This window comes from Cryobacterium algoricola (assembly GCF_004402485.1).
Taxonomy (GTDB): domain Bacteria; phylum Actinomycetota; class Actinomycetes; order Actinomycetales; family Microbacteriaceae; genus Cryobacterium; species Cryobacterium algoricola.
The window spans coordinates 57,672-115,342 of record NZ_SOFG01000023.1 but is presented as its reverse complement, the minus strand read 5'-3'; the positions used below and the strand labels follow the sequence as shown (position 1 = coordinate 115,342).

The window sequence follows — 57,671 nt, the reverse complement described above, 5'->3', positions numbered from 1 at the left end:
GCGGAAGGCGGCCGGCGTGATCCGGCGCCCGGCCCAGAAATCGTAGAACAGGGCGCGCTGGCCGTTCGGAAGGGCGTTCCAGAGGGTGAGCCGGGCCAGGAGGCCGATGAAGAGCGGCAGGAGCGGTCCGGTGTCCGTGAGGGCCGAGGCGATGCCGTACGAGACCAGTGTGCCGCCGCGGGCGAGCAGGCTCTTCGACATCCGGGCGCTCGCGAGGCCGAGGTGGTCGAAGGCGGCGTCGACGCCGCCGGGGGCGAGTTCACGGACGCGGGCGGCGAGGTCCGGGTCGGCGTAGCCGACCGGCTCGACCCCGAGGCCGCGGAGGGCCGCGTGGTGCCGGGGAGCGGCGGTGCCGATCACCCGGATTCCCGCGTGGACGGCGAGCTGCACGAGGATCGTGCCAACCCCGCCGCTCGCGCCGTGCACGAGGATGGTCTGGCCGCTCGTCACGCGCGCCTTCCGGTGCAGCATCTGCCACGCGGTGATCCCGTTGACGATGACCGACTCGACGACGGCGGCATCGATCGGTGCGGGCACCGGAACGAGGTCTGCGGCGGGCACGAGCGCCTCGCTCGCCCAGCCGCCGGTCTTGGTCGCGGCGGCGACCCGACGCCCCACGAGACCGGGATCGACCCCCGGGCCGACCGCCGCGACGACCCCGACGAGGTCGTAGCCGGGCACGAAGGGGAACTTCGGCTGGCCGGGATAGCGTCCGCGGCGCATCGACTGCTCGGCGAACGAGATGCCGCTCGCCTCGACGCGCACCCGGGCCTGGCCGCGGGACGGGGCGGGCAGCATCCGTCGCCGGATCTGGAAGCCGTCGGGTTCGACGATGCCGGGCATCACGATCTCGGTGGTGAGGGCGGGGGACGAGCCGGTCCGTGGAGTGGGTGTCGTTGCGGGGCCGTTGTTCGTTGTCATGGTGTTCTCCTGGTGTCGGTGTCGGTGTCGGTGTCGGTGTCGGTGATGGTGATGAGGGAAGGGGATAGGTGGGTGACTGATCACTCACTTGATTCGAAACGGTGAAGCGGGCGGCACCGGGCAGGTTGGCTGGTGCGGGGGAGTGGGTCAGGGGTGGCGGATGCCGGCCGTGAGCAGTCGCGCCCACTCGGCAGGCACGTCGTCGAGTCCGGTGGTGACGATGAGGTGGCAGAGCTGGCCGTAGGCGACGAAGCGCTGCACGGCTTCGTCCGTGGCACCCGAGCGCGAGCGGACCATGGTCGTGATCGATTCGATGCCCCGCCGGAGCGCGGCACCGATCTCGGGAATGGTTGCGGCGGACTGGGCGTGCACCTGGAGCATCAGGAGCGACCGGTCGGCGATGAGGTCGGCGTATGCTCCGCCCATCGCGTTGAGGATGCCGTCGGGGCTCCGGTCTGCGCTGGTCTCCGCCCCGCGGGAGAGGGCTGCCCCTGCGCGTTCGAAGCATTCATCGAGTGCGGCGACGAAGAGTGCCTCCTTGTTCGGGAACAGCTTGGAGACGTAGGCGGGGGAGATGCGGGCGTGTTCGGCGATATTCGCGATCGGCGTGCCGAGGTAGCCGGTCCGCGCGAACACCTCGATCGCGCTGTCGATCACGAGGGAGCGGCGCGCTTCGGCGGTGGACAGGCGAACGGCGGGGGCTGGCATGTGAGTGACTGTACACTCACTCATTCCGGGAGCGCAAGCGATTCGCGAAAGCCGATGGCTGTTCACGAGAAATTCGCCGGGTATCGGCTTGTGAGTGAGCGCTCACTCATCTAAACTGGCGGGATGACAGCCAAGCCGCCCCGTGCCAAGCCGCTGCCGGTCGAGGACCGGAGGGCGATGCTCATCGACGCGACCCTGCCGTTGCTGCTCGAGCATGGGAACGCCGTGACCACGCGGCAGATCGCCGACCGGGCTGGCATCGCCGAGGGCACCATCTTCCGGGCCTTCGACAGCAAGGACGACCTGATCGATGCCGTCGTCGCCCGGCAGGTCGATCCAGAACCGTTCCGGCGCCGGCTGCGCGGCATCGACACCGCCCTGCCCCTCGAGGAACGCATCACCGCGATCGTCGCCCTGATGCGGAACCGGTTCACGACCGTGTTCAGCCTGATGTCCGTGATCGGGCACCGTGGCCCGCACCCCAGCGACGACTCCCGGCGGGAATTCGCCGAGATCATCGCGCGGATCCTCTCTCCGGACCTCGACCGGCTCACCGTGTCCGCCGAGCGCGCGGCCCAGGTCATCCGGATGCTGACGCTCGCAGCGTCTGTCCCGCACGTCCGCAACGGACCGGAGTTCGACGACGCCGAGATCGCCGCGCTGATCCTGCACGGGATCGACGGAATCCCGGCGCCCGGACCGATGGCGCCCGGCTCGTCCCCCGTCGACACCTCCCTCCCGGCGTCCGCGCCGGCCACAGACTCCACCCTTATCCCCGCCTTGCCCTAGGAGAACCGATGCTCTGGAAATTACTCGTGAAGTACTTACGGCCATACTGGCGGCTGTTGGCGGCGGTGGTGGTGTTCCAGCTCGCGCAGTCGATCGCCTCGCTGTACCTGCCGACGCTCAACGCCGACATCATCGACCAGGGCGTCGCAACCGGTGACACCGGCTACATCCTCCGCACCGGCGGGATGATGCTCCTGATCACCCTGGCGCAGATCGTCTGCTCGATCATCGCCGTCTATTACGGGGCCAAGTCGGCCATGGCCCTGGGCCGCGACCTGCGCGGCGCGGTCTTCACCCGGGTCGGTGAGTTCTCCGAGCAGGAGGTCACCCGCTTCGGCGCCGCGTCCCTGATCACCCGTTCCACGAACGACGTGCAGCAGGTGCAGATGCTCGTGCTGATGACCTCGACCCTGATGGTCTCCGCCCCGATCCTCTCGATCGGCGGCGTGATCATGGCCATCCGCCAGGACGTGCAGCTGTCCTGGCTGATCGCGGTGAGCGTCCCGGTGCTCCTCATCGCCGTCGGGCTCATCATCGTGCGGATGATTCCCCTGTTCCGCACCATGCAGGTCAAGATCGACACCGTGAACCGGGTCCTCCGGGAACAGCTCACCGGCATCCGCGTGATTCGCGCCTTCGTGCGTGAGGACCGCGAGACCGCACGGTTCGCGGTCGCCAACGAGGACGTCACCGATGTGGCACTCCGCGCCGGCCGGCTGATGGCGCTGATGTTCCCGATCGTGATGCTCGTGCTGAACGTGTCGAGCGTCGCCGTGATCTGGTTCGGCGCCTTCCGGATCCAGGACGGGTCGATGCAGGTCGGCACCCTGATCGCGTTCCTCAGCTATCTGATGCAGATCCTGATGGCCGTGATGATGGCGACCTTCATGGCCGTGATGATTCCGCGCGCAACCGTCTCCGCCGACCGCATCGGCGAAGTGCTCGCCACCCCGTCGAGCGTCGTTCCGCCGGCAAACCCGGTCAACGCCACGATCGGCCACGGCGAGCTCGAACTGCTCGACGTGGGCTTCGCCTACCCCGGCGCCGCGCAGCCCGTGCTCAGCAACGTGAGCTTCCTCGCCCGCTCCGGCGAGACGACCGCCATCATCGGCAGCACCGGCTCCGGTAAGACCACCCTCATCAACCTGATCCCGCGGCTCTTCGACGCGACGAGCGGCACCGTGCTCGTCGACGGCGTCGGCGTGCGCGAGCTCAACCCCGACCTGCTCTGGGGCCACATCGGCCTCGTCCCGCAGAAGCCCTACCTGTTCTCCGGCACCGTGCGCAGCAACCTGCTCTACGGCAAGCCCGACGCGACCGAAGCCGAACTGTGGGAGGCGCTCACGATCGCCCAGGCGAAGGACTTCGTCGAGGAGATGCCGGAAGGCCTCGATGCGCCCATCTCCCAGGGCGGCACCAACGTGTCCGGCGGGCAGCGGCAACGGCTCGCGATCGCGCGGGCGCTGGTCAAACGGCCCGAGATCTACATCTTCGACGATTCGTTCTCCGCGCTCGACCTCGCAACGGATGCCCGGCTCCGGGCAGCCCTCAAGGTCGGCACCGACGGGGCCACGATGATCATCGTCGCCCAGCGGGTATCGACGATCATCGACGCCGACCAGATCCTCGTACTCGAGGACGGCCGGATCGTCGGACGGGGCACCCACGAGGAGCTCCTCGACACCAACACGACCTACCAGGAAATCGTGTCTTCACAGCTCACAGCGGAGGAAGCAGCATGAGCGAGTCAACCGAACGCCCCGCGGCGACAGCACCGGCCCGCGGGCCAGGCGGCGGACGCGGCCCAGGCGGCGGCCACGGCCCCATGGGCGGAATGAGCCTGCCCGCTGAGAAGGCGATGAACTTCGGCCCCTCGGCGAAGCGCCTGATGGGCAAGCTCCGGCCGGAACGGCTCTGGCTCCTGCTTGTCGTGGTGCTCGCCGTGATCAGCGTCACCTTCTCCGTGATCGGCCCGCGCCTCCTCGGCCAGGGCACGAACCTGATCTTCGCCGGCATCGTCTCGAAGGCGCTTCCGGCCGGGGTCACCCAGGACCAGGTCATCGCGGGTCTCCGCGCCTCCGGCGACACCGGCAAGGCCGATCTGCTGAGCGGCATGACCCTGACCCCCGGTCTCGGCATCGACTTCGCCGCGCTGTCGACCGTGCTGCTCTGGGCGATGATCCTCTACGTGCTGTCCTCGGCGTTCAGCTGGATCCAGGCCTTCGTGCTCAACGGGGTCGTGCAGCGCACGGTGTTCCGTCTCCGTGCCGAGATCGAAGCGAAGATCAACCGGCTCCCGCTCAAGTACTTCGACACCGTGCAGCGCGGCGAGCTGCTCAGCCGGGTGACCAACGACGTCGACAACGTCTCGCAGAGCCTGCAGCAGTCATTGAGCCAGATCGTCACCTCCCTGCTGACCGTCGTCGGCGTGATCGTGATGATGTTCATCCTGTCGCCGCTCCTGGCCCTGGTCGCCCTCGTCACCATCCCGCTCACGCTCGTGACGACGATGCTGATCGCGAAGCGCTCGCAGAAGCTCTTCGTCGGCCAGTGGACCAACACCGGAGAGCTCAACGGCCAGATCGAGGAGACCTTCACCGGTCACGCCCTCGTCAAGGTCTTCGGACGCCAGAAGGAGGTCGAGGAACGCTTCGCGGCCAAGAACGAGGAGCTCTACGTCGCGAGCTTCGGCGCCCAGTTCATCAGCGGCCTGATCATGCCCGCGATGACCTTCATCGGCAACCTCGTCTACGTCGGCATCGCCGTCATCGGCGGGCTGCAGGTCGCCTCCGGCGCCATGCAGCTCGGAGACGTGCAGGCGTTCATCCAGTACTCGCGCCAGTTCACCCAGCCGCTCGCCCAGCTGGGATCGATGGCCAACCTGCTGCAGTCCGGCGTCGCATCCGCCGAACGCGTCTTCAGCCTGCTCGACGCCGAGGAGCAGACCGCGGACCCCGAGCCCGCTGAGAGCCCGGTGGACAACCACGGCAGGCTCACCTTCGAGGATGTGTCGTTCAGCTACTCGGCCGACCAGCCGCTCATCGAGCATGTCAACCTCGTCGCCGAACCGGGCCAGACGGTCGCGATCGTCGGGCCGACCGGCGCGGGCAAGACCACCCTCGTCAACCTGATGATGCGCTTCTACGAGCTCGACTCCGGCCGGATCACCCTCGACGGCACCGACATCGCGACGATGACCAGGGACGACCTGCGCGGCAGGATGGGCATGGTCCTGCAGGACACCTGGCTGTTCGGCGGCACGATCCGGGAGAACATCGCCTACGGCCGTCCGGACGCCTCCGAGGAGGACATCCAGGCCGCCGCGCGCGCCACCTACGTCGACCGGTTCGTGCACTCGCTGCCGGACGGCTACGACACGGTGCTCGACGACGAGGGCGGCAACGTCAGCGCCGGTGAGAAGCAGCTGCTGACGATCGCGCGGGCGTTCCTCGCGAAGCCGAGCGTGCTGATCCTCGACGAGGCCACGAGCTCCGTCGACACCCGCACCGAGGTGCTCGTGCAGAAGGCGATGAGCGCGCTCCGCGCCGACCGCACGAGCTTCGTGATCGCGCACCGGCTCTCCACGATCCGGGACGCCGACCTCATCCTCGTGATGGAGGCCGGACGGATCGTCGAACTCGGCACGCACGAAGAACTGCTGCTCGCCGGCGGCGCGTACTTCGCCCTGTACAACTCCCAGTTCGCCGCTCCCGTCACCGACGAGGTCTAGGCGGATGCCCGACCGCGTTCCCGAAGGACGGTTTCCCCGGTCGGTCTACGGACGCGGCCGGGAACCGGACCCCCGGTTCAGCCTCGCCAACGAGCGCACCTTCCTCGCCTGGATCCGCACCTCGCTCGGCCTCCTCGCCGTCGGCGTCGCGCTCGGGGTGCTCGAGCTCCCGCTCCGGGGCGAGTTCCGGGTCGCTTCGTCCGCCGTGTTCCTGGCCCTCGGGGTGCTGGCGCCCGTGCACGCCTGGCTGAACTGGAGCCGGGTCGAACGTTCGCTCCGGGAAGACCGGCCGCTCCCCGCGCCCGCGCTGTCCGGCGTTCTCGCCGTCGGCATCGTCGTCGGCGGCCTGCTGATCGTCGCCGGCACATTCCTGTGAGCGTGCGCGGCCGTGCCGGGGTGCGCGGCCGGCACCCCGGCTGCGGCGCCGGCGGATGCCGGTGGGCGGCGTCGTGACGGAGACGCCGGACGCCGCGGAGCGTCCGTTCGACCCCGGCCTGCAGCCCGAACGAACCCTGCTCGCCTGGCAGCGCACCGTGCTCGCCCTCGCCGTCGCAGTCGCGGCGGGCGTGCGGTTCGCGGCACCCCTGGTCGGCGCGGCGGCCGTGATCCTCGGGGCGGTGGGGCTTTCGCTCACGCTCGCCGCGTACATCGGGGTCCGGTATCGCTACCGGCGCATGCACGCCGAACTGCGGGACTCCGAGGCGCTCGCGTCCCGGGGCGCCTGGCCGTTCGCGGCACTCGCAGCGGCAACGGGCGCGCTCGGCGTGCTAGCCGTGCTCTGCGTCGTCGGGCTCGGAGTCACGACGTGAGGTTCACAAGGTGATGCCGACCGCGGCGCTACCGCGCTAAGGCCCCGCTAAGGCCGCTACGGCCGCGCGCCGGCCTCGACCTCGCGGGCGCAGTCGATGCAGAGCTCCGCGGCCGGACGGGCCTCGAGCCGTTCCCGGCTGATCAGCTCGCCGCGCCGCACGCAGAGGCCGTATGTGCCCTCGTGGATCCGCGAGAGCGCGCGGTCGATCGCCGCGGACTTCGCGGCGAGCTCGTTGTGCACACCCGACATCCGGGACCACTCCATCGTGAGCGTCGGGCCGTCGGGGTCGTGCTCGTCGTCGTCGGTTCCGCTGTTGCGGGCGTCGAGCACCCCGGAGAGGGTCTCGTCCATGCGGCCCATGGCCAGGAAGGCGTCGTGGCGTTCTTCGAGGAGGAGACGCTCGAAACGCCGGAGCTCTGCGGCGGTGAAGTTGGCGTGGGTGCGCATGGTTGGTCCTTTCGCGCTGAGGCGGTCCCTGGAGCGGGCAGCCAGAATGTTCTGACGAGAATACGCCCGGCATTCCGGACTGTCTCGGGGCTTGCGCAGCGGTGCACAAGGTGCATCGACCGGCGCCGGTGGAGGACGAACCGGGGGAGCCGGGGCTATGCGATCGTGACGGTGACCTCGTCGAGACCCGTCGCACCATCGGGGATGACGTCCTGCCTGGCTTCCGTCTGGACGAGCCCGGCGGCATCCGTCGCCCGTACCCGGAGGGTATGCGTGCCGGCCGTCGCCGGCCAGGACCACGTCCACTGGCGCCAGGTGTCTGCCGAGATCGCCGCCGCGAGGGTCGCCTCTTCCCAGGCGCCGCCGTCGACCTGCACGTGCACCGCGCGGATGCCGGTGTGCTGGGCCCACGCGACGCCCGCGACGGTCACGGTGCCCGCTCCGGTCCGTGCACCCGACCGTGGCACGTCGATCCGGGAGGACACCTTGACCGGGCCCCGCTCCGACCAGCCGCGGTCGGTCCAGTACGCGGTGTGCTGGTCGAACCGGGTGACGGTGAGCTCGACGACCCACTTCGTCGCCGAGACGTAGCCGTAGAGGCCGGGCACGACCATCCGCACCGGGTAGCCGTGCTCGAGGGGGAGCGGGACACCGTTCATGCCAACGGCGAGGATCGCGTTGCGGTTCTCGTCGGTGAGGACCTCGAGCGGGGTGCTCGCGGTCCAGCCGTCCTGGCTGCGGGAGAGCACCATGTCGGCGCCCGCGGTCGGCACGGCCCGGGCGAGCAGGTTCCGGATCGGGTAGCCGAGCCAGGTCGCGTTGCCGATCAGGTCGCCGCCGACCGGGTTCGAGACGCACATCAGGGTTGTCGTGCTCTCCTCGAGGGGGAGGGCGAGCAGGTCGGCGAAGCTCAGTTCGACCTCGTTGTCGACCATTCCGGTGATCTTGAGGGTCCACGTGCTCGGGTCGATCCGGGGGACCTGGAGGGCGGTGTCGATCCGGTAGAAGTCCGCATTGGCGGTGATGAGCGGTGAGATGCCGTCCACGGCGACGGATGCCGCCTGCGGGATCTCAGGCGCCGTGACGGCAGGCGCGGGCAGGGTGAAGCGCGCGCGTGCGGCATCCGCTGCCCGGGTGCCGGCGGACACGACCTGCCCGATCACGAGGGCCACCGCGCCGACGGCGGCGCTCGCACCGGTGTACGCGAGGAAACGGCGACGGTCGACGTCGGTGCCGCCCGGTGCGGTGCCCGGCGCGGTGTGCGCGGGTGCCGGCGCCGTCTCGGCGCGCAGGCGGGTGATCAGCACGGTCAGGAGCACCGCCGCGACGACCATCGCGACGACGGCGGGGAGCGCGTCGAGAGTCGACGCGCTCGACCTGCTGAGCACCGCGAACACGGCGAGGCCGCCCGCCGCGACCGTGAGCACGCGCCCGAGCGGCGGGCGCACGAGTTCGAGCACCCCGGCGGCCGCGGCGAGCACGGCGGCGCCGAGGGCGATGACCACGATCAGGACCGTCTTGTCGTTCGTGCCGAAGAGGGCGATGACGAGTTCCTTGACCCAGCCGGGCACGAGATCGATCACGAGGGCACCGACGGCGAGGACCGGGCTGCCGGCCGGTGCGAACAGGGCGGCAGCGAGTTCGGCGGCGCCGAGCCCGGCGAGGGCGGCCGCGATCCCGGCGAGGGCGGCGAGTCCGGCGAGCCTCCGGGGAGGCCGTGGGCGCGCGCGAGAGCCAGCGGAGGGCGTGCGCGGATCGGGGCCGGTCATCCGTTCAGCCTAGGGCGGCCCCGGCGGGACGCGCCCGCGCATTCCTTACGATTCGCTGGTGTTTTCGCCAGAGTCTCGCCCACCACGGCGACGCTCGACGGGGTGCCCCGCAGGCAACGGCCAGCGCGATAGGGCAGGATCGAAGGATCATGGCAACTCTGAGCGCCCTCCCGTCCGTCACCGATCCCGATGCGCTCTTCGCGGCATTCGAGGGGTGGGCGACCGACCAGGGCCTCTCGCTCTACCCCGCCCAAGAGGAGGCGCTGATCGAGATCGTCTCGGGGGCGAACCTGATCCTGAGTACCCCGACCGGCACCGGGAAGTCCCTCGTCGCGGTCGGCGCGCACTTCGCCGCCCTCTCTGCGGGCAAGCGCAGCTTCTACACCGCGCCGATCAAGGCGCTCGTGAGCGAGAAGTTCTTTTCCCTCGTCGAGATCTTCGGTGCGGAGAACGTCGGAATGATGACCGGGGACTCCTCGGTCAACTCGGACGCCCCGATCATCTGCTGCACGGCGGAGATCCTCGCGAACCTCGCGCTCCGCAGCGGCGAGGACACCCAGGTCGACCAGGTCGTGATGGACGAGTTCCACTTCTACGGCGATCCCGACCGCGGCTGGGCGTGGCAGGTGCCGCTCCTGCTGCTGCCCCGGGTGCAGTTCATCTTGATGAGCGCGACCCTCGGCGACGTGACCGAGATCGCCGACGACCTCGCCCGCCGCACCGGCCGCACGGTCGCCGTCGTCACCGGGGTCGAGCGGCCGGTGCCGCTCAACTACTACTACGAGACCACGCCCGTGCACGAGACCGTCGAGGACCTGCTCAAGACCGGGCAGGCTCCCGTCTACATCGTGCACTTCTCCCAGGCCGCCGCCCTCGAGCGCGCGCAGGCGCTCTCGAGCGTCAAGGTCGCCACCAAGGAGCAGAAGGAGGCGATCGCCGAGCTGATCGGCGAGTTCCGCTTCACGACGAGCTTCGGCAAGACCCTGTCCCGGCTGATCCGGATGGGCATCGGCGTGCACCACGCCGGCATGCTGCCCAAGTACCGGCGCCTCGTCGAGCAGCTCGCCCAGCGCGGCCTGCTCCGGGTGATCTGCGGCACCGACACGCTCGGCGTCGGGATCAACGTGCCGATCCGTACGGTGCTCTTCACCGCGCTGACCAAGTACGACGGCGTCAAGATGCGTCAGCTCAACGCCCGCGAGTTCCACCAGATCGCCGGGCGGGCCGGCCGGGCCGGCTACGACACCGCCGGAACCGTCGTCATCCAGGCCCCCGACCACGAGACCGAGAACCTCAAGGCGATCGAGAAGGCCGGGGACGACCCCAAGAAGAAGCGCAAGATCATCCGCAAGAAGGCGCCGGAGGGCTTCGTCTCCTGGGGCGAGCCCTCGTTCCAGCGCCTCGTCAACGCGGAGCCGGAGACGCTGCACTCGAGCATGCAGATGACCGCGGCGATGCTGATCAACGTGATCGGCCGGGGCGGCGACGCCTTCGCGCACGTCTACGAGCTCGTTTTCGACAACCACGAGCCGTGGAAGCGCCAGCTCGCGCACGCCCGCCGTGCCCTCGGGATCTACAAGACGCTGCGCGCGGCCGGGATCGTCGAGCAGAGCGCGAGCGGGGACATCCGCCTGACCGTCGACCTGCAGCCGAACTTCGCACTCAACCAGCCGCTCTCGCCGTTCGCGCTCGCCGCGTTCGAGCTGCTCGACCCGGAGGCGCCCACCTACGCCCTCGACATGATGTCGATCGTCGAGGCAACCCTCGACGACCCGCGCCCGGTGCTGATGGGGCAGCAGTTCGCCGCCCGCGGCGAGGCCGTCAACGCGATGAAGCGCGAGGGCATCGAGTACGACGAGCGGATGGCGCTGCTCGAGGAGATCACCTGGCCGAAGCCCCTCGAGGAGCTGCTGACCTACACCTTCACGACCTACAAGGAGTCGCAGCCCTGGATCGCGGACTTCGAGCTCAGCCCGAAGACCGTCGTGCGCGACATGTACGAACGGGCGATGTCCTTCGGCGAGTTCATCGCGTTCTACAAGCTCGCCCGCTCCGAGGGCGTCGTGCTGCGCTACCTGTCCGACGCCTACCGGGCGGCCCGGCAGACCATCCCGGACGAGGCGAAGACCGAGGACCTGCTCGACCTGATCGAATGGCTCGGCGAGCTCGTGCGCCAGGTCGACTCGAGCCTGCTCGACGAATGGGAGGAGCTCATCCACCCCGACCTCGAAGCGCACGAACAGGGCGCCGTCTCCGTGCTCCCGCCGCCCCCGCGCCGGCTCACCACGAACGTGCGGGCCTTCCGGATCCTCGTGCGCAACGAGTTGTTCCGGCGCGTGCAGCTCGCGGCGCTCGAGAACTACGACGCGCTCGGCGAGCTCGACCGCGAGCACGGCTTCACAGCGGATGCCTGGGGCGACGCCATGGACGGGTACTTCGCCGAGCACGACGAGGTCCTCACCGGCGCCAACGCCCGCGGCTCCGGCATGCTGATCCTCGACGAGGGCGCGACAGTCTGGACCGTGCGGCAGATCCTCGATGACCCGGAGGGCGACCACGACTGGGGGATCAGCGCGACGATCGACCTCGCCGAATCCGACGATCTCGGCGCAGCATCCGTGCGGGTCACCGCGGTCGACCGGCTCTGAGGCTCGGGTCGCCGGGAGGCGCGTCGCGGCCGGCGGTGCCGTCTGAGGTGCGGTCTGCGGTGCGGTCTGCGGTGCGAGCGGCGGCGGCGGGTGGCGTCTGCCCCGCGGAGTAGCGTGGAAGCATGAGCGCAGCAGACAGCATCATCCGCCCGATCCGATCCGCCGTGATCGGCTACGGCCTCTCCGGGAGGGTGTTCCACAGCCCCTTCCTCGCCGCGAACCCCGAATTCTCCCTCGATGTGATCGTCACGAGTGACCCCGTGCGGCGTCAGCAGGCAGCCGACACCTATCCGGGCGTGCGTCTGCTGCACACCGTCGACGAGCTCATCGCCGCCTCAGACGACCTCGACCTCGTCGTGATCGGCTCCCCGCCGGGCACCCACGTCGAACTCGCCCATGCCGCGCTCGACGCCGGCCTCGCCGTCGTCATCGACAAGCCCTTCGCCCCCACGAGCATCGCAGGCCAGGGCCTCATCGAGAAGGCCAAGCGGCTCGGCCTGCTGCTCACCGTCTTCCAGAACCGGCGCTGGGACGGCGACTTCCTGACCCTCAAGGCCCTCATCGCCGAGGGCGCCCTCGGCGAGGTGCGGCACTTCGAGTCGCGGTTCGAATTCTGGCGCCCGACGCCGTCGGCTAAGGCCTGGAAGGCGAGCGCCGGCATCCGCGAGGGCGGCGGGATCCTCTTCGACCTCGGCGCGCACCTGATCGACCAGGCGCTGCAGCTCTTCGGGCCGGTCGACGGCATCTACGCCGAGCTCGCGACCCGCGTGCCCGGCGGGAACGCGGACGACGACACCTTCGTGTCGCTGCACCACGGTTCGGGGGTGCGCTCGCACCTCTGGATGAACGGGACGGCGGCCCAGGTCGGGCCGCGTTTCCACGTGCTCGGCTCCGAGTCCGGGTACACGAAGTGGGGCCTCGACGGCCAGGAGGCCACGCTGGCCGCCGGTGCGCTCCCCACGGATGCCGGTTTCGGCATCGAGCACGAGTCGGCCTGGGGCATGCTCGGCCTCGACGGCGCCCAGCACGCGGTGCCGACGGAACCCGGCGACTACGCGGCCTTCTACCGGGGACTCGCCGACGCGCTGCTGCGCGGCGCGCCCGCTCCCGTGGACCCGGAGGACTCGCTGCGCGTGGTGGGGATCATCGAGCGCATCTTCCGCCAGACCCGCTAGGCAGCATCCGCTCGCCCGCAGCCCCGCGAGATGGACCGTTCGCGCCGAGAAGTGCCGTTGTACCGGCGATTCTCGGCGGAAGAGGTACAGGTGGCCGTCGGCGGGCGTTAAAGCAAGCGACCGGCCCCGGTCGGACCAGGGAACCGTGTGCTCGCCCGCGCATCACGTTCCTCTGGCCCGACCGATGCCGGTCGGCTTCAGCGCCCCAACACGTTGGGACTGGTTCCACTCTCGTTCACCGACGTGAACGAGTGGTGTGCTTTGACTGAACGAGAGGTGCAGTTTCGCAGGCCCCCGGCGACCGGGAATCGGCGCAGGACCCACCCTGCCGGACGAAGCTGCCCGGCGGGCGCGTGCGCGCTGTGGAAATCGTGTCGATCCGCGGAGAATCTCCTGCGCGTCCGCCGGGAATGCCGTGTGACTAGCGCTTCGTGGTCCAGTCGAGGTTGATCACGTCGTTGATGTAAATGTCCTCGCCGAGGCCGGGCACCGACGGATTCATGTGGAGCAGCTGCTGAACGGGCACGTCGAAGCGCTGCGCGATCGCGAAGAAGTCGTCGCCCTCGACGACCTTGTAGGTCAGGAGTGCGCCGGCACCGTTCGACACAGCGGCGCCCCTGGCGCCCGCTGTCGCGCCCAGGTCGGTCGCCGGCCCCTCGGGAATCGGTGCGGCGGGGGCTGCGGCGGCGTTCGGGGTCGTGACGGGTGCCGCTCCCTTGGGTGGGTTGGGGACGAGCGGCACGTCGACGGGCGTCGGGGTCGGAGTCGGGGTCGGCGTCGGCGTCGGCGTCGGGGTGACGATCACGGTGGCCGTGACGACCACGGGCGCCGGGGCCGCCGCGCACCCGGCCAGGCCGAGAACGAGGATCCCGGAGACCACGATCGCGGACAACGGGCCCGCTGGCCTGAACGAGTGCTTGGACGACCGAATACGCATGAGACCCCCGGAGTGCAGTGAACGCGATGAATGCGGTGCGACCGTGAATGGCAGGGCTGCGCCCAGCATCCGAATCGCGTGTGCCAGCCTAGTTTAGGCTGGTCGGATCAACATTCGATCACATTGACGGCGAGACCGCCCTCGCTCGTTTCCTTGTACTTCGTCATCATGTCGAGGCCGGTCTGGCGCATCGTCTCGATGACGGTGTCGAGGGAGACGAGGTGGGTGCCGTCGCCGTGCAGTGCGAGGCGGGCCGCGGAGACCGCCGTCGACGACGCGATCGCGTTGCGCTCGATGCACGGCACCTGCACGAGACCGCCGACGGGGTCGCAGGTGAGGCCGAGGTGGTGCTCCATCGCGATCTCGGCGGCGTTCTCGACCTGGCGGGGGGTGCCGCCGAGCACGGCGCACAGGGCGCCAGAGGCCATCGCGCACGCGGAACCGACCTCGGCCTGGCAACCGCCCTCCGCTCCGGAGATCGACGCGTTGGCCTTCACGAGCGACCCGATCGCCGCCGCGGTGAGCAGGTAACGGCGGATGCCCGCGGCGTTCGCGCCCGGGACGAAGCGGAGGTAGTAGTGCCCGACGGCGGGGATGATGCCGGCGGCGCCGTTGGTCGGTGCGGTGACGACCCGGCCGCCCGAGGCGTTCTCCTCGTTGACCGCGAGGGCGAAGGCGTGCAGCCACTCGGTCGAGGTGTCCCGTTCGCGCAGGGGGAGCAGCTCATATTCCTCGAGCTGCATGCGGATGGAGGCCGCGCGACGCTTGACCTTGAGGCCGCCGGGGAGGGTGCCGGTCGTGGCCAGGCCGGCCTCGACGCAGACGTGCATGGCGTCCCAGATCGCGTCGAGCCCGGCGTCGAGGGCGTTGGCCCCGTGGATCGCCTCTTCGTTCTCGCGGGCGATCGCGGCGATGTCGACCCCGCGGGCGTCGCAGAGTGCGAGCAGCTCGGCGCTCGAGTCGTAGTCCATCGGTCGCGGTGAGGTCGCCGGCGGGATCATCGGGTCGCCCTCGCGGCGGATGAAGCCGCCCCCGATCGAGTACCAGGTCTCCTCGAGCAGGGGGAGGGCATCCGTTGCCGACCACGCCTGCAGGGTGAGCGCGTTCGGGTGCCCGGGCAGCCGGGTGCGCGGCTCGAAGCGGATGTCGCCGTGTTCCACGGTGATCTCGTGTCGGCCGTCGAGGAGAAGTGGTGCGCCCTCGCCCAGGCCGGCCCACGTTCCGCGCACGCCGGCCGGGTCGCAGGTCTCCGGGTGCAGGCCGCCGAGGCCGGCGAGCACGGCGTCGGGGGTGCCATGGCCGAGCCCGGTCGAGCCGAGCGACCCGTAGAGCGAGCAGCTCACTCGGGTGACCTCGCCGAGCCGGCCGGTTTCGGTGAGGTGCTCGGCGAAGGCGCGGGCGGCGCGCATCGGGCCGACCGTGTGGGAACTGGAGGGGCCGATGCCGATGGAGAACAGATCGAGGGCCGAGACATAGGCGGACATCCGTCCATCGTATGCGTGTCGGCCGTCGGCGTCCGGGGGCGCGCGGTCGCCCTGTCTCCGGCCCCCGCCCCGCGACCGCACCGAGGTGTCGCGGATCGATGTTCCCGGGCGCCCGGAACATCGATCTGCGACACCTCAGCCGTCTGTGACGCCGGACGACACCTCGGGACGGAGACGGGCGCTGCGGCTGGCAGGATGGGCGCATGAGCCTCGGATCAGTTGTGCACACCACCCCCGTCGAGCGCGTCGACACCGTCGTCATCGGCGGCGGCGCCATGGGTTCGGCGACGGCGTGGCAGCTCGCCCGGCGCGGCCGCCCCGTGCTCCTCCTCGAGCGTTTCGAGCCGGGACACACGAACGGCGCCTCGCACGGCGCCTCCCGCAACTTCAACACGGCGTACGCCGACCCGACCTACGTCGGCATGCTCGCCGAGGCCGTCCCGCTCTGGCGCGAGCTCGAGGCAGAGTCGGGGACCGGCGTCTTCGACCAGGTCGGCGTGGTCAGCCACGGGCCGAACCCGGCGTTCGACGACGTCGCGCAGGCACTCCGCTCGGCGGGGCTCGGGGCCGAGTTCCTCACTCCGGAGGCGGCGGGGGAGCGCTGGCCGGGCATCCGCTTCGACGGGCGGGTGCTGCACAATCCCGACGCGGGGCGCATCAACGCGGATGCCGCGGTGTCGGCCCTGCAGGCGGCCGCGGCCGCGGCGGGGGCCGAGATCCGGCACGGTACCCGGGTGCTGCGGGTCGAGGTGCTCGGCGACGACCGGGTGCGCGTGACGACCGAGGCCGGCACGATCGAGGCCCGGCGGGTCGTCGTCACGGTCGGTGCGTGGACCTCCGGACTGCTGAGCGGGGTGCTCGCGGTGCCGCGGCTACGGGTGACCCAGGAACAGCCGGCCCACTTCGCCCTCCGCGGCGCAGCGCCCCAGGAGTGGCCCGGCTTCAACCACGCCCGCGACACCGCCGATCCGCGCTACGGCTACTGGTATTCGCCGGTGTACGGCATGTACACGCCGGGACAGGGCATCAAGGCCGGCTGGCATGGCGTCGGACCGGTCACCGATCCGGACCGGCGCAGTTTCCTGCCGGAGCCGGTTCAGCTCGCGGCGCTGCAGCGCTACGTGCGGGAGTGGCTGCCCGGCGCGGACGCCGATGCGATCGAACCGGTCAGCTGCACCTACACGACAACGGTCGACGAGGACTTCGTGCTCGACCGTGTCGGCCCGGTCAGCGTCGGCGCGGGCTTCAGCGGGCACGGGTTCAAGTTCACACCGACGGTCGGGCGGATCCTCGCGGACCTGGCCACGGATGCCGCGGCCGCGCCACCCCGCTTCGCCCTGTCCCGCACGCCCAACGCTGCTCCCGGCGGCTGGCTCGCCCGCGGCTGATCCAACTGCGACGGACCAGCCCGCGCGCCACGTGCGCCGCTTCGCACCAGGCACGCGTGGCGCGAAACGGCGGAATTGGCGCGCCACGGGTGCTGCGGCAGTACGGAACGGCGGAATTGGCGCGCCGCGGGTGCTGCGGTAGTCCGAAACGGCAGAGTCGGCACGCCGAGTGTGTGCGGTAGTGGGAAGGCGCGAACCGGAGTGGACGTAGCTGGTGAGCGACTCGTCAGGCGAGCAGGACGGCGCCGTAGGCGAGGGCGGCGATGAGCGCCCAGGACCCGAGGCCGACGGTGAGCGCACGTCCGCCGGTGCGCACGAGCACTCGAAGCTGGACCGCCGCGCCGAGTCCGAAGAGCGCGGTCGCGAGGAAATAGGTCTGCAGGGTGTCCGCGACGACGAGCACGCCGTCGGGCAACGGCACGAGGGTGCGGAGCATCACGGCAGCCAGAAAGCCGACGACGAAAAGCGGGACGATCGGGGGATGCCGCGTCGAGGCATCCGTGGACACCGCAGCGAGGGTGCCGGTGCGCAGGGGCAGCGCAGTCGAGGTCGAGGCTGTCTCGCGGGCGTCTCGGCGGCGCTCTTGCAGGGACACCCCCGCGACGATCGGCGCGAGCATGAGCACCCGGGTGAGTTTGACGACGATCGCCACGGCGAGGGCGGCCGGCCCGGCGACCTGTGCGGTCGCGACGACCTGGCCGACGTCGTGCACGCTCGCGCCGACCCACTGTCCATACTGCAGTGAGTCGAGGCCGAGCGGATGCCACAGGGCGGGCAGAACCGCGATCGCGAGGGTTCCGCAGAGGGTGACGAGGGCGATCGGTGTGGCGGTGTCGTCGTCGTCCGCGTGCACGACGGCGCTCATGGCGCCGATCGCGGACGCGCCGCAGACCGAGAATCCGGTCGCGATCAGCAGGGGCTGGTGCCCGGGCAGGCCGATCCTGCGACCGAACCACAGCGTGCCGAAGAACGTGAGAACGACGATCGCTACGGTCGTCCCGATGGTCACCCAGCCGAGGCCGAGGATGTCGACGAGGCTGAGCTTGAGGCCGAGCAGCACGATTCCGAGGCGCATGATGCGCTTGGAGGCGACGGAGAGGCCCGGTGCGAGCACCCCGGTGAGGGTCCGGCGCGCGACCGGCAGCTGGCCGGCGACGATGCCGAACACGACGGCGGCCGTTAGCAGCGGGACCCCCGGCACGAGCGCGTGCACGAGCCCGGCAAGGAGTGCGGCGGCGACCGCGACGAGCACGCCCGGCAGCCACATGAATCCGAGCCTACTCTGGCGTGGCGGGCGCCGATCCCTCACGTCGATCCCTCACGCCGAGTGCGGGTGTTCTGCCGCTCCGCTGGTGGTGCACCACCCGCGCAACGGCGGAACACCCGCGCTCGAGGGAGAGCGGCCCGCGCAGGCGGCGGTTAACGACCGAACCGCCACGCTCCGGCCGGGCACGGGGCCCGGCGGAGCGTGACGGTTCGGCGGCAGGTGACGGCGTGGGCCGCAGCTGCTGAGGTTCAGCGGTGGTGGAAGCGCGCGACCATCGGGCAGTCGAAGGGATCCCGGGCGGCGAGGCCGACCGTGTTCAGATACTCGATGACGATCCCGTACGACTGGAACAGGCCCGTCTCCGTGTACAGGATGTTGTGCGACTGGCAGTATTCCTTGGTGATCTCCTGCGCCTTGCGCAGGTGCGGGCGGGCCATGTTCGGGAACAGGTGGTGCTCGACCTGGTAGTTCAGGCCGCCCATGAAGGTGTCCATGAAGGTGCCGCCGCGGATGTTGCGCGAGGTCAGGACCTGACGGCGCAGGAAGTCGACCTTGCTGTCGTGGGGGAGCTGCGGCATCCCCTTGTGGTTCGGGGCGAAGGATGCGCCCATGTAGACCCCGAAGACGGCGAGCTGCACACCGATGAAGGCGAAGGCCATGCCGAGCGGCAGGAAGTAGAAGATCACGGCGACGTAGAGCACGATGCGGGTCGTGAGCATGCTGATCTCGAGCCAGCGCTTGTCGACCTTGCCGCGGCCGAAGACCGTGCGGAAGCCCTGGACGTGCAGGTTGAAGCCCTCGGCCATCAGGAGCGGGAAGAACAGGTAGCCCTGTTTGCGTGTGACGAACGAGCCGAGCCAGGACACCTTCGCGGCGTCCTCCTCGCGGAAGACGATGAAGTCGGGGTCGATGTCGGGGTCTTTGCCGATGACGTTCGGGTTGGCGTGGTGCCGGCTGTGCTTGTTCATCCACCAGGCGTAGCTGATGCCGACGAACAGGTTGGCGAGGATGCGGCCGGCCTTGTCGTTGGCGGGGCCCGACTCGAACACCTGGCGGTGCGAGGCCTCGTGGGCGAGGAACGCGAACTGGGTGAGGACGATGCCGAGCACGCCGGCGATGATCAGCTGGTACCAGCTGTCGCCGAGGAGCACGAAACCGGTGCCGAGAATCGCGGTCGCGAGGATGAGCATGCCGAAGACGAACCAGTAGAACCCGGTTGCGCGCTTCAGGAGGCCCAGGTTGCGCACGGTGTGCAGCAGCGAGGAGTACTCGGTGGTGGGATTCTTCGAGTCGCCACCCCGACGGGTCTTGACGATGCGCACCGTGGGTGCGACGGATGCTTCCGACATGAGGCCTTTGGTTTGGATCTGGACTTCTCAGTCGGTTCTGGAGCAATCACTCGTGGTGCAGATAGAAGTATCCTACGGGCGCACCCCCGGTCCGTGGGTCGGATTCACAACCGTTTCCCAGTCGCTATATGGCCCAAACGGCATATGAGGCGTCCTCAAATCGCCGGAACGGCACGAAACCGCGGGGTCTCCGTCGCCCGGGATTCCGCGGGACTGGGCGCCGCTAACGCCAGCTCGGCAACCAAATATGCATCTGCCAGAACGAGAACGAGACCTGCATTCCCGTCCAGAGTGGGTAGAAGAAGGCGCTGACCAGCACCGCAGCCACGAGGTAGCCGATCAGCACGCGGATGCCGGCGGTCCGGTCCGGTTCGCGCGTCACGGCATCCGTGCGCAGTTCGGTGCTCGTCAGCCCGGACGCCGCCGGGATCCCACCCGTGCCCGGCGCAAGCCCGAGCACGAGGCCGATCACGAACGTGAGCGCAAGGATCAGGTACGGCTCGAAGGCGATCGAGTAGAACTGGAAGACCGTGCGGCCGGTGTACATCAGCCACGGCAGGTACCCGGCGACCATGCCCATCAGGATGAGGCCGACCCGCCACTCCCGGTACCGGGCGAGGCGATAGACGAGGTAGAGCACGGCGGCGGTGCCTGCCCACCAGATCAGCGGGTTGGCGATCTCGGTGATCGCCTCCGAGCAGGTCGAGAAGCCGCAGGTACCCTCACCGGCCGCCGACGACTGGTAGTACATGCTCGTCGGGCGCACCATGAACAGCCAGGTCAGCGGGTTCGACTGGTACGGATGCGGCGTGACGAGTCCGACGTGATAGGTGTACGCGGCGACCTGGTAGTGCCAGAAGCTCTGGACGACATGCGGCACCCAGGCGAAGGCGCCGGTCCAGGCGGTCTCGGGGGAGTCGGCCCAGGTGCGGTAGAAGCCGCCCTTCGTGACGAACCAGCCCGTCCACGAGCTGAGGAAGGTCGCGATCGCGATCGGCACCATCAGCAGGAAGCTGATCGGCCCCTGCTTGAGGATGGCGGCGCTCGCCCAGAACGGGACGCCGGCCCGTCGGCGGGCGAGGGCATCCACGACGACGACGTAGACGCCGAACGCGGCGAGGAAGTAAAGGCCGGACCACTTGACGCTCATGGTCAGCCCGAAGGCGAGGCCCGCGGCGAGCAGCCACGGGCGCCACCAGAGTGCGGGACCCCAGCCGGGCCACTCGCCGGTCTCCGCCCGCTTCGCCATCCAGGCGGCGAGCCGGGTCGCGTGCCACTCCCGGTCGAGCAGGATCGCGCCGAAGCCGAGCAGGGCGAAGAACATCACGTAGTTGTCGAGCAGCGCCACCCGGCTCATCACGATCGCGTTGCCGTCGATCGCGAAGAGGAAGCCGCCGATGACCGCGAGCAGCGTCGAACCGAACAGCTTCTTGATGATCAGCATCAGCAGCACGACGGCGAGAATGCCGATCAGGGCGGTCACGATGCGCCAGCCCCAGCTGTTCTCCGGTCCGAATGCTGCCATCCCGAGCGAGATCAGCCATTTCCCGAGCGGCGGATGCACGACGAACGATCCGACGTCCGTGAAGATGTTCGCGTTGCCGTTTGCGAAAATCTGGTCGGCCTTGTCCGGCCAGGTGGACTCGTAGCCGTTGTTGAAGAGGCTCCAGGCGTCCTTGACGTAGAAGGTCTCGTCGAAGACGAGCGCATGCGGGGCGCCGAGGTTCCAGAGCCGGAGCACGGCGGCCACGACGACCACGAACAGGGGGCCGGCCCAGGGGAACCAGCGGCGTATGAGGAGCACGCTGACCATCGTAGTGAGCCGTGGTTATGCGGAGACTGCGAGACTGGGGGAATGATCATCCTCGCTGCCACCCCGATTGGAAACCTCGGCGACGTGTCGCGCCGCCTGGTCGAGGCGCTCACGACCGCCACGGTCATCGCGGCGGAGGACACCCGCGTCACCGTGCACCTGCTCAAGGCCCTCGGGATCGAGAACCGTCCGCAGCTGATCAGCCTGCACGACCACAACGAACGGGTGAAGGCGGCGGAACTTGTCGAGCTGGCCCGCGACACCGACCTGCTCGTGCTGAGCGACGCCGGCATGCCGACCGTCTCAGATCCCGGTTTCCACCTCGTCGACGCTGCCGTCGCCGCGGGCGTGACGGTGACCGTGCTGCCCGGCCCGTCGGCCGTGCTCACCGCGCTCGCCGTCTCCGGGCTGCCGACCGACCGGTTCACCTTCGAGGGCTTCCTGCCCCGCAAGCACGGCGACCGGATGTCTGCCCTCCGTGAGGTGGCCGACGAACGCCGCACCATGGTCTTCTTCGAGTCGCCGAACCGGCTCGCCGCTTCACTCCTCGACCTCGCCGAGGTCCTCGGTGCCGACCGCCGCGTCGTGGTCTGCCGCGAGCTCACCAAGTTCTTCGAGGAGGTCAAGCGCGGCACCGCCGCCGAACTGGCCGAGTGGGCGGCAGAAGGAGTCAAGGGCGAGATCGCGATCGTCGTCGCCGGGGCCGAGAAGCGCGTGCTCGACCTCGCGACCGGCGTCGCCGAGGTGCTCGCGCAGGTCGCGGCCGGCGCCCGGCTCAAAGAAGCCGCCGCCGACGTGTCCGCCGTGTCCGGTCTCGGCAAGCGCGACCTCTACGAGGCCGCCCTCGCACAGAAGCCGGGGGCGCGTGGGCCGGCCGTGCCGCAGCATCCGCCCCTGCCGTTCTGACCCTGATCGAGGCGGGACGTAACCCGGCCCAGGGCCCGCGCTGCTCCCAATAGACTGGGGGCATGTCCGCCGGAGCATCTTTTTACATCACCACGCCCATTTTCTATGTGAATGATGTGCCCCACATCGGTCACGCGTACACGGAAGTGGCCGCGGACCTCCTCGCGCGCTGGCACCGGCAGGCCGGCGAAGACGCCTGGCTGCTCACCGGCACCGACGAGCACGGCCAGAAGATCCTGCGCACCGCGACCGCGAACGGCGTCACCCCGAAGGAATGGGCCGACCGCCTCGTCGAGACCGCCTGGAAGCCGCTGCTCAAGACCGTCGACATCAAGAACGACGACTTCATCCGCACGACCGACGAACGCCACGAGGTCAACGCGCAGAAATTCCTGCAGCACCTCTATGACGCCGGTCACATCTACACGGGCGAGTACGAGGGCTTCTACTGCGTCGGCTGCGAGGAGTACAAGCAGCCGAGCGACCTGATCGAGGGCACCGGCGAGTTCATCGGCCAACAGGTCTGCGCCATCCACTCCCTCCCGGTCGAGCTGCTGCACGAGAAGAACTACTTCTTCCGGATGAGCACCTTCGCCGAGCGCCTGCTCGCGCTCTACGAGGACGACCCCGACTTCGTGCAGCCCGCCGCCGCCCGCAACGAGGTCATCTCCTTCGTCAAGCAGGGCCTGTCCGACCTGTCGATCTCCCGCTCGAGCTTCGACTGGGGCATCAAGGTGCCCTGGGACGACAGCCACGTCGTCTATGTCTGGTTCGACGCGCTGCTCAACTACATCACCGCCGCCGGCTACGGCCAGGACGACGAGAAGTTCAGCCGCCTCTGGCCGGCCACGCACATCGTCGGCAAGGACATCCTCCGCTTCCACGCCGTGATCTGGCCCGCCATGCTGATGGCCGCCGGGCTCCCGGTGCCGCGCCGGGTCTTCGGCCACGGCTGGCTGCTCGTCGGCGGCGAGAAGATGAGCAAGTCCAAGCTCACCGGCATCGCCCCGAGCCAGATCACCGACACCTTCGGCTCCGACGCGTTCCGGTACTACTTCATGCGCGCCATCAGCTTCGGCCAGGACGGCTCGTTCTCCTGGGAGGACCTCTCGGCCCGCTACCAGTCCGAGCTCGCGAACGGCTTCGGCAACCTCGCCTCCCGCGTCATCGCCATGGTCGTGCGCTACTGCGACGGCGAGATCCCGGTCACGACCGCGTTCACCGATGCAGATGCGGCCATCCGCGCCACCGAGATCCGGGTGACGGATGCCGCGGGCGAGGCCATCTCCCGCCTCGCAATCCACGAGGCGATCGCATCCGTCTGGGAACTCGTCGACGAGCTCAATGGCTACATCACGATCCAGGAGCCGTGGGGCCTCGCCAAGGACCCCGCCGACCGTGACCGGCTCGACGCCGTGCTGTTCACCGCCGTGCGCGGCCTCGGCACTCTCGCCGTGCTGCTGTCCCCGGTCGTTCCCGAAGCGTGTGCGAAGCTCTGGTCCGCCCTCGGCGGCGAAGGCCTCGTCACCGACCAGCGCATCGACCGCGCCTGGGAGTGGACCGGAGGCACCCACGTCTCCCCGCTCGAGGCGCTGTTCCCGCGCATCGAGGCGACGGTTGGCTAACGAACCCGTCCGCCAGCGCGAGCAGACCGCCGGCCGCGACCTGAGCTACCCGGCCCCGCCGGAGCCGCTCCCCGTGCCGGTGTACGACAACCACACCCACCTCGAGATCAGCGACGGCGAGCATCCGCTCAGCCTCGCCGACCAGCTCGACCGGGCCGTGAGCGTGGGCGTGCAGGGCGTGATCCAGGTCGGCGGCGACCGGGAGACCTCCCGCTGGTCTGCCGAGGCCGCCGCGACCGAACCGAGAATGCTCGCGGCCGTCGCGATCCACCCGAACGAGGCCCCGGAGTACGAGCAGGCCGGCACGCTCGACGACACCCTCGCGGAGATCAGCGAGCTCGCCGGTCGCCCGCGCGTCGTCGCGGTCGGCGAGACCGGACTCGACTTCTTCCGCACCGGGCCGGAGGGCCTCGCCGCCCAGTACCGCAGCTTCGAAGCGCACATCGAGATCGCGAAGCAGAACGGCCTCGCCCTGCAGATCCACGACCGCAACGCGCACGCCGAGGTCATCGCGACCCTGCTGCGGGTCGGCGCACCCGAGCGCACGGTGTTCCACTGCTTCTCCGGCGACGCCGAGATGGCCGCGATCTGCGCCGAACACGGCTGGTACCTCTCCTTCGCCGGCAACGTCACGTTCAAGAACGCCGGCATGCTGCGTGCGGCCCTCGCCGCTGCTCCCCGCGAGCTGCTGCTCGTCGAGACGGATGCCCCCTTCCTCACCCCCGCGCCCTTCCGCGGCCGCCCCAATGCGCCCTACCTGCTGCCGCACACCCTGCGCGCGATGGCCAATCACCTCGAAACGGATGTCGCCATGCTGGCCACCCAGATCTCCACCACCACCGAACGCGTCTACGGTCGCTGGGACGCCGAACCGGTCGTGACCGCGCCGGCTGCTCCGACCGCGGGAACACGCCTCGGAGGCCTCCAGTGAGCGACGCAAAGAACCTCCCGGTGACGCCGCCCACGGATGCAGCTCTGCCCGCCGAGCCCGAGGCATCCGCCTTGCCCGGGCTGACCATCGAGCCCGCCGGATCCGTGACATCTGCCGGGCCCGACGCATCCACCCCGCCCGTTGCACGCTCCCTGCTCGGGCCTGCCGAAATCCGCGACCTCGCCGAGATGCTCGGCGTCAACCCGACCAAGAAGCTCGGCCAGAACTTCGTGATCGACGGCAACACCGTGCGCCGCATCGTCAAGGTCGCGGCGATCACCCCCGCCGACACCGTCGTCGAGGTCGGACCCGGCCTCGGCTCGCTCACCCTCGGCCTGCTCGAGACCGGCGCACGCGTCGTCGCCGTCGAGATCGACGACCGGCTCGCCGAGCAGCTCCCGCTGACCGTCGAACTGATGCACCCGGACGCGCCGCTCGTCGTGCTCCGCGCCGACGCCCTCAAGATCACGGACCTGCCGGGGGAGCCGACCCGGCTCGTCGCCAACCTCCCTTACAACGTCTCGGTGCCGGTGCTGCTGCACATGCTCGAGCACTTCCCGTCGATCCGCGCCGGCGTCGTCATGGTGCAGGCCGAGGTCGGCGAACGGCTCGCCGCGCCCCCCGGTTCGAAGGTCTACGGCAGCCCGAGCGTCAAGGCCGCCTGGTACGGGGCTTTCCGCACCGCGGGCAAGGTCAGCCGCCAGGTGTTCTGGCCGGTGCCGAACGTCGACTCGATCCTGATCGCCTTCCAGCGCCGGGAGAGCCCGCTCGAGAGCGAGGAACTGCGCCTCGCGACGTTCGCGCTCGTCGACGGCGCGTTCCAGCAGCGCCGCAAGATGCTCCGCCAGTCGCTCTCGACCGTGCTCGGTGACTCGGCCACGGCGACCGCGATCCTCGAGGCCGCGGGGATCGACCCGACCGAGCGCGGCGAGCAGCTCACCGTCGACGCCTTCCTCGCCATCGCGCGCGCCTGGACCGCCGCCGACCCCGACTGACCCCTGCCAGTCCTGACCCCGCCAGCCCCGGGTCCCCGCCGCCGCAACTCTCCCGCCATCCGTGCAGCCGGGGTGTTCCGAATTCAGGAGTTGAGCCGAGACGCACCCGGGTCGCCACGCATGCGCGGCACTGGTCTGCGGGTCGACGGCGGCGGTGCGCGCTCGACTCCTGAATTCGGGACACCCACTCGCGGCGAGGGACGCCTGCCCCCGCGCACGAGGGGGCTGTGCGGCTGAGCTAGGTTAGAACCATGACCAACGCGGCCACATCTCAAGTTGTGCACGCGCGGGCGCCGGGCAAGATCAACGTCTTCCTGAAGGTCGGTGCCGTGCTCGAGGACGGCTACCACGAAGTCGCCACCGCCTATCAGGCCGTGTCGCTCAGCGAAGACGTGCGCGCCTATCCCGCCGACGACTTCTCCTGCGAATTCACCGGTTCGATCGACACCTCCGCGCTCGCGACCGACGGCAGCAACCTCGCCATCCGGGCCGCGCGTGCGCTCGCTCGCAGGTCCGGCTACCGCGGCGGCGTGCATCTCAAAGTTGAGAAGAACGTGCCGATCGCCGGGGGGATGGGCGGCGGATCGGCCGATGCCGCCGCGACCCTGCTCGCGTGCGACGCCCTCTGGGGTACCGAGGCGACCCGCGAGGAACTGCTCGCGATCGCGGCGACGCTCGGCGCCGACGTCCCGTTCGCGTTCACCGGCGGCACCGCCGTCGGCACCGGCCGCGGCGACCAGCTGAGCCCCGCACTCGCCAAGGGCCAGTTCCACTGGGTGCTCGCCCTCGCCGACTTCGGCATGTCCACCCCCGGCGTGTACCAGGAACTCGACCGCCACCGCGAGCGCCACGCCCAGGACATCTTCCCGGCGCAGGCGCAGCCGACCGTCGACGCCAACGTGCTCCAGGCCCTGCGCGCCGGCGATGCCCGGATGCTCGCCGAATCCCTGCACAACGACCTGCAGGCCCCGGCCCTGCACCTCGCCCCCGGCCTCGGCAAGGTCATCGAGCTCGGCGAAGAGAACGGCGCCCTCGCCGGCATCGTGTCCGGGTCCGGCCCGACGGTCGCGTTCCTCGTGGCGGATGCCGACAGTGCGCTCGAACTCCAGGTCGCGTTGAGCGCCTCCCGCCTGCACGTCGTGCGGGCAACGGGTCCGGTCCACGGCGCCCGTCTCGTCCACGACTGAGCCGCGGCATCCGCTTGCCCTGACCTGCGCGCCGGGTTCCCAGCCGCGCACGGTAAAGTTGTAAGCTATGGCACATTTGCTCGGGGCCGAGTCCCTGCACCTTGAATACCCCACCCGCGTCATCTTCGACTCCGTCACCGTCGGACTCAACGAGGGCGATCGCATCGGAGTCGTGGGGCGCAACGGTGACGGCAAGTCCACCCTGTTGAGCCTCCTCGCCGGGCGCATCGAACCCGACTCCGGCCGAGTCACCCGCCGCCGCGGCGTCACGATCGGCGTGCTCGACCAGTCCGACGCGCTCGCCTCCGGGCAGACCGTCGGCCACACCGTCGTCGGCACCATGGACGAGCACCTCTGGGCCGGGGACGCCAAGGTCCGCGACGTCATCGGCGGACTCGTGCGCGACATCCCCTGGGACGCCCTCGTCGACGACCTCTCCGGTGGCCAGCGCCGCCGCGTCGCCCTCGCCGCCGTGCTGATCGGCGACCACGACGTCATCTTCCTCGACGAGCCCACCAACCACCTGGACGTCGAGGGCATCACCTGGCTCGCCGGGCACCTGCGCAACCGCTGGGCGACGAACTCCGGCGGCCTCGTGGTCGTGACCCACGACCGGTGGTTCCTCGACGAGGTCTGCAACCAGACCTGGGAGGTGCACGACCGCCTGATCGAACCCTTCGAGGGCGGCTACGCCGCGTACATCCTGCAGCGCGTCGAACGCGACCGGATGAGTGCAGCGACCGAGTCGAAGCGCCAGAACCTGATGAAGAAGGAGCTCGCCTGGCTCCGCCGCGGCGCCCCCGCCCGCACCGCCAAGCCCAAGTTCCGCATCGACGCGGCCAACGAACTCATCGAGAACGAGCCGCCGCCCCGCGACACCGTCACGATGCAGTCGATGGCGATGCAGCGCCTCGGCAAGGACGTCGTCGACCTCATCGACGTCTCGGTCGACTTCGAGGACAAGCACGTGCTGAAGGACATCACCTGGCGGATCGCGCCGGGGGAGCGCACCGGCATCATGGGCGTCAACGGCGCGGGCAAGTCCACGCTGCTGAACCTCGTCGCCGGAACCCTCCAGCCGACGAGCGGCCACGTCAAGCGCGGCAAGACCATCAAGGTCGCCGTGCTCACCCAGCAGCTCTTCGAGCTCGAGGGCATCCAGAACGACCGGGTCAGCGAGGTCATCGGCCGTCAGAAGACGAGCTACATCGCCGGAGGCAAGGAGATCACCCCCGGCCAGATGCTCGAGCGGATGGGCTTCATGAGCGCCCAGCTCGTCACTCAGGTCAAGGATCTCTCCGGTGGCCAGAAGCGCCGCCTGCAGCTGCTGCTGATCGTGCTCGACGAGCCGAACGTGCTCATCCTCGACGAGCCCACCAACGACCTGGACACCGACATGCTCGCCGCGATGGAGGACCTGCTCGACTCCTTCCCCGGCACCCTGCTCGTCGTCTCGCACGACCGGTACCTGATCGAACGCGTCACCGACAACCAGTACGCGGTCACCGAGGGCGGATTCCGCCACCTGCCCGGCGGCGTCGACCAGTACCTCGAGATGCGCAAACAGCAGATCAACGACTCCGACAAGCCGGCAGAGGCGAACGCCTCGAACACCTCAGGCGGCAAGCCGGCCAGGAACCTCGCCATCGGCGGCGCCGAGCTCCGCAACGCGCAGAAGGAGCTCGCCTCCATCGAGCGCAAGGTCGCCAAGCAGAAGTCCCGAATCGTGGTGCTGAACCAGAGCATGGTCAGCCACGACCAGAACGACTACGCGGGCCTCGGCGCGCTCGGCACCGAGCTGCAGGGTCTCGAATCCTCCATTTCGAGCTTCGAAACTCGCTGGCTCGAACTTTCGACGCTGATCGAGGGTTAAAACCGCGGATGCTGTGACCGCGTGTTACGCAGCGGCGTGCGCGGCGCAGCATCCTTTGTTAACCTGAAGGTGTGCCTCGCGACGCAGCGGCACAGACTCCCACCCCGTCAGGCCGTGGCTTTGCTGTGCCCGTGACCGTTGAGGCTCGTCCGCGAGACAGCACTCGCGGCGCTCACCCGCAGCACACCCAAGGGGATCCACCACGTGAAAAAGTCAACTCTGTCCAAGCGCCTGCTCGCGGCTCTCGCGACCGTCCCGCTCCTCGCCCTGCTCGCCGGGTGCGCCGGCGGCACGGCGGATGCCGGCAGCGACAAGACCGTCAAGATCGGCGTCGTCGGTGCGAGCGACCCGTACTGGGCCGTCTACACGAAGGCCGCCGCCGATGCCGGAATCACGGTCGAGATCGTCGACTTCGCCGCATACGACCAGCCGAACCCCGCGCTGACCGCCGGTGAGGTCGACCTCAACCAGTTCCAGCACCTCGTCTACCTCGCGCAGTACAACACGGCGAGCAACGCGGACCTCACCCCGATCGGCTCGACGGCGATCTACCCGCTCGGCCTGTACTCGACGAAGTATAAAAAGGTCAGCGAGATCCAGAAGGGCGACACCATCGCGGTGCCGAACGACGCGAGCAACCTGTCCCGCGCCCTTCTCGTGCTGCAGTCCGCCAAACTCATCACACTGAAGGACGGCGGCTCGATCTTCTCGACCCTCGACGACATCGACACGTCGGCCTCGAAGGTCACCGTCACCGCGCTCGAGGCCTCGCTGACCGCGACCTCGCTGCCCGACGTCGCCGGAGCGATCATCAACAACGACTTCGTCGAGAAAGCCGGACTGAAGTTCACCGACGCCCTCGCCAAGGATGACCCGGCCGACCCGACCGCGATTCCCTACGTCAACGTGTTCGTCGCCCGCGCCGCGGACAAGGACAACGCGACCTACCAGAAGCTCGTCCAGATCTACCAGGACACCCAGGCCGTGCAGGACGGCGTGCTTGCCGTCTCCGGCGGCTCCGGCGTTCTCGTGAAGACCCCGGTCGTCGACCTGGTCTCCTCGCTCGCCACGGTCGTCGCGGACACCAAGGCCCACAAGAAGTAGCACCGACAGTGACCTTTCCGGTCGAGAGTGACCCGCACACCGGGCACTCTCGACCGGAATGGTGCGTGACGGGGGTGTTCGACATCCCCCTGTTTTCGAAAAGCGTGAGCCTGAGCGTCAGCGCCAGCGCCACAGTGAGGAAGTTCGTTTATGGCCATCGTCGAATTGCGCGGTGTCAGCAAGGTCTACCCGCCCCACGAAAAGGGCGGCAGTGACGTCGTGGCGATCGACGATGTCAGCCTCTCCGTCGAGGCCGGCGACGTGTATGGGATCATCGGCTACTCCGGCGCGGGCAAGAGCACCCTCGTCCGGCTCGTGAACGCGCTCGAGCGCTCCACCTCCGGTGAGATCCTGATCAATGGACGGGACATCGCCGGCCTTCCCGAGCGGGAACTCCGCACGGTCCGCCTCGGCATCGGCATGATCTTCCAGCAGTTCAACCTGCTCGGTTCGCGCAGCGTCGCGGCCAACGTCTCCTATCCCCTCGAGGTTGCGCGCCGGCCCAAGGCCGAGCGCACGAAGCGCGTTGCGGAGATGCTCGACTTCGTCGGCCTCGCCGACAAGGCCCGCGCCTACCCCGACCAGCTCTCGGGCGGCCAGAAGCAGCGCGTCGGCATCGCCCGCGCCCTCGCGAGCCAGCCCGCCATCCTCCTCGCCGACGAGGCCACGAGCGCGCTCGACCCCGAGACCACCCATGAGGTGCTCGACCTGCTCACCCGGGTCAACCGCGAATTCGGCGTGACGATCATCGTGATCACCCACGAGATGGACGTGATCCAGACCATCGCGAGCAAGGTCGCGGTGATGGACCAGGGCCGGGTCATCGAACGCGGCGACGTGTTCGACGTGTTCTCGAATCCCCAGCAGCCGGCATCCGCCCGGTTCGTCTCGACCGTCGTGAAGGGCATCCCGAGCGCCGACGAGCTCGCCGTGCTGCGCGGCAGGCACCCCGGCCGCATCGTCACCCTCGCTTTCCGCGACAACGCGGTCGACCAGGCCCGCGTCTTCGGCGAATTCGCCCGCGCGGGCATCACTTTCGAGGTCGTCTTCGGCGGCATCAACGAGGTGCAGGGCCGCTCGTTCGGGCACCTCACCCTCGCGCTCAGCGACGCGGCGGCGACGGATGCCCCCACGACGGCAGGCCCCGGCGGCACCGACCGCATCGACGCGGTCCTCGACCGGGTCAGAACACTCACGACCGTCACGGAGGTTCGCTGATGGAATCCCTGATCGAACTGCTGCCCCAGCTCTGGAAGGCCGCGGGGGAGACGCTGTACATCGTCGGCCTCACCCTGTTCTTCGGCGGTCTCGGCGGCCTGATCGTCGGCCTCGGCCTGTATCTGACCCGCGGCGGCAGCCTGCTCGCCAACAAGCCGGTGTTCGTGGTCCTGAACCTGCTGGTGAATTTCGTGCGGCCCATCCCGTTCATCATCTTCCTTGCGGCAGCCCAGCCGCTCGCCCGCCTCGTGGTGGGAACCGGCATCGGCAACAACGCGATCATCTTCACGATCTCGCTCGCGGCATCCTTCGCGATGGGCCGCATCGTCGAGCAGAACCTGCTCACCGTCACGCCCGGCGTGATCGAGACAGCCCGCAGCGTGGGCGCCGGTACGGGCAGAATCATCTTCACAGTGCTGTTGCCCGAGGCGCTCGGTCCGCTGATCCTCGGCTACACGTTCATCTTCGTCGCGCTCGTCGACATGTCCGCGGTCGCCGGCTACGTCGGCGGCGGCGGCCTTGGAAACTTCGCGCTGCTCTACGGGTACCGCCAGTTCAATCCGATCGTGACGTGGGCGGCCGTGCTGCTCATCATCGTGCTCGTGCAGCTCGTCCAGTACCTCGGCAACACGCTGGCGCGAAAGGCGCTCCGCCGCTAGGCCTTCTCGAAACTGTTGCCGGACCGGACAGCTTCCGTTCACCCCCCGGTAAGATCACACTCTCGGGCCGGACACCTGCGGCCAGCACAGTAATGCCGGGGCCGGCCCACCCGAGCTGGCACACAGTCTCGACTGCACCCGTCGCTGTTTGGTTCACGCCGTTGGAGTCGCTGTGTCGCCCCGCCCCAGTGTGGTCTTCTCGGCCTTCCGCTCCAACTCCGACCCGCGCCTGCAGGGGTGGGTCGCCTTCCGGCAGAGCGTTCAGGCGGGCTCCCGCGCCGGAGAGCTCCTCCGTGCCGGAGCGCCTGCCCGTACCGGAGAACTTGCCCGTGCCGGAGCGCCCGCCCGTGCCGGAGAGCTCGCCCGCGACACGGGGTTCGCCCGTGCGGGAGAGCTCGCCCGCACCGGAGACGCCGAGCTGGTGCCGGAGGGACGGGACCGCCCACGCGGCGTCGCCACCGTCGCCGACTCCGGACACTCCGGCATCTGGCGGTTGCTCGCCTCGAACAGCCGTGAACTCGGCCGCAGTTCCTCCGTCTACGCCACGTTCGCCGGCGCCAGGGCCCACGTGCTCGAACTCAGGGACCAGTGCGACGCCATGGTCGCGACCGTCGTCACCGGCCCGTCTGCCGGAACCCACGGCTGGGTGGTCACGGTCGGCGAACGCATCGTGATGACCGCAGGGCGCTGGTACGGCGCCGCCTCCGCAAGCCGTGAAGCCGCCGCCGGAACGATCGAAGCCTTCCGGATCGCGCTCGTCGCCGAGGACGCCCGCCACGCGACCGAGGCCGGTCGCCGGGGAACCCGGGTGCTCAGCGAGGAAGAACGGGCCCAGGCGTGGTGACCGGCGCGCGGTTGCGCGGCTGGTTCGGTGCCGCGGCGACCGCCGGCCTGCTCGGCTGGGTCGTCTTCGGCTGGCTCGTGCCCGGCTTCACCGCCCCGGAGGGCATCCGGGCGAGCGTCGTGGCCGTTGCCGCAAATACGGTCGCCGCGGTTCCCGCCGCAGCGGATGCCGCCGTGACCGTGACGCCCGCGACCCCCGGTCCGGAGGCGGCCGATTCCGCCGTCGCCGCCACCGGCTCGTCCGTCGCCTCGACCAGGGAGACCTCGCTGCCCACCGGCAACGCTGCGCTCGTGGACGCGGACTGGGCTGCCCGTGTGGCCGCGGCCACCGGCATCCCGGTTCGGGCCATGCTCGGCTACGCGGGCGCTTCACTCGCCCTCGCCGCCGAGCAGCCCGGTTGCCGTCTCGGCTGGAGCACCCTCGCGGGCCTCGGCAACATCGAGTCCGGGCACGGCACCCACGCCGGCTCCGCGCTCGGCACCGACGGCACCGCCCGGCCCGGCATCTTCGGTCCGGCCCTCGACGGCTCGGACTTCGCCGCGATGAACGACACCGACGGCGGCGCCTGGGACGGCAGCGCGCAATGGGACCGTGCGGTCGGCCCGCTGCAGTTCATCCCGGCGACCTGGCAGCGCTGGGGCGCCGACGGCAACCGGGACGGTGTGAACGACCCGCAGCAGATCGACGACGCCGCCCTCGCCGCCGGGCGCTACCTGTGCAACTATGGCGACCTCGCGCTGCCCGAGCGCTGGCGCGCGGCCATCTTCGCCTATAACCACGTCGACTCCTACGTGACGGCCGTCGCCGGGTACGCGAACACCTACGCCGCGCGGGCGAAGTAGCCCCCTGTGGTCGACGCGATCGATCCCGCCGACCCCGCGGATGCCGTCGCTGCGCCGGCAGGCCGGCGCATGTCCGGTGCCGGCGAGAGCCTGATCTCGGGCCGCTACCGGCTCGGCGAACTCCTCGGGACGGGCGGGTCGGCATCCGTCTTCGCCGCCGTTGACACGCAGGCGGGGGAGGGCGCCACGGCGATCGCCCTCAAGATCCTGCACCCGCACCTGTCCCGCTCCGACCGGGCCAGGGAGGCCTTCTTCGCGGAGGCCAGGGCCGCGACCGCGCTGCGGCACGCGAACATCGTCGCGGTGCTCGGCGTCGGCGTGCATCACACCGGCGGCGACGGAACGGGTACCGGCACCGGCGCCAACGCCGAGGAACCCCAGGCCTGGATCGCCCTCGACCGCGCGCCGGGGATCAGCCTCGCCGAGTTCGTCGAGCACACCGGGGCGCTCCCCGTCGCGCAGGCCCTCACCGTCGCCTCCGCGGTGCTGCGCGCCCTCGCTGCCGCGCACGCGATCGGACTGGTGCACCGGGACGTCTCCCCGGCCAACATCATGGTCGACCCGGACGAGGCCGGCCGCGTCGGCCCCGGCGACGTGCGCCTGCTCGACTTCGGCCTCGCGGATGCCGCCGGTCGCCCCGCCCTCGGCACCGACGTGCTGCGCAGCGCGCCCGATGCGACCACCCAGGAGAGTCCGGCCGTGCAAAGCGTGCTCGGGAGCGTGAACTACATGTCGCCGGAGCAGGCGCGGGGCGACGCCGTCGACGAACGCGGCGACGTGTACCAGCTCGGCGGGGTGCTGTACTTCGCGCTCACCGGGCGGCCGCCGTTCCTCCGGGATTCCGTCGGCGCGGTGATGCGCGCCCACGTGCAGTCGCCGCCGCCGGTGCCGTCGGTGCAGCACTCGGGCATTCCGCGGAGTGTCGACCGGCTCGTCGTCAAGGCGCTCCTGAAAGACCCGGATGCCCGGTTCCCCTCCGCCGCGGCGATGGGCGCCGCCGTCGACGCGGCCCTGGACCGCATCGGGGCCGGGGGAGCCCCGGGTCGGAGCGCGGTTCCGATCGAGGGGGCGGCACTCGGCGGCGGCCGCGTCCTGGCCGCGGACGACACCACGGGGCTCTTCCGGCCCGGCGACCTCGCGGAGCTCGCCGAGCGCACGATGGTGCTCGGTGCGGTTCCGGTTCCGGTTCCCGTCCCTGCGGCGGCAACGGCCGCTGTCCCCGCCCCCGCCACGATCGTGCACGCGACCGGGAATGCCCGCGCGGGAACGGCATCCGCCGCCGTCGTCACCCCGCCGGACGACCCGGCCTGGGTGCGCAGCGGCCGCAGCCGTCGGCGGGGCGGTGGGGTCTGGGCCGTCTCGATGGTCCTCGTGATCGGGGGAGCATTCGCCTGGGTCCTCGCGGCCGGCGGCGCGGCCCCGTCGTCCGTGGCCGTCACGAGCAGCACGCCCGCGCTCGCGAGCGCCACCCCCGAGCCGATGATCACCGCCCACGCCACGGCGGCGGCGAAGACCATCCGGGTGCCGGAGGTCTCCGTGATGACCCTCGACGGGGCGAGGGCCGCGCTCACGGCCCTCGGGCTCCGCCTCGGCGCCCTCACCCTCCAGGACTCCGGGCGCCCCCTCGACACCGTGCTCGGCGTCAGCCCGGCGGCCGGCACCTTCCTGGACCCGGGAGACCCGGTCGACCTCACCGTGGCCTCCGGCTCGAACACGGTGCCGGACACCGTCGGTCTCAGCAAGGCGGAGGCGACGGCCGCGCTCGAGAACGCCGGATTCCTGGTCCTCACCGACTCGAGGCCGGACTCTGCCGCGACGCCGGGAACCGTGATCGCGGTCGCCCCATCCGGTCAGAATTCCCTCCGCCTCGGCACCTCGATCACCCTCACACTCTCGACAGCGCCAGGGCCGTCTGCCCTCCCCACACCCGCCCCGACGTCCTCGTCGACCCCGTCGCCGACCCCCTCTCCGACCGCAACACCCGCGGGCTGACGACACCCGATTCGACCGCCACAACTCTCCACGCGGCGTCCACATCTCGGTTGAGAAATCGACGCCAATCGTTCACCAACCGCCCCGAGCATATGTTTCGGACGCGTTACCCCCACCCGTGCGTCCACCCCCTCCCGAGTCTTTCCAAGGACAACCATGCCGATTTCGAGCCTCGTCTCGCCGCCCCTGGGCGATTCGCCCCTGGGCGACGCCTTCGGGACAGAACCGGCCGACGTCGACCCGTCGAGCCCCGACTCCCGGCCGCGGCGCTCCCTGGTCTCCCGCCCGTCGATCTCGGACTCGGTGTTCCGCTCGGTCGCCTTCAGCGCCGGCACGATCACCGTGCTGATCATGCTCGCGGTCGGCGTCTTCCTCTCGCTGCGCGCCGGCGACGCGCTCGGCGTCGCGGGGTTCAACTTCCTATTCGAGCAGGACTGGTCGCCGGAGACGAAGAAGTTCGGCATCGCATCCGTTCTCTTCGGCACCATCACGATCGCCGTCATCGCGATGTGCGTCGCGGTGCCGCTCGCCCTCGGCACGGCACTCCTCATCTCCGAGGTCGCCCAGGGCCGGCTGAAGTCCACCCTTGTCACCCTCGTCGACCTGATGGCCGCCGTTCCCAGCGTGGTGTTCGGCCTCTGGGGCGTGTTCTTCCTCCAGGCGAACGTCATCCCGGTCGCCACCTGGATCTCCACCTACTTCGGCTGGATCCCGTTCTTCAGCGTGACGGATGCGACGGGCCAGGCCCTCACCGAGGCGAGTGCGTTCACCTCCTCGGCCTTCATCGCCGGAATCGTGGTGGGCCTCATGGTCGTGCCCACCCAGACCTCGGTGATGCGGGAAGCCTTCTCCCAGGCGCCGATCGGCGAGCGCGAGGCGGCGTTCGCGCTCGGCTCGACCCGGTGGGGCATGATCACGTCCGTGGTGCTGCCCTTCGGTCGCGGCGGCATCATCGGCGGCACCATGCTCGGCCTCGGCCGCGCCCTCGGCGAGACCATCGCCGTCTACATGATCATCTCCCCGATCTTCACGATCAACTGGGAGGTGCTCAAGACCGGTACGAACTCGGTGTCCGCGCTCATCGCACTCCGCTACGGCGAGTCGAGCTCGTTCGGACTCTCGGCGCTGATGGCCGCAGGCCTCGTGCTGTTCCTGATCACCCTCGTGATCAACTTCACGGCCTCGTCGATCGTGGCGCGGTCCCGCTCCGGGGCGGAGAGCGACTGATGACGAACGCACCCAGCACCCAGGCGACGGATCCCGCGGCATCCGCCGGCCCCTCGACCCTCGTGATGAGCGAGACTGCCGTCGAGCTCGAGGCCGAACTCGAACTCCAGGCCGCCGCAGTTCAGCACACCACGAACATCCCCTCCTCGGACGGCATCGAGATCGGCCCGCGCCGGCGGATGCGCGCCGCCAGGGTCGACGACCAGTTCAACATCCTCGGCGCGGCAGCGGCCGGACTGGCCATCGCCGTGCTGCTGTTCGGCTGGTTCGGCCCGCTCTCCGGCTATGTCGGCTTCGTGATCGTGGCGTTCATCGCCTTCATCGGGTTCTACGCCCTGCTCGTCAGCCTGAAGAGCGACTGGCAGGAGGTCAAGGACCGGGTCATGTCCGTGGTGCTCTCGAGCGCCGGCGTGCTGCTCTTCGGCGCCCTCGTCTTCGTCGTCGCGTACACCCTCGTGCGTGGCCAGGAGGCCCTGCCGCACCTCAACTTCTTCACCGACAGCATGGAACTCGCCGGCCCGCTCGACGGCCTCGAGCTCGGCGGCATCGTCCACGCCATCCTCGGCACCCTGATGCAGATCACGATGGCGCTCATCGTCACGGTCCCGCTCGGCATCCTCACCGCACTGTTCCTCAACGAGGTCGGCGGTAAGTTCGCCCGCTTCGTGCGCACGATTTCCGACGCGATGACCGCGCTGCCCTCGATCGTCGCCGGCCTCTTCGTCTACTCGGCGATCATTGTGCTGATCACCCACCAGAGAAGCGGGTTCGCCGCCTCGATGGCGATCACGGTGATGATGCTCCCGATCGTGATCCGCGCCTCCGACATCGTGCTCCGCCTCGTCGCGGGAAACCTGCGAGAGGCCGCGTACGCCCTCGGCTCGACGCGCTGGCGCACGGTCTGGCACGTCGTGCTGCCGACCGCCCGCCCCGGGCTCGCGACCGCCGTCATCCTCGGCACCGCCCGCGGCATCGGCGAGACGAGCCCGGTGCTCCTCACCTCCGGCGTCACCGCCGTCGTCAACCTCAACCCCTTCGAGGGCCCGATGATCTCGCTCCCGCTGCAGGTCTTCGACTTCGTCAAGTCGCCGGAACCCAACATGATCGCGCGCGGCTTCGGCGCGGCGGCCGTGCTGATCCTGCTCGTGCTCGCCCTCTTCGCCATCGCACGCCTCATCGGCGGCAAGGGCCCCGGCGACCTGTCCCGCGCCCAGCAGCAGCGAGTCGTTGCGGCGTCGGGCCGCGATCTCAAGCGGATCACCGTGGCCGCCGATCGCCGCTTCCAGCTCGAGGCGGAGCTCGCGGCCTCGCCCGATTCGTCGTCACCGACTGTCCCACCGCTCGACCCCCGTACTAAGGAGACGTCCTCGTGACGCCGCAGCCCCGTTGGATCCGTCCGATCCGCGCCCTCTTCGCCCTCGCCGTCGTGCTCGTCAGCCTGGCCGGCGCCACCGTGTCCGCGCAGGCCGTCTCGTACGACCCGATCACGGGAACCGGCTCGACCTGGTCGCAGAACGCCCTCGACCAGTGGCGCAAGAACGTCGCCTCCAACTACGGAATGACCGTCAACTACTCCGGCGTCGGCTCGTCTGCCGGCCGCCGTGACTTCGTGGCCGGCAACGTCGACTTCGCCGTCAGCGAGATCCCGTTCCAGACCGCCCCCGAAGACGGTTCAGCGCCCGAGGTACCGGCCCGTGGCTACGCCTACATGCCGATCGTCGCCGGTGGCACCGCGTTCATGTACAACCTCAAGATCGGCGGCGTGCGGGTCTCGAACCTCCGCCTGAGCGGTGAGGTCGTCACGAAGATCTTCACCGGCGTCATCACCAAGTGGAACGACCCGGCGATCCAGACCGACAACCCCGGCCTCGCCATGCCGGACAAGGGCATCGTCCCCGTGGTCCGCTCCGACGGCTCGGGCTCGACCGCGCAGTTCAGCCTGTGGATGTCCAAGCAGTACAACTCCCTGTGGGGCCAGTTCTGCGTCAAGGTCGGCAAGCCGGCGTCGTGCGGTCTTACCTCCCAGTATCCGACCTATGGCAACGCAAAGGCCCAGAGCGGGTCGGCCGGCGTCGCCGGCTACGTCAGCCAGGACTACGGCGAAGGCGCCATCACCTACGTCGAGTACTCCTACGCGCTCAAGTCCGGCTTCCCGGTCGCCAAGGTGCTCAACACCGCCGGCTACTACGTCGAGCCGACCGCCAACTCTGTCGCCGTCGCGCTGCTCGCGGCCCAGATCAAGACGGATGTCGCGAAAACGAGCCCCGACTACCTCACCCAGATCCTCGACGGCGTCTACAACAACGCCGACCCGCGCACCTACCCCCTCTCGAGCTACTCGTACATGATCGTGCCGACCGAGGTCGGTGGCGTGTTCACCGCCAAGAAGGGCCTGACCCTCGGCGCCTTCGCGAACTACATGCTCTGTGAGGGGCAACAGCAGGCCGCTGCCCTCGGATACTCTCCACTGCCGATGAACCTCGTGCTCGCGGGCTTCGAGCAGATCAAACGCGTGCCCGGAGCGGATGTCGCAGGTGTAGACATCAACAACTGCAACAACCCCACGTTCAAGGCGGGCGACTCGCCGTCGAGCAACCAGCTTGCCGTCACCGCACTCCAGCCCGCGGCCTGCGACAAGGTCGGCACCAGCCAGTGCGTCACCGGAACCGCCGGTGCGACCGACGACACCCCGACCTCCGGCACCGGCACTGGCGGGGCGGCGGCCAACGGTGACCCCGCCGCAGCAACTGCGGCGGCCGCGGGGGCAGGCGCCGCAGCGGGGACCTCGAACGCGGCAGCTGCCCCTGTGTACGACGAGAACGGCGCGCTGGTCTCGGGAGGGACCGGCGGGACCGGGGTTGCCGGCACTGCCGTCGCCGCGCCGTTCGCTCTCGCGGACAACGGCTGGGGAGCGCAGCAATCGATCATGCTCTTCGCCGGCGTGCTCCTGGTCGGTTCGGCAGTACTCCCGCCGGTATTGTGGCGTCGCCTCAAGCCGCGCGTCGCGAAGGCGGGTATCAAATGAAGCGCCTGACCCTGTCCACCGACTCGCTCTGGACCCGCGCCGGCGCAAGCGGCATCGTCGTTGGCCTGCTCGTAGGCATCGGCGTATCGTTGCTCTCCTCGCTCGCGCCTCCCACGGCATCCGCCGACACGTCGAGCGCCGTGACCGTCCGTGCGTCGAGCGCTATCACCCCGGCTGGCGCGCCGTTCCCCAATCTCGCGGTCACAGTGTCGAAGACGACCGAACTCACCTCCGAGGGCGTGCTCGTTACCTGGACCGGCGCAGGGACGAAGAAGTCCACGCGCCCTCAGGGCATTGTCGGTGGCGAGAACTTCCTACAGATCGCGCAGTGCTGGGGCGAGGACCCGCTTCATCCTGGCCACCCTGATCGAACCACCTGTCAGTATGGGGCCTTCTCCAACGCCGGTCGTGACTCAGGGGTCGTGCCAAATGTAGACCCGAACGACCCCGATGCTGTTGAGGCTGCCAAAGGGCTTGCACCCAACATTGCTGCAGAGGACGAGAAGTACACAACGCCCAACTACGGCTTGTCAGCGGGGCCGTTCACGGCAATCCCTTTCAAAGCGGCGAGCGGCGAGTCCATCTCCGCTGTGTTCAAGAACACTGGCTCGTCTGTCCTGACCCACTACATCACCGATACGGCCGGTAGGGTTCAAACAGCTCGTGGGGACCCGACGGCCGCTGGGGTAACCCTGCCGAACGGCATCGTTGGAGTCAATCTAGCCTCCAATCAGTTTTACACGCAGTTCACCTCAAACGAGATCAAGTGGGCCGGGTCCGACGACACCGGCACTGGCTCAGCGAAGTTCGAGATGCAGACCTCGATGCAGTCGCCCGGCCTCGGTTGTGGCCAACCGGTCATCGTCACCGGACAGGCCACGACGGGCCAGTCGTGCTGGCTCGTGATCATTCCTCGTGGAACCGGTGATTCGGGTGTCACCCAGATAATTCGCCCCGGTCTGTTCTGGGACGCGTGGCAGCACAGCATCGCCGTCAAGCTCGATTTCAAGGCCGTCGGTATTCGTTGTGAGATTGGCAGCGCGGAGGCCCAGCTAAGCGGGAGCGAGCTCATAGCGGGGGCGATTTCGTCTTGGCAGCCCGAACTGTGTGCCGGTACGAACGGTTCCGCCTTCGTACTGTCCACCGGCAGTGAGACCGACTCTCTAGCCTCGGCCGCACAAAAGGTTCCGGGACCACTTGCGTTTACCTCCAAGCCTTATAGCACCGCCAATGCGGACCCTCTTCAGTACGCCCCGGTCGGCATTGCAGGGGTCACGGTGAGTTTCGCCATTGATAGACGCGTCACGCCATCGGGAACGGTGCCAAAGGCGTACGTTGACGCGGAGACTCAAGCGTTCACAACGGTGAATCTCACGCCGCGCCTGCTAGCGAAGCTACTCACCGCCTCGTACATCGGTTCCTTGCCACCTGGCGCAAATCTCACCCACGTGAACTACGCCAGTTATGCCAATCAGGGTCACAACGCAAGAAATATCACTCACGACCCGGACTTTCTCAAGATAAACGATCCGGAGTGGGCCTACCAGGATCTGAACAGCGTCTCGCTCTCGGACGCGCTCACGCCCTCCGGCCGCTCAGACCTCGCGACTCAGGTGTGGAGATACATTGTGGCGGATCCCGAGGCCGCGGCCTTCTTGAACGGCACTGCCGACGAGTGGGGCATGATCGTCAACCCGTATTACTCCACGAACGCCGCGGTGAATCCGACTGGGACGGGGCTATCACTGCCCAAGGACAGCTTCCCGAAGGCCGACCCCGTCGAGACCGTCACGAGCACGGCGTCTAATGCGCCCGGCCCGGTCAACCTCGTAACCTGGCGGCCGTTTACCTCGGATTGGGACAGCGGCGCTTACCTGACCCTCCGCGGTGATGGCCAGGCGCTCGGTGAATGGGACCTCAATGCCACGCCGCACAAGTATCAGAAGGCAGTCCGTAGCCTCGCGGGCGACCAAGGGGTGCTCGGCCTGACGACCACGGCATCCGCGGCCCGTTACCAGAACGTCACGGCGTCCCTGAAGAACTCTGCTGGCGCGTTCGTTGCCCCTACGTCCGGTTCCATGCTGGCTGCCGCGAGTGCCATGACACCGACACCGGCGCAGGCGAAGGTACTCGAATACGATCCGAAGTCCACAAAGGCGATCGCAGCCCCTACCGCGTACCCCTTGACTATGCCGGTCTACGCTGCACTCAATCCACTGCAGACTGATGCTGCACTCCGCGCCAAGTATGCGAACCTGATCACCTACGCCGCATCGCGGGGCCAGGTCCCCGGTACCGGCCTCGGACAGCTTCCCGCCGGATACGCACCGATGCCCCAGGCTTGGGTCGACCAGGCCCTAGTCGCGGCTACGGCGATCAAGGACGGCATCAGCCCGAACACGAAGCCGGTCTCGGCTCCATCGGTGGCACTCGCTGGCGCGGCGAGCTCTGGCGGAACCTCGACCACATATGCCAACCAGGAAGCTACCAGTGCTTCCGCCGCGGTCGCGGCCGCTGCCGTCCCGGTCGCCGGTGCAGCGATCGATCCCGCAGCGACCGGCTCGGTAGCCGGTTCGCTCGTCGGAAGACCAACGCCCAACGACCCTTCCATCGGGCCGGTCTCGGCCGCGATTCCCGTTGGATTCCTTGCCGGCCTGTTCGCAGCAGGTTCGGTTCCCATGATTTCGCGCATCCGGAGACGATCTTGATGCCGCGCACAGGCTTGACGACTCGCCCCGGAGCCTGCGCTCCGGGGCGAACCGCCAGGAAAGACGTGTCCGCCCGGGCTCGTCTCATGCATCACACCCGAAAGGCATCACTGTGATTTCGAAGAAGGCTATTGCGCTTTGCGCAACTGTCGGCGTTGCCATCTCCGGCTTTGCCATTGCTACACCGGCCATGGCCGACCCGGTTTCCAACAGCTACTCCATCGTGGGTTCAGACACTTTGGAAGACGCCGTAAGCGCCCTTGCAAATGGCACTGGCATTGGTGGTTCCAACGTTCGCGCCACGACAGCCAAGTCCGCTAGCATCGCTTCCTTTGATGCGACAGGATCGCCGTATATCTCCACGAAGTCCTACGGTGTGCGCTTCGGCCGGCCGAACGGATCGGGTGACGGCGTCAAGGCACTCAGCCGTTCGATTGACGGAGCCGGATACACGTCCAAGGCCGTCGGCAGCCCGGTCAATGTCGTGATTTCCGACTCGGTCGATATCGCGCGTTCGTCGAGCGGTGGGACCTTCAACGCCGCGGGTGAGCTCCTCTACGTGCCCTTTGGCCGCGACGCCATCGCCTACGCTTACAAGGGAGCGGCAGCCGGTCTCGGAACCATCACTGCTTCGCAGATGAAGAGTCTCTACGAGTGCTCTCCGGGCTTCCAAATTGGTGGAGTCACCATCACGCCCATCATTCCGCAGGACGGTTCAGGTACCCGTAAGGACTTCCTGGCCAACATCGGGTCTTCCGAAACAGGCATGAAGACCGTCAGTGAAGGTGGCTGTGTAGTCGAGGGCCAGGAGCACGACGCAACGACTCTCACTGCGGAGTCAGTCATGCCGATGGCCGTATCGCGTTGGATTGCTATGAACACGGGCGCGTCTTACGACAAGCGCGGCACCGGCACGATCGGTTCTCTGGTTCCGAACGTCGATTCGCCGATTACAGGCAGCGGTGCGTTGATGGCGCCGAACCCTTCGTACTACGCCGACGCCACCTGGGGTCGCGACACCTATCTCGTGGTCGAGAATGCGCGGGTGGACCCGACGAACGTGAAGTATGACCCGACTCTCTTCGCGCTCCTCGACCCCACCCAGGGCACTTCGCTTACTAACGCACAGACCTTGGTCACCAAGACTGGCGCGGCCAAGAAGAAGTACGGCTTCCTTGCACCGACGACCGGTGTCGTTCCGTTCCGCGTCGCAAAGACCGCGTAGCACGCTACCTACTAAACAGACAGGACACAGACTTTCATGAAACTCAATAACAAGACCCGTGTCGCCGCCGTCGGCGTCGTCTCAGTGGCGCTCGTCGCCGGTGCAGCGGTTGCTTCCTCGACAGCTGCCACTCAGAACAATGGCTCCGACGGAGCGATGTTCACCTACGACACGAATGCAGTGCTCGTCACAGACAGCGCCCGCGTCTGGGGCTTCAGCGAGGACCTGTATTCGGGTTCTACCGCAGCCGCATACGACGAAGCGTTCCTCTGCCCTGCAACAGCAACCAGCGCAAAACTGTTTCTCTCTCCCGTCGGGAGCGAGCGGACGCCGAACACGTGGGCTGCGTACGCAGAGTCCGCTTTCGCGATTGGCCGCCCCAAAGAGGTCGTCGCTCCGACGCTGACCCCCTCTACGCTGATCAATGGTACGCCTGGCGCGCAGGCGAGCAAGACTTCCGGCGGACGCTTCAGCTTGGGTCTCGCTTGCACCAGCAACAATGGTGCAACTGTCGTTGGTGCGTTCTACCGCACAATCAACATGACTGCAGTGACTGGCGCTTTCACGATCGAAGCCCAGTCCGATGTCGTTGTGACGCCGACGTCTACGCCGACTCCGGTTCCGACTGAGATGACCGGTTCAGTTGCTCTTGCGCCGTCCATCACGGCTGCGAAGAACGGCGCGCTCTCCCTTTCGGTACAGGCAGGCGCGGCGGCGACATTCTCCGCTCCGTCGCTCGTGAACAACAAGTCGACCACGCTCGGTACCCTCGGTGCCGTCACGGTCGTTGACGACCGCGTGGTCACACGCAACGGCTGGGACCTGTCGGCAAACGTTGCTGACTTCGTCAACTCTGCCGACGCGACCAGCACGATCAGCAAGGTCCAGCTCGGCCTCGCGCCGTCAGTGACTCCTGCAGGCACCGCAGCGACCGGTGTCACGGCCGCCGCAGCCCAGGTCGCCGGTTCGGCGTCCTACCCGGCCGCCTTCGCCTCCGGCGCGGCAGCCAACACCGTCGGCAACAGCGTGCTCAACGCCGGCCTGACCTTCGTCGCTCCGCAGGAGAAGGCAGCCGGCACCTACACGTCGACCCTGACCCTCACGGTCGTCTCGAAGTAGGAGCAGTCACCACCTGAATGAAGGGGGAGGGACGGCGTCCTGCCGGCCCTCCCCTCATTCCGAGTATCGCAGCGACACCAGGGGCTTGGCTCCACCCACTAATTTTCGGATTCGCCCGCAGAAATGAGTAAGTCGATCGTGACTCTTCGCCATTCCGTATCCCGCCAAGGCGAGAGCCGCAGTTTCGTCAAAATCGCCACCAGCGTGCTGATCGCAATGGGACTCACCCTGACCCTCGGCGTTTCAGGCGCGTGGGCAGAGGACGGCTCGGACGGCATCGCCGGGGCGCCGTCCGCTAACGGCGGCGTCGATCAGGATCGATCTCGTTTCAGCTACCAGGTCGAACCGGGACAGGCCGTCAACGACGAGTACATCGTCGAGAACACTGGCACGACGACGCAGGCGGTCAACGTCTATGCCACCGACGCGTTCAATGCAGAGGACGGCACCTTCGCGCTCTTGGAAGGCGCCGAAGCGCCCAAGGACGCGGGCAGCTGGGTCACCTTCGACAACGGAACCGGCCGTGTTTCGGTGACGCTCGAGCCCGGCGCCCAACAGGTGCTTCCCTTCACGGTAACGACCCCGGCCGACGCCAGCCCTGGCGACCACGCCGGTGGCATCGTTGTCTCGGCACTCTCGCCAGCCGGCCAGGTTTCGGTCGACCGGCGCGTGGCCATCCGCTTGTATGCGCGAGTTAAGGGCCTCTTGCAGCCGGCCCTCACCATAAGCAGCATCGAGTCCAGCTATGAAGGAAGCATCAATCCTTTTGCTGGTGAAACGAAGATTCGTGTCAGCCTGACCAACACTGGAAACGTCTCTCTCGGTGCCAACACAGTCTCACAAATAAAGGGCATCTTCGGCATTCCCCTCTCCGGTCTGACGGACCAGGAGATCCCGGAACTATTGCCCGGAAGCTCGCGCACCGTCACCCTCACCGTCGCCGGTGTCGGTGCCTGGGTCTACCTCAACCCTCATGTGTCCCTCGCGGCTACGGTCGACCCCGACGCGCTGAACGCCGGAGTCCTACCGAGCGCCGAACGCGACTCCAGTCTCTTCGTGGTGCCGTGGGCGTTCCTGATCTTGCTGCTCGTCGCCGCAGTGACCTGGATCATCGTGCGGCTCAGCCGCAAGCGCGACTCCACCCGCGCTGCGGCCTGGGTCGAGTACACCGAAGCCGAGGCGCGACGCAAGGCTCGTGAGGAGGCGCTCGTGAGCGTCGCCGGAGCACCCACGGAGGCACCGGGCGGCAACTCGGCTGGCTAGCCGCACTTGATCTTCCTTCCCTGATCGAACGACCGCAATGACGCCTCACTTCACGACCGCATCACCCGCTCCACTGCCCTGCAGCTTCACCCAGGCACCGCAGCTCCACCGCACCAGGACCCATCGGGGAAACACATGTTCCAACTGCCCATCCGTTCGACTCTCATCACTGGAGCCCTGGTCGCCCTGCTGGCACTCGGCGGGACGGTTTCCATCTCGTCCAGTGCGCAGGCCGATAACGGTGAGGCGGTCGCGCTCACGGTGAGCGTGGCCGCCAAGCTTCCCCTCGGACCTGTCCAGATCCACTGTCTGCTGACGGTCGGGCCCCGCGTCGACTCGGCGCCGGTCGTTGTCACCATCCACGGGCTGAAGCCGTTCTCGCACGTCGAGGTCTGGGTGCACTCGACGCCGGTTCTGCTGATCAGCGGAACGGCGGACTCCGCAGGCGATTTCTCGGGGAGCGGCACCCTGCCCGCCGGTCTGGAGGCGGGCGGCCACACCATCGAGGTGGTCGGCACCACGGCCGCGGACGACCCGTTCAGCCAGGTGGCGGCATCCTTTGCCGTGACCGAGGCGGGCACGATCGGGTCGGCCACGACGAGCGACACAAACGGCGTGCTCGGCCTCGTCGTGCCGGTGGCCGCAGTGGCGGTCTTCAACGCGCCGACGCTCGTGGCGAACCGCTCCACGACGACCGGTGTGCTCGGCAACGTCGCGGTCAGCGACGGACGCACCATCTCCCAGGAAGGCTGGACGTTATCGGCCGACGTCGCCGACTTCGTGAACGCCGCAGATGGCAGTGTTATCGGCAAGGCCCAGCTCGGGCTCGCGCCGCAGCTGGTCAGCACGGAGGCGACGGGCGTGAGCCTGTTCGCGGCCCAGAATGCCGGAGCCGCGACCTACCCGATGAACCTCGCAGCGGGTGCTCCCGCGCAGACCGTGGGCACGACCGTTCTGAACGCCGGCCTCACCTTCGTCGCGCCGCCCGAGAAGTCGGTCGGCACCTATCGGTCCACCCTGTCCCTGACCCTCGTGTCCCAGTAGCGGCACCGTCCAGTCACGGGCCTGCGGCGTGGGGCATGGCCCCTGAACGGGTGAGGCTCACTTTCCCGACTCGTTTGCCTCTCGTTTGCCCGCCCGTCAGCTCGCCGAAACCTCGAATGGACTAACTTGACTGTGCTCACATCCGCTCACGCGCGCCTGATTCTGGTCGTGGCCCTCATCGTGTTCGCGCCGGTGGTGGGCCTGGCCGGACTCGCCATGAGCGCACAGGCGGCGACGGATGACCCGAAAGGCGTCGGCATCACCGTGGGCGTCGTCGGGCCGTCGAGCCGGGCCACTGTGGCGCCGTCCGTGACGAGCCCCGTGAAGTCCGCGACCGTGTCCGCGGTCACCCAGACGACGATCACGGACTCCGCCGCCGCGGCCTCCGCGCTCGGCGAGAAGCCGACCAAGATCGCCGGTGTCTTCTACGTGAGCGGCCTCACCACCCACATCGAGTCCGAGGCCGGGCCGGGAGGCGGCACCGCGGTGCTCGACTTCACGGTGCGCAACATCACGGATGCTCCGATCACCTCGAGCCTGCGCTTCTGGCTCGACAACGCGGTCGGCCTTCCCGTCGCACTGGTGGACAAGGTCGGCGTCGACGACCTCGCCCCCAACGAAACGCGCACGGTCACAGCCACCCTCCCGGACGTCGGCCAATGGACCTGGTTCACGGGCCACGTCACCATGACGCTACCCGCAGACATCGGCGGCACGGCGATCCCGCCGTTCACTCGCGACTCGTTCACCCTCATCCCGCCCTATTTCGCCCTGATCGTGCTCGCGGTCGCCGGCACGCTCACCCTGATCCTCCGCTTCGTGCTCCTCGCCCCGCGGACCGCCCCCGAACTCGCGGAAGAGGTGGCGTCATGACGACAGCCAGGCTGCCCCGTCGTCCCCAACGACCCACCGTGCCGAAGGTACCGAAGATGCCGCGAGGCTGGGTTCCGCCGGTTTCGCACGGCGTCTCCGAGATGCAGGCAGTGCACCCCCTCGCGGGACAGTCCGCGGGACCCCGGGACTGGTCGCCGCCCGGCCCCGGCTCCCTGGGCGGAGGCCTTCCGAGCGCGCCGCCCGAGCGTGGCCGCCAGGGCAAGCCGCCCAAGCCGCCCAAGCCCCCGAAGATCCCGAAGCCGCCGCGGCGCAGCCCGGTGCCCCCTCGGCCACCGGTTGTGCTCACCCAACGCGATCAGGTCATCCGTTCGACCCTGGCCATTCTCGCCATCCTCATCTTCGGGTTCCTCGCCAACCTGACCGTGCTCGGCCAGCTGCAGCACATCGTGTCCCAGCAGCAGCTCACGAACACGTTCCGGTACGAGCTCGCCCAGGGCACCGCCCCGGTCAGCGAGGGCACCGTCGACAAGGTGCTACTCACCGCGGGAACGCCCGTGGCCGTTCTGGACATCCCCTCCATCGACGTGCACGAGATCGTCGTCGAAGGCACCGACTCAGGCACACTGCGCGCCGGCCCCGGCCACCGCCGCGATACACCGCTCCCGGGCCAGTCCGGTATCAGCGTGCTGATGGGCCGCGCCGCCGCCTATGGGGGACCCTTCGCCCGGCTGCAGGAGCTGCGGCCCGGCCAGCAATTCACCGTGATCACCGGCCAGGGCGAACAGAAGTTCTCGGTGCTCGGCCTGCGCTATGCCGGCGACCCGGCTCCCGCCGCGCTCACCGCGGGCAAGAGCCGGTTGATCCTCGAGAGCGCCCGCGGCCCGGCCTACGTGCCGAGCGGCGTCGTGCGCGTGGATGCCGAGCTCGTCTCCGAGACGAAGCCCGCCGGTAAGCGGCAGACCACCTTCGCGACCCTGCCCCTGCAGGACAAGGAACTCGCCACCGACACCACAACGGTGTGGGCCCTCGTCTTCGCCCTGCAGTTCCTGCTGGTGATCGAACTCGCCGCCGTCTGGGCGTTCCGCCGGGTCGGCCTCCGCAAAACCTGGATCGTGTTCCTTCCGGTCGTCACCGTCGGGGGGCTCTACGTGGCCGACCAGCTGGTGCGCCTCCTCCCGAACCTGCTGTAGTCCCGAACCTGCTTCAGTCCCGAAACTGCTGTAGAACAACGAAACGAGTGTCATGACCGACGATGTGCAGAATGACGAGCTCACCCAGGTGCTGCCGCCGGTGAAGGTCGCGGGGCGGCGCGACCGGAAGGCGCGCGCGGAAGCCAGGACCGAGGTCCGGCCCGAGGCCGCGGCCGAAACGCGGGCCAAGCCGCCCCGGCTCGGCGGGTTCGGCGCGCCCTGGCTGAAACGGCCGTCCGCGGCGGATGCCGGCGTGTACGCGAGCTACAGCCCGCCCGTGCGCGAACTCGCTCCGCTCGCCACCCTCGAGGGCCGCAACGTTTCGGCGTGGTTCGGCGAACGCCAGGTGCTCGACCGGGTCAACCTCACCATGCCCGCCGGCATCATCACCTCCCTGATCGGCCCGTCCGGCTGCGGCAAGTCCACGTTCCTGCGCATCCTGAACCGGATGCACGAGCTCGTGCCGTCCGCGAGTCTCGCCGGCGAGGTCCTGCTCGACGGCGAGGACATCTACGACCCCGAACGCAAACTCGTCGACGCCCGCAAGAGCATCGGCATGGTGTTCCAGAAGCCGAACCCGTTCCCGGCCATGTCGATCTACGACAACGTCATTGCCGGGCTCACCCTCACCGGCAAACGCGCCTCCAACGACGAGAAGGACTTCCTCGTCGAGAGCTGCCTGACCAAGGCGGGGCTCTGGAAGGAGGTGCGCGACCGGCTGCGGGCGCCGGGCTCAGGTCTCTCCGGTGGACAGCAGCAGCGCCTGTGCATCGCCCGGTCGCTCGCGGTGACCCCGCGCATCCTCTTGATGGACGAGCCGTGCTCGGCCCTCGACCCGACCTCGACCCGGGTGATCGAGGAGACCATGCTCGAGCTCGCCCACGAGGTGACGATCGTGATCGTCACGCACAACATGCAGCAGGCCCAGCGGGTCTCGCAGAACTGCGCGTTCTTCCTCGCCGCGCAGGGCACCCCCGGCGGCATCGTGGAGCACGGTCCGACGGATGCCATGTTCGGCAACCCGATCGACAGCCGCACCGCCGACTACGTCAACGGACGCTTCGGCTAACCCCTGCCGGGTGAAGAAACGAACGGGGATTCCTAAAGCATAGACAAACGTCTATACTTTGAGGACATCGAGAGTCAGGAATCCCCGTGTCTGAGAAGCCCACCGTTTTGTTCGTCTGCATCCACAACGCCGGTCGCTCGCAGATGGCCGCTGGCTATATGCGCGCCCTGTCCCATGGTGCCGTCGAGGTACGTTCCGGCGGTTCCGAGCCGGGCGACCAGATCAACCCGATGGCGATCCAGGCGATGAGCGAAGAGGGCATCGACATCTCCCAGGCCGTTCCGCAGCTGATGACCACCGACCAGGTGCAGGCCTCCGACGTCGTCATCACCATGGGCTGCGGCGACGTCTGCCCGATCTTCCCCGGCAAGCGCTACGAGGACTGGGAACTCGTCGACCCCAAGGGCAAGAGCATCGAGGAGGTGCGTCCGATCCGCGACGACATCAAGGCGCGCATCCAGGCCCTCCTTGCCGAGCTCCTGCCCGCGAGCGTCTAGCTGACGACGTGACTGCGACGCTCGACGAGTAGTACGTCGCGCCAGCGACCCGCCAGGGGGCCGTAGGTCATCAGTGCGAGCCGTTGTCGTGTGCCGACCACGCGGAACCCGTGCGCGGCATGCAGCGCAAGGCTTCCGGTGTTCTCCGGGAAGATACCTGACTGCAACGTCCAGATGCCAGCTCGCTCGGTGGAGTCGATGAGGGCGGTGAGGAGGGCGTGGCCGACGCCTCGCCCGCGTGCCTCCGCTGCCACGTAGATCGAGTGTTCGGCGACTCCGCGATATGCGTCCCTGGTCGAAGTGGGCGAGGCTGCAGTCCAACCGACGATCGCAGTGCCGTCTTCGGCCACATGGCGTTGGGCCTGCAGCTTTCCGGCGTTGAAGTCGCGCCAGCCCGGAGGCTCGACTTCGAATGTGGCGTGTCCGGTTGCGATGCCGCCCCGGTAGATGGCGTCTACGTCCGACCAGTCGCTTTCGGTGAGGTCTCGGATGACCAGGTTCATCCGCAGGGGAATTCGCTCGGAGCATGCGAAGACGAAACGACTGTCATAAGTCCAGTCTGCCTGTTGCCCGGGCCGGGAACAGGCGGGGCCGGAGCCAGAGCGCCACGTAGACGAGGGCGACGAGGGCCGGTACCTCGATCAACGGGCCGACGATCCCCGCGAGGGCCTGGCCGCTGCCGGCACCGAAGGTCCCGATGGCGACGGCGATCGCGAGCTCGAAGTTGTTGCCCGCCGCGGTGAAGGCGAGGGTCGCGGTGCGCTCGTACGGCAGGCCGATGAGCCTGCCGAGCAGGAACCCGGTGAGGAAGGTGACGAGGAAGTAGACCAAGAGCGGCAGGGCGATGCGGGCCACGTCAAGGGGGTGGTCGATGACTTGTCGGCCCTGGAGTGCGAAGAGAAGCACGATCGTGAAGAGCAACCCGTAAAGCGCGAACGGGCCGACGCGCGGGAGGAACCGGCTTTCGTACCAGTCCCGGCCGCGGGTGGCCTCGCCCACCCGGCGGGACAGGTAGCCGGCCAGGAGCGGGATACCGAGGAACACGAGCACGCTCGCGGTGATCGCCCAGATCGAGAACTCTGCGCTCGTGGTGGACAGGCCGAGCCAGGCCGGGAGAATCTGCAGGTAGAACCAGCCGAGCGCCGCGAAGGCGAACACCTGGAAGACGGAGTTGACGGCGACGAGGAAGGCGGCGGCCTCGCGGTCTCCGCAGGCGAGTTCGTTCCAGATCAGCACCATGGCGATGCAGCGGGCGAGGCCGACGATGATCAGCCCGGTGCGGTATTCGGGCAGGTCGGGCAGGAAGATCCAGGCGAGCGTGAACATCAGTGCGGGTCCGACGAGCCAGTTCATCACGAGTGACGAGATCAGCAGTCGCTTGTCGCCGGCGACGGCGCGGGCATCCGCATACCGCACCTTCGCGAGCACCGGGTACATCATCACCAGCAGGCCGATGGCGATCGGCACGCTGACGGAACCGATCGTGAACGCGCCGAGCAGTGCGCCGATGCCGGGGGCGACGACCGCGAGCAGCAGCCCGAGACCCATGGACGCGAGAATCCAGACCGGGAGGAGCCGGTCGGTGAACCCGAGGCGGGCCGGAGCGATGACCGGAGCGGTGGCCGGGGCGGCGACGGATGCTGCGGGCGGGGTTTCAGGGAATGGCATGGGGCTCCGCAGCATCAGAGGAAATAAATAGATGAACGTCGATATGGCGCGGTCCCACTCTATCGACGAATGTCGATTCCCGGGTCACCGGGCCGGTTGCGGGCTGAGCGCGGTCAGTGCCGCCAGCTTCTCCTGCCCGATGGGCTCCTCCGGCAGGAGGGGGACGACGGCGATCCGGTTCGCCAGCAGTCGCACCCGGTCGATCTGCTCGACCTCCTGCGCGGCCCGGGCACGGAGGAAGGGCGAGGTCGGGCGGGCCGCGGCGAGGGAGGCGTTGACGACCCAGGCCCACGGGCGGATGCCGGCCCGCTCGAGGTCGTCCTGCAGCCCTTCTGCCTCGAGCACCGGGGTCGTCTCGGCGAGCGTGACCAGAATGACCTTGGTCAGCGCCGGGTCCTGCAGGCGCATCAGCGGTGTCGTGAACGGAAGCGAGTCGCCGATCTGCCGCGCCATTTCGCGGTGATAGGAACCGGTCGCATCCAGCAGGAGCAGCGTGTGCCCGGTCGGGGCGGTGTCGACGACGACGAATCTGCGGCGCGACTCATGGACGACCCGGGAGAACTGCTGGAAGACGGCGACTTCCTCGGTGCAGGGGGAGAGGAGGTCCTCGGCGAGTGCCGCACGGCCCTCCGCGTCCAGGGCCGTGCCCTTGGTCGCCATCACGTGGTCGCGGTAGGTCTGCACGGCCTCGACCGGATCGATGCGGGACACCTCGAGACCGGGCACGCTGCCGTGCAGGGTCTCGGTGAGGTGAGCGGCGGGGTCCGTCGTGGTGAGGTGCACGGCGTGGCCGCGCCCGGCGAGTGCGACCGCGATGGCCGCGGCGATCGTGGTCTTGCCGACCCCGCCCTTCCCCATGCAGAGCACGAGGCCGTGGTCGTCCCGTTCGATCGCGTCCACGAGGGCCGCGAGCGGGGCGTCGGGGATGTCCCCGGTGTCCCCGGTGTCCACAGTCTGGCCGATCGTGTCGGATTCGTCCGCCTCGGCGCTCGCCGCGAAGAGCGTCTGCAATGCCGGGATGCCGACCATGTTGGCGGCCTTGAGTTCGAGCACGTCCAGCGGGAGGTGGGCGAGAGCGGCGGGGAGGGCGGCCAGCGCGGCTCGCTCGCGGGCGCGGACGGCGCGGGTGAGGTCCTCGGCGCCGGCGACCGCGGGCAGCACGCCGTTCACGACGACGAAGCCGCCGCCGATGCCGATCTGGTTCAGTTCGAGGTAGGTGCGTTCGATTTCTCCGAGAGAGGATGCCTGCGCCCGGGCGACGAGGATCAGGCGCGTGCGCGCCGGATCGGTCAGCGCCGCGACGGCGGCGGCGTACATCGAGCGGTGCTTGTCGAGCCCCGAGAGCGGGCCGAGGCACGACGGGTCGCCCTTGCCGGCCTCGAGGAAGTCGGTCCAGGACCCCGGCAGCTGCAGCAGCCGGATCGTGTGCCCGGTCGGCGCCGTGTCGAAGACGATGTGGTCGTACTGCCCGAAGACGGCTTCGTCGGCGAGGAGGCTCGTGAACTCGTCGAAGGAGGCGATCTCGGTCGTGCAGGAACCGGACAGGCCCTCGATGATTCCGGCCAGTTCGTCGTCGGGCAGCAGGCCGCGCACGGGTGCGACGATGCGCTCCCGGTACGCCGCAGCGGCCTGTTCCGGGTCGATCTCGAGGGCGGACAGCCCGGGCACACGGACAAGGGGAGTGACTGTGTTCCCGATCGTCACGCCGAACACCTGGCCGACGTTCGAGGCGGGGTCGGTGCTGACCAGCAGCACCTTCTTACCCTGACCGGCGAGGTCCAGGGCGGTGGCGCAGGCGACCGAGGTCTTTCCGACCCCGCCCTTGCCGGTGAAGAACAGGAAGCGGGGCGGGTTCTCGAGGAATTTCATCGGAGGCGGCTTAGCAGCAGCCGGAGCCGCCGCCGCAGCATCCGCCCGATTTCTCGGTCTGGCCCCGATCGGTCAGCCCCAGCTGGGTGCGGGCGGGCACGACCAGCGCCGGGTCGCCGAGGCCGGCGAAGCGGAGCAGCTCGTCGCGGCTCGGGTAGGTTCCGGTCGCGACGGTGACCCCGTCGACGACGGTGAGGGGGAGTCCCTTCGAACCGACGGTGTGCATGAAGCCGCGGACCGTCTCGTCGGCGATGAACACGGTCGGGTCGGTGGCCAGATTGTGGCGCTCGATGTCGGCGCCGAGATCCTTGAGGCGGCGCACGTCCGCGGTGATGGTTACGAGCGACGCGTCCGACTCGGGTCCGCAGACCCCCGACTCGCAGCACAGGGCCGGCTCGTAAATTCGAATGGCAGCCATCTCGGATTCTCCTCGTTCGCTATATCGACATTCATCGATACCCTCAGTATGGCCCGCTATATCGACAAGTGTCAATACGCGGCTATGCTGGGCCCATGTCGATCACCTCCCTGCTCCCCGTCGCCGACGTCGGCGCCTGCTGCGCGCCGCTGACGCGGGAGACGCTCGGCGCCGCGGATGCCGTCGGTCTCGCGCGATCGCTCAAGGCCCTCGCCGACCCCACCCGGCTGCGCCTGATCTCGATCGTGGCCGCATCCGAGGGGCAGGAAGCCTGCGCCTGCGACCTCACCGCACCGGTCGGGCTGAGCCAGCCCACCGTGTCCCATCACCTCAAAGTCCTGACCGATGCGGGATTCCTCACGCGTACCCAGCGCGGAAATTGGGCTCATTTTGCGCTCGTGCCCGGCGCGCTCGACTCGGTCGCCCGACTGCTGACGAGCGCATGACCACCCCAGGATCGTCCGAAGGAAGGAACCGCTCATGACCGAGAAATCCGACATCACCGAACTCGTCCGGGAGCGGTATGCCGCCGCTGCGCTCCAGCTCACCGACGTGTCCGACGTGTCCGCCTCGTGCTGCGTGCCCACCGACCTCGGGAACGGCGACGTCTTCGGATCGGTCCTGTACACCGGCGGCGAGGGGGCCGAAGTGCCTGAGGAAGCGCTCCTGGCGAGCCTCGGCTGCGGCAACCCGACGGCCGTCACCGACCTGCGCGCCGGCGAGACCGTGCTCGACCTCGGGTCGGGAGGCGGCATCGACGTGCTGCTCTCCGCACGCCGGGTCGGCCCCACCGGGTTCGCATACGGCCTCGACATGACCGACGAGATGCTGGCCCTCGCCCGGTCCAACGCCGCCAAGGCCGGCGCTGAGAACGTGGAATTCATCAAGGGCCGGATCGAACAGATTCCATTGCCCGACACGGCCATCGACGTCATCATCTCCAACTGCGTGATCAACCTGTCCGCGGACAAGACCGCCGTCATCACCGAGATGTACCGCGTCCTGAAGCCCGGCGGGCGCCTAGGGATCTCCGACGTCGTCGCGGAGAACCACCTCAGCGAGCAGGACCGCATCGAGCGCGGCAGCTACGCCGGCTGCATCGCCGGCGCACTCTCCCACCAGGAATACCTCGACGCGCTCGCCGCCGCGGGGTTCAGCGACATCAGTGTCGAGTACACCCACGAGGTCGCCCCCGGCATGCACGGAGCCATCGTCACGGCCGTCAAGCCCTCCGACTGACGCCGTCGGCGGGAACGCCCGATGACCGGAGTGCGGCACTCCGTTGCGCCCAGCCGGCGCGTCCCCGGGGTCGGACGGCATTTTCGGCCCATGACGGGGGTTTAGGCCACCCGGGAGTGCCGAAGGCCTGGCGTACACTGTCGTGCATGAATGCCGTGGATTTCGCAGAGATCGAGCGCAAGTACGACGTCGACGCGGCATCCGTTCTACCGCCCCTGCAGGACCTGCCCGGGGTGACCTGGGTGGATGCCCCGATCGAGCAATCGCTCGACGCCGTCTACTACGACACGGCAGACCTCACCCTTGCCGCACACCGGATCACGCTCCGGCGACGCACCGGCGGGGACGATGCGGGGTGGCACCTCAAGCTTCCCTCCGGGGTCGAGGGGCGCGGCCCGGACGAGCGCCGTGAGGTGCACGAGCCGCTCGGGAGCGACCCCGAGCTCGTGCCCGCCGGGCTCCAGCAGCGCGTGCGCGTGCTCGTGCGCGACCAGGTGCTCGTGCCCGTCGTGCGGCTCCGCAATCACCGGATCGTGCACGTGCTGCGCGGCGAGACCGGTGCCGTGCTCGCCGAGGTTTGCGACGACAGCGTCCGGGCGGACCGCCTCGCACCCGGCCCGCTCAGCCAGGACTGGCGGGAATGGGAGATAGAACTCGTCGAGGGCACTCCCGCGCTCCTCGATGCCGTCGCGGACGCGTTCGCCGCCGGGGGAGTCAGCCGTGCGGGCTACCCCTCCAAGCTCGGCCGCGCCCTCGGCGACCGTCTCCCGGCCAACGCCCCGGCCGCTCCGCCCGCCCCGACGAGGTCGAGCACGACGGGCGCGCTGCTGCTCGCCTACCTCGACACCCAGATGCGCGCGCTCGTGCGCCAGGACCCGCTCGTGCGCCGCGACGACGCCGAAGCCGTGCACCAGATGCGGGTCGCGACCCGGCGGATGCGTTCGGTACTGGCCAGCTATCGCGACCTGCTTCCCGGCGGGCTCGCGACCGCCCTCGGCGATGAGCTCCAGTGGATCGCCCGGGTGCTCGGGGCCACCCGCGACAACGAGATCCTGCACCACAACCTGGCCAGGTTGCTGTCGTCGGAACCGGCCAAGCTCGTCGTTGGACAGGTGGGAAAGCGCCTGGACGCGTACTTCGCGGCCGATCTCACCGCCGCGCAGGCGTACGCGGACGTCGCCCTGGACAGTCCGCGGTACTTCCGGCTCCTCGATGCCCTCGACGCCCTCATCGCAGACCCGCCGTTCACCGCGCTCGCCAAGAAGCCGGCCCGCTCCGTAGCGCCGTCGATCATCTCGCGCGACGCCGACCGGCTGCGCAAGGCCGTCCGCGCCGCACGCAAGGTGCCGCAGGGCCCCGACCACGATGCCGCCCTGCACGAGGTGCGCAAGATCGCCAAGCGCCTCCGGTACTCGACGGAGTCGGCGCTGCCCCTGAGCCCGAAACGGGCGGCGCGGCTGGTGGCCTCCGCCCGGCTCGTCCAGGACATCCTCGGAGAGCACCACGACAGCGTCGTAGCCAAGGGGGTCCTGCTCAAACTCGGAATGCAGGCCTACATCGAGAACGAGAACTCGTTCACCTACGGTCGCCTGCATGCGACAGAGCAGTTCCGCGGCGCCCACCTCGAGAGCCGGTTCCGCTCGGCGTGGAAGAGCTTCCCGAAGTCCGCCCTGTAGGCGGCCCGGCCAGGCGAGGGGTCGGCTCAGTCGAAGTCGAGGCTGAGTTTGCGGAGCAGGGAGGCGAGGCGTTCGCGTTCTCCCGCCGTGAGGGTGGAGAGCAGTTCGGCCTCCGCGTCCACGAGGCGCGTGATCGCGGCGTCGACCCGGATCAGCCCGTCGGGGTTCATCACGACGAAGATGCCGCG

Annotated in this window: 49 protein-coding genes (2 of these 49 cut by a window edge); 35 read left to right on the top strand and 14 right to left on the bottom strand. The window is 68.9% G+C overall.

Features of this window, described 5'->3' with window-relative positions; all coding sequences use genetic code 11:
• Both E3O44_RS16525 and E3O44_RS16520 read right to left on the bottom strand, forming a co-directional pair.
• Window positions 1–921: the 5' portion of a medium chain dehydrogenase/reductase family protein gene (locus E3O44_RS16525; RefSeq protein ID WP_134535867.1), read on the bottom strand. It extends 159 nt beyond the left edge of the window; the window shows 921 of its 1,080 coding nt (coding positions 1–921); it begins with the start codon at window positions 919–921; its stop codon lies beyond the left edge, outside the window.
• Between the two features lie 147 nt (window positions 922–1,068).
• Entirely contained in the window at window positions 1,069–1,629 is a 561-nt protein-coding gene (locus tag E3O44_RS16520) for a TetR/AcrR family transcriptional regulator (RefSeq protein ID WP_134535866.1), read from the bottom strand.
• Between the two features lie 123 nt (window positions 1,630–1,752).
• Here E3O44_RS16520 and E3O44_RS16515 point away from each other — a divergent pair, with 123 nt between their 5' ends.
• From E3O44_RS16515 to E3O44_RS16495, 5 genes are all read left to right on the top strand, one after another.
• Window positions 1,753–2,418, top strand: coding sequence for a TetR/AcrR family transcriptional regulator (locus tag E3O44_RS16515; RefSeq protein ID WP_134535865.1), 666 nt, complete (start codon window positions 1,753–1,755; stop codon window positions 2,416–2,418).
• An 8-nt stretch (window positions 2,419–2,426) separates the two neighbouring features.
• On the top strand, window positions 2,427–4,160 hold the full coding sequence (locus tag E3O44_RS16510) for an ABC transporter ATP-binding protein (protein ID WP_134535864.1): 1,734 nt from the start codon (window positions 2,427–2,429) through the stop codon (window positions 4,158–4,160).
• On the top strand, window positions 4,157–6,148 hold the full coding sequence (locus tag E3O44_RS16505) for an ABC transporter ATP-binding protein (protein WP_134535863.1): 1,992 nt from the start codon (window positions 4,157–4,159) through the stop codon (window positions 6,146–6,148). The genes E3O44_RS16510 and E3O44_RS16505 overlap by 4 nt, the downstream gene beginning before the upstream one ends.
• Window positions 6,149–6,152: 4 nt before the next feature.
• Window positions 6,153–6,524 carry a YidH family protein gene (locus E3O44_RS16500; RefSeq protein ID WP_134535862.1) on the top strand — a complete coding sequence of 124 codons (372 nt, stop codon included), beginning with the start codon at window positions 6,153–6,155 and terminating at the stop codon, window positions 6,522–6,524.
• 73 nt (window positions 6,525–6,597) lie between these two features.
• A complete protein-coding gene (locus tag E3O44_RS16495) occupies window positions 6,598–6,957 on the top strand; it encodes a DUF202 domain-containing protein (RefSeq protein ID WP_166792692.1) in 360 nt (119 codons plus the stop codon).
• Between the two features lie 56 nt (window positions 6,958–7,013).
• Here the strand turns inward: E3O44_RS16495 and E3O44_RS16490 are convergent, their stop codons facing one another.
• Window positions 7,014–7,406, bottom strand: a complete 393-nt coding sequence (locus E3O44_RS16490; protein ID WP_134535860.1) for a TraR/DksA family transcriptional regulator — start codon at window positions 7,404–7,406, stop codon at window positions 7,014–7,016.
• Between the two features lie 155 nt (window positions 7,407–7,561).
• Complete coding sequence (locus E3O44_RS16485; protein ID WP_134535859.1) at window positions 7,562–9,175, bottom strand: molybdopterin-dependent oxidoreductase; 1,614 nt, start codon at window positions 9,173–9,175, stop codon at window positions 7,562–7,564.
• A gap of 149 nt (window positions 9,176–9,324) precedes the next feature.
• Between E3O44_RS16485 and E3O44_RS16480 the strand changes: the two genes are divergently transcribed.
• Together E3O44_RS16480 and E3O44_RS16475 are read left to right on the top strand one after the other, a co-directional pair.
• The gene (locus E3O44_RS16480) at window positions 9,325–11,823 is read left to right on the top strand and encodes a DEAD/DEAH box helicase (RefSeq protein WP_134535858.1); all 2,499 of its coding nucleotides are present in this window, start codon (window positions 9,325–9,327) and stop codon (window positions 11,821–11,823) included.
• A gap of 122 nt (window positions 11,824–11,945) precedes the next feature.
• Window positions 11,946–12,998 carry a Gfo/Idh/MocA family protein gene (locus E3O44_RS16475; protein ID WP_134535857.1) on the top strand — a complete coding sequence of 351 codons (1,053 nt, stop codon included), beginning with the start codon at window positions 11,946–11,948 and terminating at the stop codon, window positions 12,996–12,998.
• Window positions 12,999–13,419: 421 nt separating this feature from the next.
• Here E3O44_RS16475 and E3O44_RS16470 read toward each other — a convergent pair whose 3' ends face one another.
• Window positions 13,420–13,935 (bottom strand): LysM peptidoglycan-binding domain-containing protein, encoded by a 516-nt coding sequence (locus E3O44_RS16470; protein WP_134535856.1) that lies wholly within the window; start codon window positions 13,933–13,935, stop codon window positions 13,420–13,422.
• 107 nt (window positions 13,936–14,042) lie between these two features.
• On the bottom strand, window positions 14,043–15,419 hold the full coding sequence (locus E3O44_RS16465) for an L-serine ammonia-lyase (protein ID WP_134535855.1): 1,377 nt from the start codon (window positions 15,417–15,419) through the stop codon (window positions 14,043–14,045).
• A 203-nt stretch (window positions 15,420–15,622) separates the two neighbouring features.
• Here E3O44_RS16465 and E3O44_RS16460 point away from each other — a divergent pair, with 203 nt between their 5' ends.
• Window positions 15,623–16,807, top strand: coding sequence for an FAD-dependent oxidoreductase (locus E3O44_RS16460; protein ID WP_134535854.1), 1,185 nt, complete (start codon window positions 15,623–15,625; stop codon window positions 16,805–16,807).
• Window positions 16,808–17,033: 226 nt separating this feature from the next.
• On the opposite strand, the gene E3O44_RS16455 is transcribed toward E3O44_RS16460, so the two are convergent.
• The 3 genes from E3O44_RS16455 to E3O44_RS16445 form a co-directional block, all read right to left on the bottom strand.
• The gene (locus E3O44_RS16455) at window positions 17,034–18,074 is read right to left on the bottom strand and encodes a YeiH family protein (protein ID WP_134535853.1); all 1,041 of its coding nucleotides are present in this window, start codon (window positions 18,072–18,074) and stop codon (window positions 17,034–17,036) included.
• Between the two features lie 248 nt (window positions 18,075–18,322).
• Window positions 18,323–19,423 (bottom strand): fatty acid desaturase family protein, encoded by a 1,101-nt coding sequence (locus E3O44_RS16450; RefSeq protein ID WP_134535852.1) that lies wholly within the window; start codon window positions 19,421–19,423, stop codon window positions 18,323–18,325.
• Window positions 19,424–19,646: 223 nt separating this feature from the next.
• A complete protein-coding gene (locus E3O44_RS16445; protein WP_241976392.1) occupies window positions 19,647–21,227 on the bottom strand; it encodes a dolichyl-phosphate-mannose--protein mannosyltransferase in 1,581 nt (526 codons plus the stop codon).
• A 51-nt stretch (window positions 21,228–21,278) separates the two neighbouring features.
• Here E3O44_RS16445 and rsmI point away from each other — a divergent pair, with 51 nt between their 5' ends.
• The 24 genes from rsmI (at window position 21,279) to E3O44_RS16325 (ending at window position 50,613) form a co-directional block, all read left to right on the top strand.
• Window positions 21,279–22,142, top strand: coding sequence for a 16S rRNA (cytidine(1402)-2'-O)-methyltransferase (gene rsmI, locus E3O44_RS16440; protein ID WP_134535850.1), 864 nt, complete (start codon window positions 21,279–21,281; stop codon window positions 22,140–22,142).
• Window positions 22,143–22,204: 62 nt separating this feature from the next.
• Window positions 22,205–23,767: a methionine--tRNA ligase gene (gene metG / locus E3O44_RS16435; RefSeq protein WP_134535849.1), complete on the top strand. Its 1,563-nt coding sequence runs from the start codon at window positions 22,205–22,207 to the stop codon at window positions 23,765–23,767.
• Window positions 23,760–24,698, top strand: coding sequence for a TatD family hydrolase (locus tag E3O44_RS16430; protein WP_134535848.1), 939 nt, complete (start codon window positions 23,760–23,762; stop codon window positions 24,696–24,698). Before metG ends, E3O44_RS16430 begins: the two co-directional genes overlap by 8 nt.
• A 188-nt stretch (window positions 24,699–24,886) precedes the next feature.
• Entirely contained in the window at window positions 24,887–25,693 is an 807-nt protein-coding gene (rsmA, locus tag E3O44_RS16425) for a 16S rRNA (adenine(1518)-N(6)/adenine(1519)-N(6))-dimethyltransferase RsmA (RefSeq protein ID WP_134536022.1), read from the top strand.
• 251 nt (window positions 25,694–25,944) lie between these two features.
• A complete protein-coding gene (locus tag E3O44_RS16420; RefSeq protein WP_134535847.1) occupies window positions 25,945–26,880 on the top strand; it encodes a 4-(cytidine 5'-diphospho)-2-C-methyl-D-erythritol kinase in 936 nt (311 codons plus the stop codon).
• A gap of 67 nt (window positions 26,881–26,947) precedes the next feature.
• Window positions 26,948–28,753, top strand: a complete 1,806-nt coding sequence (locus E3O44_RS16415) for an ABC-F family ATP-binding cassette domain-containing protein (protein WP_134535846.1) — start codon at window positions 26,948–26,950, stop codon at window positions 28,751–28,753.
• A 219-nt stretch (window positions 28,754–28,972) separates the two neighbouring features.
• A complete protein-coding gene (locus tag E3O44_RS16410; protein ID WP_134536020.1) occupies window positions 28,973–29,857 on the top strand; it encodes a MetQ/NlpA family ABC transporter substrate-binding protein in 885 nt (294 codons plus the stop codon).
• A gap of 150 nt (window positions 29,858–30,007) precedes the next feature.
• Window positions 30,008–31,075: a methionine ABC transporter ATP-binding protein gene (locus tag E3O44_RS16405; protein WP_134535845.1), complete on the top strand. Its 1,068-nt coding sequence runs from the start codon at window positions 30,008–30,010 to the stop codon at window positions 31,073–31,075.
• Window positions 31,075–31,734, top strand: coding sequence for a methionine ABC transporter permease (locus E3O44_RS16400; protein WP_134535844.1), 660 nt, complete (start codon window positions 31,075–31,077; stop codon window positions 31,732–31,734). The genes E3O44_RS16405 and E3O44_RS16400 overlap by 1 nt, the downstream gene beginning before the upstream one ends.
• A gap of 172 nt (window positions 31,735–31,906) precedes the next feature.
• Complete coding sequence (locus tag E3O44_RS16395) at window positions 31,907–32,578, top strand: hypothetical protein (protein ID WP_134535843.1); 672 nt, start codon at window positions 31,907–31,909, stop codon at window positions 32,576–32,578.
• The gene (locus tag E3O44_RS19695; protein WP_241976391.1) at window positions 32,572–33,420 is read left to right on the top strand and encodes a lytic transglycosylase domain-containing protein; all 849 of its coding nucleotides are present in this window, start codon (window positions 32,572–32,574) and stop codon (window positions 33,418–33,420) included. The genes E3O44_RS16395 and E3O44_RS19695 overlap by 7 nt, the downstream gene beginning before the upstream one ends.
• Window positions 33,421–33,426: 6 nt before the next feature.
• Window positions 33,427–35,412, top strand: a complete 1,986-nt coding sequence (locus tag E3O44_RS16385) for a protein kinase domain-containing protein (RefSeq protein WP_134535842.1) — start codon at window positions 33,427–33,429, stop codon at window positions 35,410–35,412.
• A 156-nt stretch (window positions 35,413–35,568) separates the two neighbouring features.
• Entirely contained in the window at window positions 35,569–36,639 is a 1,071-nt protein-coding gene (gene pstC / locus E3O44_RS16380) for a phosphate ABC transporter permease subunit PstC (RefSeq protein ID WP_134535841.1), read from the top strand.
• A complete protein-coding gene (gene pstA / locus E3O44_RS16375) occupies window positions 36,639–38,012 on the top strand; it encodes a phosphate ABC transporter permease PstA (protein WP_241976390.1) in 1,374 nt (457 codons plus the stop codon). Before pstC ends, pstA begins: the two co-directional genes overlap by 1 nt.
• Complete coding sequence (gene pstS / locus E3O44_RS16370) at window positions 38,009–39,664, top strand: phosphate ABC transporter substrate-binding protein PstS (protein WP_241976389.1); 1,656 nt, start codon at window positions 38,009–38,011, stop codon at window positions 39,662–39,664. The genes pstA and pstS overlap by 4 nt, the downstream gene beginning before the upstream one ends.
• Window positions 39,661–42,372, top strand: a complete 2,712-nt coding sequence (locus E3O44_RS16365; protein ID WP_134535840.1) for a hypothetical protein — start codon at window positions 39,661–39,663, stop codon at window positions 42,370–42,372. Before pstS ends, E3O44_RS16365 begins: the two co-directional genes overlap by 4 nt.
• A 112-nt stretch (window positions 42,373–42,484) precedes the next feature.
• Window positions 42,485–43,597 carry a substrate-binding domain-containing protein gene (locus E3O44_RS16360; RefSeq protein ID WP_134535839.1) on the top strand — a complete coding sequence of 371 codons (1,113 nt, stop codon included), beginning with the start codon at window positions 42,485–42,487 and terminating at the stop codon, window positions 43,595–43,597.
• A gap of 156 nt (window positions 43,598–43,753) precedes the next feature.
• Window positions 43,754–44,716 (top strand): hypothetical protein, encoded by a 963-nt coding sequence (locus E3O44_RS16355; protein ID WP_134535838.1) that lies wholly within the window; start codon window positions 43,754–43,756, stop codon window positions 44,714–44,716.
• A 123-nt stretch (window positions 44,717–44,839) separates the two neighbouring features.
• On the top strand, window positions 44,840–45,979 hold the full coding sequence (locus E3O44_RS16350) for a WxL protein peptidoglycan domain-containing protein (RefSeq protein WP_134535837.1): 1,140 nt from the start codon (window positions 44,840–44,842) through the stop codon (window positions 45,977–45,979).
• 135 nt (window positions 45,980–46,114) lie between these two features.
• Window positions 46,115–47,023, top strand: a complete 909-nt coding sequence (locus tag E3O44_RS16345; protein ID WP_134535836.1) for a hypothetical protein — start codon at window positions 46,115–46,117, stop codon at window positions 47,021–47,023.
• A 126-nt stretch (window positions 47,024–47,149) separates the two neighbouring features.
• A complete protein-coding gene (locus E3O44_RS16340) occupies window positions 47,150–47,896 on the top strand; it encodes a hypothetical protein (protein WP_134535835.1) in 747 nt (248 codons plus the stop codon).
• Window positions 47,893–49,047 (top strand): sortase, encoded by a 1,155-nt coding sequence (locus E3O44_RS16335; protein WP_241976388.1) that lies wholly within the window; start codon window positions 47,893–47,895, stop codon window positions 49,045–49,047. Before E3O44_RS16340 ends, E3O44_RS16335 begins: the two co-directional genes overlap by 4 nt.
• Before the next feature lie 277 nt (window positions 49,048–49,324).
• Window positions 49,325–50,116: a phosphate ABC transporter ATP-binding protein gene (locus E3O44_RS16330; protein WP_198415978.1), complete on the top strand. Its 792-nt coding sequence runs from the start codon at window positions 49,325–49,327 to the stop codon at window positions 50,114–50,116.
• A gap of 86 nt (window positions 50,117–50,202) precedes the next feature.
• On the top strand, window positions 50,203–50,613 hold the full coding sequence (locus tag E3O44_RS16325; RefSeq protein WP_134535834.1) for an arsenate reductase ArsC: 411 nt from the start codon (window positions 50,203–50,205) through the stop codon (window positions 50,611–50,613).
• Here the strand turns inward: E3O44_RS16325 and E3O44_RS16320 are convergent.
• From E3O44_RS16320 to arsD, 4 genes are all read right to left on the bottom strand, one after another.
• The gene (locus tag E3O44_RS16320) at window positions 50,610–51,116 is read right to left on the bottom strand and encodes a GNAT family N-acetyltransferase (RefSeq protein ID WP_134535833.1); all 507 of its coding nucleotides are present in this window, start codon (window positions 51,114–51,116) and stop codon (window positions 50,610–50,612) included. The two genes, E3O44_RS16325 and E3O44_RS16320, sit on opposite strands and share 4 nt — an antisense overlap.
• Window positions 51,117–51,159: 43 nt before the next feature.
• Entirely contained in the window at window positions 51,160–52,281 is a 1,122-nt protein-coding gene (arsB, locus tag E3O44_RS16315; protein WP_134535832.1) for an ACR3 family arsenite efflux transporter, read from the bottom strand.
• An 84-nt stretch (window positions 52,282–52,365) separates the two neighbouring features.
• Entirely contained in the window at window positions 52,366–54,150 is a 1,785-nt protein-coding gene (gene arsA / locus E3O44_RS16310) for an arsenical pump-driving ATPase (RefSeq protein WP_134535831.1), read from the bottom strand.
• A 10-nt stretch (window positions 54,151–54,160) separates the two neighbouring features.
• Window positions 54,161–54,568 (bottom strand): arsenite efflux transporter metallochaperone ArsD, encoded by a 408-nt coding sequence (gene arsD, locus E3O44_RS16305; RefSeq protein WP_134535830.1) that lies wholly within the window; start codon window positions 54,566–54,568, stop codon window positions 54,161–54,163.
• Window positions 54,569–54,663: 95 nt separating this feature from the next.
• Here arsD and E3O44_RS16300 point away from each other — a divergent pair, with 95 nt between their 5' ends.
• From E3O44_RS16300 to E3O44_RS16290, 3 genes are all read left to right on the top strand, one after another.
• A complete protein-coding gene (locus tag E3O44_RS16300) occupies window positions 54,664–55,014 on the top strand; it encodes an ArsR/SmtB family transcription factor (protein ID WP_134535829.1) in 351 nt (116 codons plus the stop codon).
• Window positions 55,015–55,048: 34 nt separating this feature from the next.
• On the top strand, window positions 55,049–55,807 hold the full coding sequence (arsM, locus tag E3O44_RS16295; protein ID WP_134535828.1) for an arsenite methyltransferase: 759 nt from the start codon (window positions 55,049–55,051) through the stop codon (window positions 55,805–55,807).
• A 146-nt stretch (window positions 55,808–55,953) separates the two neighbouring features.
• A complete protein-coding gene (locus tag E3O44_RS16290) occupies window positions 55,954–57,483 on the top strand; it encodes a CYTH and CHAD domain-containing protein (protein ID WP_134535827.1) in 1,530 nt (509 codons plus the stop codon).
• A gap of 26 nt (window positions 57,484–57,509) precedes the next feature.
• Here the strand turns inward: E3O44_RS16290 and E3O44_RS16285 are convergent, their stop codons facing one another.
• On the bottom strand, window positions 57,510–57,671 hold the final stretch of the coding sequence (locus tag E3O44_RS16285; RefSeq protein WP_134535826.1) for a MarR family winged helix-turn-helix transcriptional regulator. It continues 330 nt past the right edge of the window; only the last 162 of its 492 coding nucleotides appear in the window; the start codon falls outside the window, past its right edge; it ends in the stop codon at window positions 57,510–57,512.

Excerpts from the sequence above, each read along its gene's own strand:
- E3O44_RS16520 (WP_134535866.1), bottom strand. The coding sequence starts at position 1,629 with ATGCCAGCCCCCGCCGTTCGCCTGTCCACCGCCGAAGCGCGCCGCTCC.
- E3O44_RS16515 (WP_134535865.1), top strand. The coding sequence starts at position 1,753 with ATGACAGCCAAGCCGCCCCGTGCCAAGCCGCTGCCGGTCGAGGACCGG.
- E3O44_RS16510 (WP_134535864.1), top strand. The coding sequence starts at position 2,427 with ATGCTCTGGAAATTACTCGTGAAGTACTTACGGCCATACTGGCGGCTG.
- E3O44_RS16505 (WP_134535863.1), top strand. The coding sequence starts at position 4,157 with ATGAGCGAGTCAACCGAACGCCCCGCGGCGACAGCACCGGCCCGCGGG.
- E3O44_RS16500 (WP_134535862.1), top strand. The coding sequence starts at position 6,153 with ATGCCCGACCGCGTTCCCGAAGGACGGTTTCCCCGGTCGGTCTACGGA.
- E3O44_RS16490 (WP_134535860.1), bottom strand. The coding sequence starts at position 7,406 with ATGCGCACCCACGCCAACTTCACCGCCGCAGAGCTCCGGCGTTTCGAG.
- E3O44_RS16485 (WP_134535859.1), bottom strand. The coding sequence starts at position 9,175 with ATGACCGGCCCCGATCCGCGCACGCCCTCCGCTGGCTCTCGCGCGCGC.
- E3O44_RS16480 (WP_134535858.1), top strand. The coding sequence starts at position 9,325 with ATGGCAACTCTGAGCGCCCTCCCGTCCGTCACCGATCCCGATGCGCTC.
- E3O44_RS16475 (WP_134535857.1), top strand. The coding sequence starts at position 11,946 with ATGAGCGCAGCAGACAGCATCATCCGCCCGATCCGATCCGCCGTGATC.
- E3O44_RS16470 (WP_134535856.1), bottom strand. The coding sequence starts at position 13,935 with ATGCGTATTCGGTCGTCCAAGCACTCGTTCAGGCCAGCGGGCCCGTTG.
- E3O44_RS16465 (WP_134535855.1), bottom strand. The coding sequence starts at position 15,419 with ATGTCCGCCTATGTCTCGGCCCTCGATCTGTTCTCCATCGGCATCGGC.
- E3O44_RS16460 (WP_134535854.1), top strand. The coding sequence starts at position 15,623 with ATGAGCCTCGGATCAGTTGTGCACACCACCCCCGTCGAGCGCGTCGAC.
- E3O44_RS16455 (WP_134535853.1), bottom strand. The coding sequence starts at position 18,074 with ATGTGGCTGCCGGGCGTGCTCGTCGCGGTCGCCGCCGCACTCCTTGCC.
- E3O44_RS16450 (WP_134535852.1), bottom strand. The coding sequence starts at position 19,423 with ATGTCGGAAGCATCCGTCGCACCCACGGTGCGCATCGTCAAGACCCGT.
- rsmI (WP_134535850.1), top strand. The coding sequence starts at position 21,279 with ATGATCATCCTCGCTGCCACCCCGATTGGAAACCTCGGCGACGTGTCG.
- metG (WP_134535849.1), top strand. The coding sequence starts at position 22,205 with ATGTCCGCCGGAGCATCTTTTTACATCACCACGCCCATTTTCTATGTG.
- rsmA (WP_134536022.1), top strand. The coding sequence starts at position 24,887 with ATGCTCGGCGTCAACCCGACCAAGAAGCTCGGCCAGAACTTCGTGATC.
- E3O44_RS16420 (WP_134535847.1), top strand. The coding sequence starts at position 25,945 with ATGACCAACGCGGCCACATCTCAAGTTGTGCACGCGCGGGCGCCGGGC.
- E3O44_RS16415 (WP_134535846.1), top strand. The coding sequence starts at position 26,948 with ATGGCACATTTGCTCGGGGCCGAGTCCCTGCACCTTGAATACCCCACC.
- E3O44_RS16405 (WP_134535845.1), top strand. The coding sequence starts at position 30,008 with ATGGCCATCGTCGAATTGCGCGGTGTCAGCAAGGTCTACCCGCCCCAC.
- E3O44_RS16400 (WP_134535844.1), top strand. The coding sequence starts at position 31,075 with ATGGAATCCCTGATCGAACTGCTGCCCCAGCTCTGGAAGGCCGCGGGG.
- pstC (WP_134535841.1), top strand. The coding sequence starts at position 35,569 with ATGCCGATTTCGAGCCTCGTCTCGCCGCCCCTGGGCGATTCGCCCCTG.
- pstA (WP_241976390.1), top strand. The coding sequence starts at position 36,639 with ATGACGAACGCACCCAGCACCCAGGCGACGGATCCCGCGGCATCCGCC.
- E3O44_RS16365 (WP_134535840.1), top strand. The coding sequence starts at position 39,661 with ATGAAGCGCCTGACCCTGTCCACCGACTCGCTCTGGACCCGCGCCGGC.
- E3O44_RS16355 (WP_134535838.1), top strand. The coding sequence starts at position 43,754 with ATGTTCACCTACGACACGAATGCAGTGCTCGTCACAGACAGCGCCCGC.
- E3O44_RS16350 (WP_134535837.1), top strand. The coding sequence starts at position 44,840 with ATGAGTAAGTCGATCGTGACTCTTCGCCATTCCGTATCCCGCCAAGGC.
- E3O44_RS16345 (WP_134535836.1), top strand. The coding sequence starts at position 46,115 with ATGTTCCAACTGCCCATCCGTTCGACTCTCATCACTGGAGCCCTGGTC.
- E3O44_RS16335 (WP_241976388.1), top strand. The coding sequence starts at position 47,893 with ATGACGACAGCCAGGCTGCCCCGTCGTCCCCAACGACCCACCGTGCCG.
- E3O44_RS16320 (WP_134535833.1), bottom strand. The coding sequence starts at position 51,116 with ATGAACCTGGTCATCCGAGACCTCACCGAAAGCGACTGGTCGGACGTA.
- arsB (WP_134535832.1), bottom strand. The coding sequence starts at position 52,281 with ATGCCATTCCCTGAAACCCCGCCCGCAGCATCCGTCGCCGCCCCGGCC.
- arsA (WP_134535831.1), bottom strand. The coding sequence starts at position 54,150 with ATGAAATTCCTCGAGAACCCGCCCCGCTTCCTGTTCTTCACCGGCAAG.
- arsD (WP_134535830.1), bottom strand. The coding sequence starts at position 54,568 with ATGGCTGCCATTCGAATTTACGAGCCGGCCCTGTGCTGCGAGTCGGGG.
- E3O44_RS16300 (WP_134535829.1), top strand. The coding sequence starts at position 54,664 with ATGTCGATCACCTCCCTGCTCCCCGTCGCCGACGTCGGCGCCTGCTGC.
- arsM (WP_134535828.1), top strand. The coding sequence starts at position 55,049 with ATGACCGAGAAATCCGACATCACCGAACTCGTCCGGGAGCGGTATGCC.
- E3O44_RS16290 (WP_134535827.1), top strand. The coding sequence starts at position 55,954 with ATGAATGCCGTGGATTTCGCAGAGATCGAGCGCAAGTACGACGTCGAC.